This window comes from Yinghuangia seranimata (genome assembly GCF_029953285.1).
GTDB lineage: Bacteria > Actinomycetota > Actinomycetes > Streptomycetales > Streptomycetaceae > Yinghuangia > Yinghuangia seranimata.
Map to the genome: position 1 here is coordinate 230,687 of NZ_JASAOI010000017.1, position 49,827 is coordinate 280,513.

Genomic DNA, 49,827 nt, shown 5'->3' on the forward strand with positions numbered 1-49,827 from the left:
TGGGATGGTCACCGGCGATCCCGACGGATGTGGTCAACGGGTTCGGTACGGGCGGCGCCGGGTCGCGGTTCGAGAGCGAGCCGAGTGTCGAGCCGTTCCTGGCTTGCGCGGACGCTTTTATGGCTCTGCTGCGCGAGGGCGTCTGCCTGCGCGCGCGCGAAGTAGCGGAAGGGCGCGCGGCGCAGGAGATTGAAGCGTTCTATGGCGGGGCGCCGGCACCGTTGCCGGATGGCGTTGTGCCTGCGGATGACGGCGAACTCGCGGCTGGGGACGCCGCCCAGTGGTGACGTTCGGTCGCACGTCGGCTTTTACGCGGCGCCGCCTGGTTGGCGGCGCCGCGCACCCCTTGCCCGGTTAACTCTGCCTCGCCCGGCGGCTGCACGAGCGTGCGCGTCCACCATGGCATTGGACGAGGCCGCTGCGCCCCGACAAGAGGTGCCAATGCTTCCCATGGCGTAAGCGTTGCGCGCCATGCTCCGACGGGAGCGGCGCGCGCCAGGGTGGAGGCTCGCGCGGTGTCGGCTATCCGACGAGAGGTGGCTCCACAGTGCGGTGAACGCGGCGCGGCGGGGCAGGCGGAGCTGCGGGCAGACGTTCGGGCGCGCAGCTCCGGCTGACCGTGGGTCGCGGGAGGGGCCGCCCACGGCCCGGTGCGCGGGGGGCGGTTGGCCGGGTCTCGCGCGGGCGGGGTGCCCGTCGACCCCGTGCCGGGCGCGTGGGCCGTGCGGCGTGCCGTTGGCCACGTGGCCGTCGGCGCTGCGCGTGCGGTGGCCGCGTGGCGGCGGCCGTGCGGCATGGCGGCGGCCGTGCGGCATGGCGTCGGCCATGCAGCGTGGCGTGGGCCGTGCAGGCGTGGCGTGGGCCGTGAGGCGTGCCGTTGGCCGCGTGGCGCCGGCGGCGTGCCGTTGGTCGCCTGGTGTGACGGGCCAGGGCCGCCTCTGCGTTCGCTCAGGAGGGCGTCAGGCGGCGCCGGGGGCGTCAGGCCGAGGGTGGGCCGGGCCCCGCCGGGTTAGGGCCTCAGCAGCTGCGTTCGACGACCAGTTCGCACAGGGACTGGAGGGCCTGCTTGGCCGGGCAGTCCGGGAGGGGGGTCAGGACGTCGCGGGCCTCGTCGGCGTAGCGGCGGGTGTCTTCGCGCGCGCGTTCGAGGGCCGGGTGGGCGCGGAGGAGGGTGAGGGCCTCGGCGTGCTGGTCGTCGTCGGTCAGGGGGCCGGAGAGCAGGCCGACGAGGTGGGCGTCCTGGGGCTGCGCGGTGGCGCGCAGGTGGAGGACGGGGAGGGTGGGGACGCCTTCGCGGAGGTCGGTGCCGGGGGTCTTGCCGGACTCGGTGGAGTCGCTGGCGATGTCGAGGACGTCGTCGGCGAGCTGGAAGGCGACGCCGATGCGCTCGCCGTAGCGGGTGAGGATCTCGACGACCTGGTCGTCGGCGCCGGCGAACATGGCGCCGAACTGGCCCGCGGTGGCGATGAGCGACCCGGTCTTGTCGGCGATGACGGCGAGGTAGTGCTCGACGGGGTCGTCGCCGGGGTTGGGGCCGACGGTTTCGCGGATCTGGCCTGTGACAAGTCGAGCGAAGGCGCGGGCCTGGATGCGGACCGCCTCGTCGCCGAGGTCGGCGACGATCTCGGAGGCCTTGGCGAAGAGGAAGTCGCCGGTGAGGATGGCGACGGAGTTGTCCCAGCGGGCGTTGGCGCTGGGTGCGCCGCGGCGCAGGGCGGCCTCGTCCATGACGTCGTCGTGGTAGAGCGTCGCGAGGTGGGTGAGCTCGCAGACGACGGCGGCGGGGACGACGCCGGGCGCCTGGGGGTCGCCGAACTGGGCGGCGAGGAGGGTCAGCAAGGGCCGGAACCGCTTGCCGCCCGCCTCGACCAGGTGCCGCGACGTCTGGGTGAGGTACGGGAACTCGCTCTTGGTGGCGGCGAGGAGCTCCTGCTCCACCGCCGCCATCCCGGCGCGGATCTCCGCGTCCAGTTCACCGTCATGGACGCTCAGCCCGAAGGGCCCCACGATCGTCATGCCGGTGCACTCCTCATGGTCGCGCAGCGTATCTGCGCCTGCTGCTAATGGACGAACAGGGCGGCCTTGTCCGCGAGGTCGAGGACCGGCTGCGGCACGATGCCAAGGACCACCGTAACCGTTACCCCCAACGCGATGGCAGCGGTGGTCATCACGCTGGGCACGACGACCGTCGGACCGTCGGCCCGGGGCTCCGAGAAGAACATCAGCACGATGACCCGGACATAGAAGAACGCGGCGATGGCAGAACACAGCACACCGACGATCACAAGCGATCCCGCACCGCCATCCGCGGCCGCCTGGAATACCGCGAACTTTCCGGAGAAACCGCTGGTCAGGGGGATTCCGGCAAAGGCCAGGAGGAACACCGCAAACACCCCGGCGACCAGCGGCGAGCGCCGCCCGAGACCCGCCCAACGGGACAGATGGGTCGCTTCGCCGCCCGCGTCGCGGACCAGCGTCACGACCGCGAACGCACCCAGAGTGACGAAGCCATAAGCGACCAGATAGAACAGCGTCGACGACGCGCCGGCCTCGTTGGCCGCGATCATTCCGGTGAGGATGAACCCGGCGTGCGCGATCGACGAGTACGCCAGCATGCGCTTGACGTCCGTCTGGGTGATGGCGATCACCGCGCCGACGACCATTGTGACGATCGCGACACCGGTCATCATCGGCCGCCAGTCCCACTTCATGCCCGGCAGCGCCACGTAGAAGAACCGCAGCAGCGCGCCGAACGCGGCGACCTTGGTGGCCGACGCCATGAAGCCGGTGATCGGGGTCGGCGCGCCCTGGTACACGTCCGGCGTCCACGAGTGGAACGGCACCGCGCCGACCTTGAACAGCAGGCCGACCGCGACCATCGCCAGCCCGATCAGCAGCAGCGCGTCGTTGTCCATCGCGCCGCCGGTGGCCACCGCGATGCGGTCGAGCCGGACACTGCCCGAGTAGCCGTACAGCAGCGCCACGCCGAACAGGAAGAACGCCGACGAGAACGCGCCGAGCAGGAAGTACTTCAGCGCGGCCTCCTGCGACAGCAGGCGGCGACGACGGGCCAGCCCGCACAGCAGGTACAGCGGCAGCGACATGACCTCGAGCGCCACGAACAGCGTCAGCAGGTCGTTGGCGGCCGGGAAGAGCAGCATGCCGCCGAGCGCGAACATCGCCAGCGGGTAGACCTCGGTCTGCCGCAGCCCGGCCGCGGCGGCCTCCTTCTCCTGCGCGCTGCCGGGCGCGGCCGCGGCCTGCGGCGCGAAGGCGTCCCCGCCGGGCTCCAGCTTGCGCTCGGCCATCAGCAGGACCGACACGATGCCGAGCAGCAGCAGCGTGCCCTGGAGGAACAGCGTGGGCCCGTCGACGGCGACCGCCCCGACCGCCGCGATCTCGCCGCCGCTGTCCTTCACGCCCGGGATGAGCGCGAGGACCGCGCCGAACGCGGCGGCCATGCCGCCGAGCGCGACCACCAGATGGGTGACGTAGCGCGCCTTGCGCGGCACGAACGCCTCGACGAGCACTCCGGCCACCGCGATGCCGAACACGATGAGCATCGGCGACAGCTTGCCGTACTCGATGCTCGGCGCCGGCACCTTGTCCGCGGCGTCCGCGGCGAGCTGAAGACCCGAGCTCACTTGTTGCCTCCGAGGGGGGTGACGGCGGCGACCTGCTCGATCGGGTGGGAGGGCGCCGGATCGGTCTTCTCCACCTGGCTGAGCGTGTCGTCGACGGCGGGGTTGACGACGTCGAGGACCGGCTTCGGGTACACGCCGAGCACCAGCAGCAGCGCGATCAGCGGCGCGACGACGACGAGCTCGCGCACGTTCAGGTCGCGGATCTTCTCGACGCCCGCCTTGACCGGGCCGGTCATGGTGCGCTGGTAGAGCACCAGGACGTACAGCGCGGCCAGGATGATGCCGAACGTCGCCACGATGCCCGCGGCCTGGTACCGCGAGAACGTGCCGACCAGGACCAGGAACTCGCTGACGAACGGCGCCAGTCCGGGCAGCGACAGGGTCGCGAGGCCCGCCACCAGGAACGTGCCGGCGAGCAGCGGCGCGACCTTCTGCACACCGCCGAAGTCGGCGATCGTCTTGCTGCCGCGCCGGCTGATGAGGAACCCGGCGACCAGCAGCAGCGCGGCTGTCGAGAACCCGTGGTTGACCATGTAGAGCGTCGCGCCGGACTGGCCCTGGCTGGTCAGCGCGAAGATGCCCACGATGATGAAGCCGAAGTGGGAGATCGACGTGTAGGCGATCAGCCGTTTGATGTCGGTCTGGCCGACCGCGAGCAGCGCGCCGTAGATGATCCCGATGATCGCCAGCGTGACGACCAGCGGCGCGAACGTCTTCGACGCGTTGGGGAACAGCGCCAGGCAGTACCGCAGCATCGCGAACGTGCCGACCTTGTCGACCATCGCGGTCACCAGCACCGCGATGCCCGGCGTGGCCTCGGTCATGGTGTCCGGCAGCCAGGTGTGGAACGGCCACAGCGGCGCCTTGACCGCGAACGCGAACATGAAGCCGAGGAACATCGCCTTCTCGGCGGTCGGGTTCAGGTTGAGTTCGCCGGTGCCGACCGCCTGCGTGATCCGCATGAGGTCGAAGGTGCCCTGCCCCGCGCCGCCCAGGTCGGCGTCGGCCGTCGCGACGTACAGCGCGACGACCGCGGCCAGCATGACCAGGCCGCCGAGCAGGTTGTAGAGCAGGAACTTGACCGCGGCGTAAGAGCGCTGCGCGCCGCCGAAGCCGCCGATGAGGAAGTACATCGGGATGAGCATGGCTTCGAAGAACACGTAGAAGACGAAGATGTCGGTGGCCGCGAAGGACACCACCACCATCGCCTCGACGGCCAGCATCAGCGCGAAGAACGCGTGCGTCGAGCGCGGCGCCGCCGTGTCGCCGACCGTTCCGTCCATGCGGACCTGCGGCGCGTCCGCGTCGTTCCAGGACGCCAGGACCAGCACCGGCATGAGCACCGCCGTCAGCAGGATCAGCACCACGCCGATCCCGTCGACGCCGAGCGCCCAGTGCACGCCGAACTGCTTGATCCAGGTGTGGTTCTCGGTCAACTGGAAGCGGTCGCCGTTCGGCGAGAACTTCACCGTGACCGCGATCGCCAGCGCGAGTTCGACGAGCGTCACCAGCAGCGCCACGTTCTTCGCCAGCGCGCGCTTGCCCGCCGGCACCGCCGCGACCAGCAGCGCGCCCGCGAACGGCACCGCGGCCAGCACCGTCAGCCAGGGGAAGTTGCCGCTCATCGCTGTCCCTCCGCCTCGTCGAATCCTGCCGGAAGCCTGAACGGACGGGCCATCACGCCATCCTCGCCATCAAGGTCGCCGCGACCACGAGGGCCGTGCCGCCGAACATCGACAGTGCGTACGAGCGGGCGAAACCGGTCTGCACCTTGCGCACCCGCGACGACGTGCCGCCGATGAACGCCGCGAGCCCGCCGACGAATCCGTCGATGCCGCGCAGGTCCAGCCACACCAGCATCCGCGTCAGGTACTGGCCCGGCCGCATGACCAGGCCCTCGTTGACGGCGTCCTGGTACAGGTCCTTGCGGGCCGCGACGGTGATGAACGAGCCCTGCGGCGCGACCGCCGGCACCTCGCGGCGCGCGTACTGCACGTACGCCACCAGCGCGCCCAGCGCGACCATCGCGACCGCCATGCCGGTCACGGCGTACTCGCTGAACGGCGAGTCGCCCTCGCTGAACCCGGTGACCGGGGTCAGCCAGTTCACGAACGAGTCGTGGAGGACGAACAATCCACCCGCGAACACCGATCCGAACGCCAGCACGATCATCGGCAGCGTCATCGACTTCGGCGACTCGTGCGGGTGCGGCTCGTGCCAGTCGGCGGGCGCGCCCACCGGCGCCTCCTTCCACCGCTCGCGGCCGAAGAAGGTCATGAGCATCACGCGCGTCATGTAGTACGCGGTGAGGCCGGCCGCGACCAGGGTCACCGAGCCGAGCACGTAGCCGCTCGTCCCGCCCTTGGCGAACGCCGCCTCGATGATCTTGTCCTTGGAGAAGTACCCGGACAGCAGCGGGAATCCGATGATCGCCAGATACCCGAGGCCGAACGTGACGAAGGTGATCGGCATGTACTTGCGCAGACCGCCGTAGCGCCGCATGTCGACCTCGTCGTTCATGCCGTGCATGACCGAGCCCGCGCCGAGGAACAGCCCGGCCTTGAAGAAACCGTGCGTCACCAGGTGCATGATGGCGAACGCGTAGCCGATCGGGCCGAGCCCCGCCGCCAGGATCATGTAGCCGATCTGCGACATCGTCGACGCCGCGAGGGCCTTCTTGATGTCGTCCTTCGCACAGCCGACGATCGCACCGAACAGCACCGTGATGGCGCCCACGATGGTGACCACCAGCTGCGCGTCCGGCGAGGCGTTGAACAGCTCCGCGGACCGGGTGATCAGGTACACGCCCGCGGTGACCATCGTCGCCGCGTGGATGAGCGCGGAGACCGGCGTCGGGCCCTCCATCGCGTCCCCGAGCCACGCCTGCAGCGGGAACTGCGCCGACTTGCCGCACGCCGCGAGCAGCAGCATCAGGTCGATGCCGGTGAACGTGCCGCCCGACGCCTGCGCGTTGCCGCTCAGCACCTGGTCGAAGGAGAACGTGCCGAAGGTGGTGAACATCAGGAAGATCGCGACGGCCAGACCGAGGTCGCCGACGCGGTTCATGAGGAACGCCTTCTTCGCCGCGGTCGCCGCCGACGGCTTGTGCTGCCAGAACCCGATCAGCAGGTACGACGCCAGGCCGACGCCCTCCCACCCGACGTACAGCAGCAGGTAGTTGTTCGCCAGGACCAGCAGCAGCATCGAGGCGAGGAACAGGTTCAGGTACGCGAAGAACCGGCGCCGGTTCTCGTCGTGCTCCATGTACCCGATCGAGTAGATGTGGATCAGCGAGCCGACACCGGTGATCAGCAGCACGAACACCATGGACAGCTGGTCGAGGTGCAGCCCGACCTCGGCCTGGAACGAGCCCACCGACACCCAGTCCCACAGGTGCTGGTTGACCGACCGGTCCGCGTCGGACGCGTCGAGCATCGCCGAGAACAGCGCGAGCCCCACGAAGAACGAGCCGACCGCGAGCAGCGTGCCGAGCCAGTGCCCGAACCTGTTCGTCCGCCTGCCGCCGAGCAGCAGCACCGCCGCGCCCAGCAACGGCAGCGCGATCACCAGCCACGTCGCGTCGAACACGCCGGTCGCCGGGACCGAGTGCAGTCCGGGCCCGCCCTCGCCCGTGGCGAGCAGCGCACCGGACGCCGCGGAAACCAAGGTTTGCGTCACCAGTCCCCTACCACTTCATCAGGTTGGCGTCGTCGACCGAGGCCGTACGGCGGCTGCGGAAGATGGCGATGATGATGGACAGACCCACCACGACCTCGGCGGCCGCGACGACCATCGTGAAGAACGCGATGACCTGGCCGTCGTAGTTGCCGTGCATCCGCGCGAAGGTCACGAACGCGAGGTTCGTGGCGTTGAGCATCAGCTCGACGCACATGAACACCACGATCGCGTTGCGCCGCAGCAGCACGCCCGCCGCGCCGACGGTGAACAGCAGCGCCGCCAGGTACAGGTAGTTCGCCGGGTTCATGAGCGCGACTCCTTCGATCCAGCTCCGGCCGCGACCGAGTCGCCGTGCGGGGTCCCGGCCTCGTCAGGGTCCTGGTCGGCCGCGCCGTCCGGCTCGCCGTCGGGCGCACCGCCCTCGGTGGGCTCGCCGCCCTCCTCGCCCTCGTGCCGCGCGGTCGGTACGTCGCCGCGCTGCTCCATCCACACCTCGCCGCTCTCCTCCAACTCCGCGACCCTGTGGACCGGTTCGCGACTGACGTCGCGCACCTGGCCGCGGGCCCGCAGCGTCTGGTTGACCGACAGCTCGGAGATGGAGCCGTCGGGCAGCAGCGCGGGGATGTCGACCGCGTTGTGCCGCGCGTACACACCGGGCGCGGGCAGCGGCGCGAGGTTGATGTTCTCGCGCACGCGCGCCTCGGACAGCTCGCGCTGCGTCTTGCGGGGCGTGAGCCGCTCGCGGTGCGCGAGCACCATCGCGCCGAGCGCCGCGGTGATCAGCAGGGCGCTGGTGATCTCGAACGCCCAGATATAGCGGGTGAAGATGATGTGCGCGAGGCCCTCGACGTTCCGGTTCTGGGCGATCAGCTCGCCCTCGGTGCCGCTCGGCGCGGGCGCGCCCGACGGCGACGTGCCGCCGCTGTACCCGGCGAACGAGCCGAGCGACGCGTTCGCGATGCCCGCGACCAGCAGGATGCCGAAGCCGAGCCCGACCGCCACCGCGGCGACCCGCTGCCCGCGCAGCGTCTCCTTGAGCGAGTCCACCGACGAGACGCCGACCAGCATCAGCACGAACAGGAACAGCATCATGACCGCGCCCGTGTAGACGACGATCTGGACGATGCCGAGGAACACCGCGCCCTGCGCCATGTAGAACAGCGCCAGGCACACCATCGTCGAGGCCAGGCACAGCGCGCTGTGCACGGCCTTCTTCATGAAGACCGTGCCCAGCGCGCCCAGCAGCGCGACCGCGGCGAGGATCCAGAACTGCACCGCCTCGCCGGTCGAGGTGCGGGTGAGCTGTTCCGCGAGGACCACGCCCCCCGCCACCCCGTCAGCGCTCATGCTCATCGCACACCCGCTTCGTGCTCGTCGGGAGCCGCGCTCTCACCGTCGGGCTCGGGGGCCGACGGCTCCGCGCCCTGCGTGACGGTGCCCGGTGCGGCCTCGGTGACCTTCCCGAGGTAGTAGTCGCGCTCCTCCATACCCGGGTACATCGCGTGCGGCGGGGCGACCATGCCCTCGTGCAGCGGCGCGAGGAGCTGCTCCTTGGTGAAGATCAGGCTCTCGCGCGTCTTGTCCGCGAGCTCGTAGAAGTTGGTCATCGTGAGCGCCCGGGTCGGGCACGCCTCGATGCACAGGCCGCAGAAGATGCAGCGCAGGTAGTTGATCTGGTACGTGCGGCCGTACCGCTCACCCGGCGAGAAGCGCTCCTCGTCGGTGTTGTCCGCGCCCTCGACGTAGATCGCGTCCGCCGGGCACGCCCACGCGCACAGCTCGCAGCCCACACACTTCTCGAGCCCGTCGGGATGCCGGTTGAGCTGGTGCCGGCCGTGGTAGCGCGGCGCCGTCGGCTTCTTCTCGAACGGGTAGAACTCGGTGTTCGCCTTCTTGAACATCGTCGCGAAGGTGACGCCGAAGCCCGCGACGGGTCCCAGGAAACCGCCCACGGTCACACCTCCTTGTCCGTGGCGTCGGTGGCGGACTCGTCGTCCGCCGAGCCGGTCCCGTTCCCGTTCCCGACCATGGCGCCCACCGGCTCGGCGCGCCGGACCGCGCGACGCGGCACGGGCGGCAGCTCCTGTCCGGGCAGCGGCGGTACGGGGAACCCGCCGGCCATCGGGTCGAACGGCTCGGCCGCGCCCGGCGCCCCGGGCGGCGGTTGGGCCGCCTTGGCCTTCTCCTCCTCGTCGTCCGTCCCGCGGAACATGTCCCAGACGACGGACAGCACGAGGATCGCGATGATCGCTCCGGCGATGCCGAGCACGATGCCGCGGTAGTCGTAGCCCTCGTTCTTCATCGCGCGCACCGTGGCGATGAGCATCAGCCAGACGAGCGAGGTGGGGATCAGCACCTTCCAGCCGAGGCGCATGAACTGGTCGTACCGCAGGCGGGGAAGCGTGCCGCGCAGCCAGATGAAGAGGAAGAGGAACAGCTGCACCTTGAGGAAGTACCAGAGCAGCGTCCACCAGCCGCTGTTCGCGCCGTCCCACACCGCGGTGATCGGCCACGGCGCGCGGTAGCCGCCGAGGAACAGCGTCGTCGCGAGCGACGACACGACGACCATGTTCACGTACTCGGCGAGGAAGAACAGCGCGAACTTCAGCGACGAGTACTCGGTGTGGAAGCCGCCGACCAGCTCGCCCTCGGCCTCGGGGAGGTCGAACGGCGCACGGTTGGTCTCGCCGACCATCGCGACGATGTAGATGATGAACGACACCGGCAGCAGCACCGCGAACCAGGTGTCGCCCTGCTGTCCGACGATCGTCGACGTCGACATCGAGCCGGAGTAGAGGAACACGCCCGCGAAGCTGAGGCCCATCGCGACCTCGTACGAGATCATCTGGGCGGTGCTGCGCAGCGAGCCGAGCAGCGGGTACGTCGAGCCCGACGACCACCCGGCGAGCACAATGCCGTAGATGCCTACCGACGCGGTCGCCAGGATGTACAGCACGCCCACCGGCAGGTCGGTCAGCTGCAGGTGCGTCTGGTGTCCGAACATCGACACCTGGCCGCCCATCGGGATCACGGCGAACGCCATGAACGCGGGGACCATCGAGACGACCGGCGCCAGGATGTAGACCGGCTTGTCGGCGGCCTTGACGATGATGTCTTCCTTGAACGCCAGCTTGACGCCGTCCGCGAGGGACTGCAGCAGGCCCTGCGGGCCGACGTGCTTGGGGCCGATGCGCATCTGCATCCACGCGACGACCTTGCGCTCCCACCAGATGGCGAAGAGCGTCATGACGACGCAGAACGCGAAGACCAGCACCGCCTTGAACAGGATCAGCCACCACGGGTCCGACGCGAAGCCGACGGGGTCGGCCGCGAGGTCGGTGGTGGCCGCCAGTTCGGCGAGCCTCTGGCTCATCAGGACTCCTCACCTTCACCGGTACGCCGCGCCTGCGAGCCGTTGAGACCGGTGCCGTTGGGGGGACCGTCGCCGCCGTGCCCGTTCGGGCCGAGGGCGGCGCCGGTCGCGGGCCCGTCGGTCGCGCGCTGCTGCGGGAGCACCGCGGCCGTGATCCGGACCACCTCTCCGGCGGCCGCGCCGAGCATGCGGTGCAGCTCCGAGCCGGGTGAGTTCGTCGGCAGCCACACCACGCGGTCGACCATGTCGGTGACGGCGAGCGGCAGCGTGACCTCGCCGCCGCGCCCGGTGGACACGGTGACCTCGCCGCCGTCGACCGCGCCGATCTCGGCGGCGGTGGCGGCGCTGAGCCGCACGACGGGCGCGCGGCGGGTTCCGGCGAGTGCGGACTCGCCGTCCTGGCCGCGGCCTTCGTCGAGGAGCAGCCGCCAGGTGGCGAGCAGCGCCTCGCCGCTGCCGGGGGTCGACACCCGGCGCTCGCGCGCCTCGGGGCCGGCGGCGCGCTCGCCCGCCCAGCCGCCGAGCGCGCGCAGTTCGCGGCGCGCCGAGGCGACGTCGGGCAGTGCGAGCGAGATGTCCATCTCGTCGGCGAGCGCGTGCAGGACGCGCAGGTCGGGCATGACCGTTCCGGCGTCCTGGAGCACCTGGTCGTGCTTGAGGACGGACGCGAACGGCCGCTCACGGCCCTCCCAGTCGACGAACGTGCCGGGCTTCTCGGCGGCGGCGGCCACCGGGAAGACCACGTCGGCGCGCTCGGTGACCTCGCTGTGCCGCAGCTCCAGGCTGACCACGAACGGCGCGGCCTCCAGCGCGGCGAGCGCCCCGGCCGGGTCCGGCAGGTCGCCGGGCTCGACGCCGCCGACCACCAGCGCGCCGATCCGGCCGTCGCGGGCGGCGGTCAGGATCGAGGCGGTGTCCAGGCCGTAGCCGCTGGGCAGGTCGGCGACCCGCCAGGCGGCGGCCACTTCGGCGCGCGCCTCGGGGTCGCTGACCGGGCGGCCGCCGGGCAGCAGGTTGCACAGCGCGCCGGCCTCCAGCGCGCCGCGTTCCCCGGCCCGGCGCGGCACCCAGGCGAGCCGGGCGCCGGTGGCGTCGGCGAGCGCGAGCGCCGCGGTGAGCGCGCCGGGGATCGCGGCGAGCCGCTCGCCGACCATGATCACCGCGCCGTTCGTGCGCAGCAGGTCGGAGGCGGTCTGCCCGACCTCGTCGAGCCCGGCGCCGGTGGCCAGTGCGGTCAGCCAGCGCACTTCGCTGCCCGGTTCGCCGCGCAGCAGCGCGCCGTTCATGCGGGTCAGGCCGGAGCTGGCGAACGGCGCGACGGTGTAGACCTTGAGGCCGCCCTTGCGGGCCGCCTTGCGCAGCCGCAGGAAGACGATCGGCGACTCTTCTTCGGGTTCGAACCCGGCCAGCAGGACCGCGGGGGCGCGCTCCAGGTCGGCGTACGTGACGCCCATGCCGGTCCCGGCGACCGCGGAGGCCAGGAACTCGGCCTCCTCGGTGCTGTGGTCGCGGGCGCGGAAGTCGATGTCGTTCGTGCCCAGCGCGACGCGCGCGAACTTGGCGTACGCGTACGCGTCCTCGACGGTCGCGCGGCCGCCGACCAGCACGCCGGCCCGGCCGCGCGCCGCGTTCAGCCCCTCGGCCGCGGCCGCGAACGCCTCCGGCCACGACGCGGGGCGCAGCTCGCCGCTCTCCTCGTCGCGGACCAGCGGCGCGGTGATGCGGTCGCCGAGCGTCGGGTAGCGGAACGCGAACCGGCCCTTGTCGCAGTTCCATTCCTCGTTGACCTCGGGGTCGTCGCCGGCGAGCCGCCGCATGACCCGGCCGCGCCGGTGGTCGGCGCGCAGCGAGCACCCGGACGCGCAGTGCTCGCACGCGGTCGGCGAGGACACCAGGTCGAACGGGCGGGACCGGAACCGGTAGGCGGCCGAGGTGAGCGCGCCGACCGGGCAGATCTGGATGGTGTTGCCCGAGAAGTAGGACTCGAACGGCTGCTTCTCGTAGATGCCGACCTGCTGCAGCGCGCCGCGTTCGATGAGCGCGATGAACGGGTCGCCCGCGATCTGCTCGGAGAACCGGGTGCAGCGCGCGCACAGCACACACCGCTCGCGGTCGAGGAGCACCTCGGAGGAGATCGGCAGCGGCTTGGGGTAGGTGCGCTTGACCTCGCCGAACCGCGACGTCGAACGCGTCGACGTCATCGCCTGGTTCTGCAGCGGGCACTCGCCGCCCTTGTCGCACACCGGGCAGTCGAGCGGGTGGTTGATGAGCAGCAGCTCCATCACGCCGTCCTGCGCCTTGCGGGCCGCGGGCGAGCTGAGCTGGGTGCGCACCACCATGCCGTCGGTGACGGTGGTCGTGCAGGACGCGAGCGGCTTGCGCTGCCCCTCGACGTCGACGAGGCACTGGCGGCACGCGCCGACCGGGTCGAGCAGGGGGTGGTCGCAGAACCGCGGGATCGTGATGCCGAGGAGCTCGGCGGCCCGGATGACCAGCGTGCCCTTGGGCACGCTGACCTCGATCCCGTCGACCGTGATGGTGACGAGGTCGTCCTGCGGCTTGGGGGCCGGGGCCCCGCCCGCCGGAGCATTGGTGGTGACGGTCATCAGGCTTGCGCTCCTGTCAGGTTCGAGGCCCAGACGGTGGAGGCCGCCGGGTCGAAGGGACAGCCGCGGTGGGCGAGGTGCGCGACGTACTCGTCGCGGAAGTACTTGAGCGAGGAGAAGATCGGGCTGGCCGCGCCGTCGCCGAGCGCGCAGAACGACTTGCCGTTGATGTTGTCGGCGACGTCGAGGAGGGTCTCCAGGTCCTCCTCGGTGCCCTCGCCCGCTTCGAGGCGCTCGAGGATCTGCACCAGCCAGTACGTGCCTTCGCGGCACGGCGTGCACTTGCCGCACGACTCGTGCGCGTAGAACTCGGTCCAGCGCAGCACGGCGCGCACGACGCACACGGTGTCGTCGAAGATCTGCAGCGCCTTGGTGCCGAGCATGGACCCGGCGGCGCCGACGCCTTCGTAGTCGAGCGGGACGTCGAGGTGCTCGTCGGTGAACATCGGCGTCGACGAGCCGCCCGGCGTCCAGAACTTCAGGCGGTGGCCCTCGCGGACGCCGCCGGCCAGGTCGAGCAGCTCGCGCAGCGTGACGCCGAGCGGCGCCTCGTACTGGCCGGGCCGCTTGACGTGCCCGGACAGCGAGTAGAGCGTGAAGCCCGGCGACTTCTCCGAGCCCATCGAGCGGAACCACTCGACGCCCTTGTTCATGATCGCGGGCACCGAGGCGATCGACTCGACGTTGTTCACGCAGGTCGGCGACGCGTACAGGCCGGCGACGGCGGGGAACGGAGGACGCAGGCGCGGCTGGCCGCGGCGGCCCTCGAGCGAGTCGAGCAGCGCGGTCTCCTCGCCGCAGATGTACGCGCCGGCGCCGGCGTGCACGGTCAGCTCCAGGTCGAAGCCGCTGCCGAGGATGTCCTTGCCGAGGTAGCCCGCCTCGTACGCCTCCTTGGCCGCCTCCTGGAGGCGGCGCAGCACGGAGACGACCTCGCCGCGCACATAGATGAAGGCGTGGTTCGAGCGGATCGCGTACGCCGCGATCACCACGCCTTCGATGAGCACGTGCGGGTTGGCGTACATGAGCGGGATGTCCTTGCAGGTCCCCGGCTCCGACTCGTCGGCGTTGACGACGAGGTAGTGCGGGTTGCCGTCGCCCTGCGGGATGAAGCCCCACTTCATGCCGGTCGGGAAGCCGGCGCCGCCGCGGCCGCGCAGGCCCGAGTCCTTGACGGTCTGGATGACCTCGTCGGGGTGCTTGGCGAGCGCCTTGCGCAGGCCGGCGTAGCCCTCGTGCTGGCGGTAGGTCGCCAGCCGCCACGGCATCTTGTCGCCCCACGACGCGGACAGCACGGGGGTGAGGATCGACGGATCGGTCACGGCGGTCACGCCCCCTTCTTCGGTGCGTCGGAGGCGGCGGGCGCGTCGGGGTCCTGGCCGTTGGCGATGCGGAGTCCGACGAGGCTGGCGGCGCCGCCCGCGCCTCCCGCGTCCACCGCGTCGCGACGCGGGTCGGGGAAGCCGGCGAGGATGCGGGCGGTCTCGCGGAAGGTGCACAGCGGGGCGCCGCGGGTGGGCGACACCTGCTTCCCGGCGCGCAGTTCGTCGACCAGGTCCTTCGCGGACGCCGGGGTGACGTTGTCGAAGAACTCCCAGTTGACCATCACGACGGGCGCGTAGTCGCAGGCCGCGTTGCACTCGATGTGCTCGAGGGTGACCGAACCGTCGGGCGTGGTGCCCTTGTTGCCGACCCCGAGGTGCTCCTTGAGGGTCGCGAAGATCTCGTCGCCGCCCATGACCGCGCACAGCGTGTTGGTGCACACGCCGACGTGGAAGTCGCCGCCGTTCTCGCGCCGGTACATCGTGTAGAAGGTCGCGACCCCGGTGACGTCGGCGGTGGTCAGGCCGAGCATCTCGGCGCAGAACTCGATGCCGTTCGGGCTGACGTAGCCCTCCTCGGCCTGCACCAGGTGCAGCAGCGGCAGCAGTGCCGAACGGGACTGCGGGTAGCGGCCGATGACCTCGCGCGCATCGGCTTCCAGCCGGGCGCGTACGTCGGCGGGGTAGCCCGGCGCGGGCAGCCTCGGCATGCCCAGATCCGTGCTCACGCCTCCACCTCGCTTCGCTCGGCGGATGCTTCGCACATTGCGCCCCTCCTATTGGTTCGCTCGCTCACCGGTCGACACCTCCCATGACGGGGTCGATGCTCGCGACGGCGACGATCACGTCCGCGACCTGGCTGCCCTCGCACATGGCGGCCATGGCCTGCAGATTGGTGAAGGACGGGTCGCGGTAGTGGACGCGGTACGGGCGGGTGCCGCCGTCGCTGACCATGTGCACGCCCAGCTCGCCCTTCGGCGACTCGATGGCGGCGTACACCTGGCCGGCGGGGACGCGGAAGCCCTCGGTCACCAGCTTGAAGTGGTGGATGAGGGACTCCATCGAGGTGCCCATGATGTTGCGGATGTGGTCGAGCGAGTTGCCCAGGCCGTCGGGGCCGAGGGCGAGCTGTGCGGGCCAGGCGACCTTCTTGTCCTCGACCATGACCGGGCCCGGCTTGAGGCGTTCGAGGCACTGCTCGACGATCCGCAGCGACTGCTTCATCTCTTCGATGCGCACCAGGTAGCGGCCGTACGCGTCGCAGGTGTCCTCGGTCGGGACGTCGAACTCGTAGTTCTGGTAGCCGAAGTAGGGCTGCGTCTTGCGCAGGTCGTGCGGCAGGCCGGCGGAGCGCAGGCACGGCCCGGTGACGCCGAGCGCCATGCAGCCGGTCAGGTCCAGGTAGCCGATGCCCTCGGTGCGGCCCTTGAAGATGTGGTTGTCGTTGAGCAGCAGCTCGTACTCGCGGATGCGGCCCGGGAGCACGTCGACCAGCTCGCGGATCTTGTCCACGGCGCCGGGCGGCAGGTCCTGCGCGAGCCCGCCGGGCCGGATGTACGCGTGGTTCATGCGCAGGCCGGTGATCATCTCGAACACGTCGAGGATGAGCTCGCGGTCGCGGAACCCGAAGGTCATGACGGTGAGCGCGCCGATCTCCATGCCGCCGGTGGCCAGGCACACCATGTGCGACGAGATGCGGTTGAGCTCCATGAGCATGACGCGGATGACGTTCGCGCGGTCCGGCACCTGGTCGGTGATGCCCAGGAGCTTCTCGACGCCGAGACAGTAGGCGGCCTCGTTGAACAGCGGCGTGAGGTAGTCCATGCGCGTCACGAACGTGACGCCCTGCGTCCAGGTCCGGTACTCGAGGTTCTTCTCGATGCCGGTGTGCAGGTAGCCGATGCCGCACCGGGCCTCGGTGACCGTCTCGCCGTCGATCTCCAGGATCAGGCGCAGCACGCCGTGCGTGGACGGGTGCTGCGGGCCCATGTTGACGACGATGCGCTCGTCGGCGTCCGCCGCGGCCTGGACGACCTCGTCCCAGTCGGCACCGGTGACGGTGTAGACGCGGCCCTCGGTGGTGTCACGGGACTGCGCCTGCGCGGTGTCCGGCGCTTCCTGCGCGTCCGGACGCGTCTGCGTGTTCTCGGCCATCAGGTGTACGACCTCCGCTGGTCGGGCGGCGGGATCTGGGCGCCCTTGTACTCGACGGGCACACCGCCGAGCGGGTAGTCCTTCCGCTGCGGGTGGCCGGGCCAGTCGTCCGGCATGAGGATGCGCGTGAGGGCCGGGTGGCCGTCGAAGACGATGCCGAAGAAGTCGTACGTCTCGCGCTCGTGCCAGTCGAGCGTCGGGTACACCTTCACGAGCGACGGCACGTGCGGGTCGCCGTCGGGCGCCGCGACCTCGAGGCGCACCGCGCGGTTGTGGGTGATCGAGCGCAGGTGGTACACCGCGTGCAGCTCGCGGCCCTCGTCGGTCGGGTAGTGCACGCCGCTGACGCCGGAGCACAGTTCGAAGCGCAGCGCGGGGTCGTCGCGCAGCGTCAGGGCGACCTTGACGAGGTTGTCGCGGTGCACGTGGAAGGTCAGCTCGCCGCGGTCGACGACGACGCGCGCGACAGCGGCGTCGAACGCGAGGCCCGACTCGGCCAGGGCGCCTTCGAGTTCGTCGGCGACGAGGTCGAACTCGCCTTCCTGGCGAGCCTCTTCACCGGGGACGCTGTGCGGCCCGCCGTACGGCCGGATCGCCGGGGCGGGGAGGGCCAGTGTGCGCACCAGCCGCCCGTAGCCCGACGTGTCGCCGGACCCCTTCGCGCCGAACATGCCGTGCCGGACCTCGAGGACCTCGCCGCCGCCGTCACCACGCGGGACGGGAACCCCGGATCCGTTCTGTGCGTCACTCACCGAAGCGCGCCCTTCTCGATGAACCGGGGCATCTCGATCGTCGGCGTCGCCTTGAGGGCGGCCTCCTCGGCCGCCTTCGCGGCCTGCACCCGGTTGACGCCGAGCGGCATCTGCTGGACCTGCTCGTGGAGCTTGAGGATCGCGTCCATGAGCATCTCGGGACGCGGGGGGCAGCCGGGCAGGTAGATGTCCACGGGGACGATGTGGTCGACGCCCTGGACGATCGCGTAGTTGTTGAACATGCCGCCGGACGAGGCGCACACGCCCATGGACAGCACCCATTTCGGCGCCGCCATCTGGTCGTAGATCTGCCGCAGAACGGGTGCCATCTTCTGGCTGACCCGGCCCGCGACGATCATCAGGTCGGCCTGCCGCGGCGAGGCCCGGAAGACCTCCATGCCGAACCGGGCGAGGTCGTACCGCCCCGCGCCGGTCGCCATCATCTCGATCGCGCAGCACGCGAGCCCGAAGGTCGCGGGCCAGAACGAGCTCTTGCGGAAGTAGCCGGCGAGATCCTCGACCGTGCTGAGCAGGAAGCCGCTGGGCAGCTTCTCCTCAATCCCCATCGGATGGCCTCTCCTGGATCACCTGGAACACCTGGATCACCTGCGTCGGTGGTGCTGCCTGCGGTGTGCGTGCCGGTCCCACGTCAGTCCCACTCGAGTCCGCCGCGCCGCCACAGGTAGGCGTAGGCGACGAACACCGTGGCGATGAACAAGGCCATCTCGACGAGGCCGAAGATGCCGAGGGAGTCGAAGTAGACCGCCCACGGATAGAGGAAGACGATCTCGATGTCGAAGATGATGAAGAGCATCGCCGTCAGGTAGTACTTCACGGGGAAGCGCCCGCCGCCGGCCGGTTGCGGGGTCGGCTCGATCCCGCACTCGTACGCCTCCAACTTGGCCCGGTTGTAGCGCTTGGGCCCGGTCAGTGCGCCGGCGACGAGGGAGACCACTCCGAACGCGGCGGCGATCCCACCGAGCGCAAGGATCGGCGCGTACAGGTTCATGCCGCACTGCTCCCTTCCGTCCATCGGGCCCGGTCAGCCCACCCGCTTGTGAGCATGTGACCAGGTTCACAAGCACCCGGAACGGCGCCGATCCTACGCCTCTTCCGATGTGATCTGCGACACGGGCCCAGTTCGATCATGGTGTGATCTTCACCACCTGATGATCGATCAGAAACGATTGCGCAGCGGCGATCTTCGACCTAGTGCGAGTGGGCGAACACGTAGTGCGATAGGTAAGGCCGACCTGATGTCGATCTTGGTCCGGGCCTATATCACCTGATTTTCGGACCACCAAATTTGGTGATCACAAGCGCACATGTTAAAGCGCCCCATGCCGCGCGCGGGGTCGGCGGCATGGGGCGCGATGCAGGTCAGCGGGTCAATGACCGAGCTCGGCGAGCGCCTCCTCGAAGACCCCGTAGGCGTCCGCGCCGAACAGGACGAAGCGGGCCTCGGCGACCCGCGACGCCGAGCCGGCGTCACGCACCGTCCGCAACGCGATCCGCGCCCCGTCGTCCATCGGCCACCCGAAGATGCCCGTCGAGATCGCGGGGAACACCACGCTGCGCGCACCCAGCTCGTCGGCCACGCGGAGTGACTCGCGATAGCAGGAAGCGAGTTCGGCGGAGCGGTCCTCGGTCCTCGACCACACCGGGCCGACCGTGTGGATGACCCACGTGGCGTCCAGGTTCCCGGCCGTCGTGGCGACCGCCTGGCCGACGGGCAGGCCGCGGCCGTACCGCGACGCCCTCAGGTCCCGGCACGCGTCGAGGATCGCCGGCCCGCCCTTGCGGTGGATCGCGCCGTCGACACCCCCGCCGCCGAGCAGCGAGGAGTTGGCGGCGTTGACGATCGCGTCGGCGTGCTGCGCGGTGATATCGCCTTGAACCAACGTGATGGTGATCATGCGGGCGAGGCTACGGGAGCGGCCCCCGACGCGGAGCGGATATATATCGGCCGGTTGGCCTAAAACGGGTGCTCTGCAAGGGATTTGGTGGTGATCGCGGAGGTTCCGGTTCCGCCGTCCAGCGGTGTTCCGGGGCCCTCGGCGGCGTCGTCCGGCGGCCGCCGACCAAGCCGTCGGTCAAGCTTCTGCCACGCGGCCGCTACGCGGCTTTTATGCCCTTGATCGACGCCGTTTCGGGACCGCAAAATTCACCTGGCGGATCCGGGCGGAGGGGCGGTTCGGCATGGTCAAACTCGCGGTCGTCATCCCTTACTTCAACCCTGCGGGCTACGTTTCCCACGAACGGAAACTGGCCCGCTGTCTTACGGCGTACCAGTCCGTGGGACTGGCCGAGCACGTGTACCTCACCGGCGCCGGCGGGCCGGCCCCGCTGGGCCTGAAGACCGCGTTCTGGGACGAGGACTGCCCGTTCCTGTGGCACAAGGAACGGCTGATCAACCTGGCCGCCGAACGGCTGCCGTCCGAGTACACGCACGTGGTCTGGTCCGACAGCGACATCCTCGTCGGGCCCGACTGGGCGGACGCGGTCACGCGCGCGTTCCACGCGGCCAAGCTCGTCCAGGCCTTCCGCGTCGCCCGCTACCGCGGCACCGACGGGACGCTGCACCGCACCCGCGTCAGCTCCCTGCTCCGCGGCGACGACGGCGCCATGGGGCTGGTGTGGGGCGCGTGCCGCACCCTCTTCACCGACGGGCCCGGCCTGTTCGACCGCGCGGTCGTGGGCGGCGGCGACTCGATACTCGGCCGCGCCGTCCACCAGCGCTACGCGGCGCCGTCCGTGCCCTGGCTGCGGGTGCACCGCGAGCTGCTGGCCCGCAGCTGGTCGTCCGGGCTGCTCGCCGAACAGGACGCGTGGGTCGCGGCCGCGGCCCGCTGGCTCGGCACCGGCGGCGTCGCCTCGGCGTCCGCCGACATCGAGGTGCTCGAACACGGCACCCGCGAGATGCGCCGCTACAGCGAACGCCAACTACTCCTCGCCGAACTGCTCCCCGCCCTGCACCTGGTCGACGACGGCAACCGCGTGCTGCGCTGGTCCGCCCTGGGGATGACGGTCGTCGAGCCGGGCGTACGCGCGTACTTCCACAGCCGGCGCGAGGACGAGGGGGCGGGTGCCCCGGCGGTCGGGTCGCCGATGGTCGCCGCTCCGGCGGTCGGGGCGCAGGCGGTCGCTGCGGAGCCGGCCGCCTAGGAGCCGCACAGGACCCACCGCGCCCGGCTCGCCAGGCCGGGCCGCGGTGCGTTCTAGGCCACGACCCGCAGGGGGCGGTGCAGTCCGCTGCGCAAGGCGTACTCCGTCAGCGCTCCGCGCATGCGCCGCCTCGCCTGGAACAGCCGCGTCATGACGACGCCGCGCACGGCGCCGGTGATCTCGACGATCTCCTGGTACGAACAACCCTCGACGTCAGCGAGGTACAACGTGATCCGCAACTCGGGCGGGAGCGCCGCCAGGGCCTCGGTGATCACCGCGTCGGGGAGCCGCTCGAGCACCTCGATCCCCGCGCCGGGCACGGCTCCGGCGTGCGGCCGCCTCGTCTGCGCGTCGTCTATACGCATCTCCGCAGCGCATGAATTCAGCCACGTGTTGTGCTGGATGCGCAGCAGGCAGGTCCTGAGGTCGGCCTCGGGCGCGATCCGATGGAACACGCGGTAGGCCCGCTGGTACGTCTCCTGCACCAACTCCTCGGCTGCGTCGGGCCGGCCGGTCATCCGCAGCGCGGCGGCGTACAACCGGTCCAGATGCGCGAGCGCGTCCCGCTCGAACCGCGCGTCCAGTTCCTCGGCGCTCTCCGCCCGCGGCCCGAACCGGGCACGGACAACGGGGCGATCAGATGTTCTCGCGACCGGCTCGGCCGCGCCACGGGTCGGCATAGGGGTCTCCCGATAGTGCGTCGGATACCCCTCAACGATCTCGGCCCGCAAATGGCCGATCAATCACCAATCCGGCAACGCTCGGTAGCTCAGGCTCAATGATCGACTCGAGGGGAACGGCATCCCGCCCGATTCAACTGCATTTGACACGACTTGCTCCTGGCCGTCTGTTAAGCAACACGGATCGTTGCCTTCACTCTTGTGAACGGTCCGGACCACCCTGCAGCCCGCCGAGCCGCGCGACCCGCCGTGAAGTCCGTCGCCCGCAACAGCTGTTGGCTCAGTGCTTTTGCGCGCTGTGGATGCCTGATACCCCGTTGGGGGCTAGGCGGCCGGGGCGATGCGGGCCATGCCGTTGATGATGCGGTCCATGGCGTCCCCGCCGCGGGGGTCGGTGAGGTTGGCGAGCATCTTCAGGACGAACTTCATCATGAGCGGGTGCGGGAGGCCGTGCTTGGTGGCGAAGTTCATGACCTTGGGCTCGCCGATGAGTTTCACGAAGAGGCGGCCGAGGGTGTAGTAGCCGCCGTAGGTCTGCTTGAGGATGCGCGGGTAGTCGTGGAGGGCGCGCTCGCGGCCTTCCGGGGTCTTGCGGGCGAGGGCCTGGGCGATGACCTGGGCGGCGATCTCGCCGGATTCCATGGCGTAGGCGATGCCTTCGCCGTTGAACGGGTTGACCATGCCGCCGGCGTCGCCGACCAGGAGGAGGCCCTTGGTGTAGTGCGGCTGCCGGTTGAAGCCCATCGGGAGGGCGGCGCCGCGGATGGGGCCTTCCTGGTTCTCCTCGGTGTAGCCCCACTCCTCCGGCATGCCGGCGACCCACGCCTTGAGCAGGTCGCGGTAGTCGATGTCCTTGAACGCGTCGGACGTGTTCAGCAGGCCGAGGCCGACGTTGGACGTGCCGTCGCCCATGCCGAAGATCCAGCCGTAGCCGGGCAGGAGGTCCATCTTGCCGTCGCGCTTGTCCCACAGTTCGAGCCAGGACTCGAGGTAGTCGTCCTCGTGGCGCGGGGACTTGAAGTACGTGCGGACGGCGACGCCCATCGGCCGGTCCTCGCGCCGGTGCAGGCCCATGGCGAGGGAGAGCCGCGTGGAGTTGCCGTCGGCGGCGACGACGACGGGCGCCCGGAAGACCCGCTCCTCCTTGGCCGCCCCGACCTTGGCGCGCACGCCGACGATCCGGCCGGTGCGGTCGTCGAGCACGGGCCCGGTGACGTTGGTCAGCTCGTGCACCTTGGCGCCGGCGGACGCCGCCTGCCGGGCCAGGATCTCGTCGAAGTCGGTGCGCTTGCGGACGAGTCCGTAGTTGGGGAACGAGGCGAGGTCCGGCCAGTCCAGTTCGAGCTTCATGCCGCCGCCGAGGATGCGCAGGCCGCGGTTGGGCAGCCAGCCGGCCTCGGGCGAGATGTCGATCCCCATCGACACGAGCTGCTTGACGGCGCGCGGGGTCAGGCCGTCGCCGCACACCTTCTCGCGCGGGAACGCGGTCTTCTCCAGGAGCAGCACGCTGCGGCCGGTCTTGGCCAGGTGGTACGCGGTGGTCGATCCGGCGGGCCCGGCGCCGACCACGATGACGTCGGCTTCGTGGGCGGAGTCGGCGGTGCCTGCCGACGCAGCGGACACGGTCTCGGTCAACTCGGGCTCCTGGGGTGTGCCGGGCGGATGCAAGGATGCATGAGGCGCTGCCGGCTTCAGTCTAGGGCGGCGGGCGGCACCTTCCGGCACGGGCCGGTCGGCGCCCGGCGGCTCCGCCTGCCCGTGCCCGTGGCGGCCTGGGTCAGCCCGCGTCGGTCGGGCGCGCGGCGCGCTCCTCGAGGACGATGTCGGCGTCGACCTCGATGCCGGTGCGCTTGCGGGCCTTCGCGCGCGCCTCGTCGGGGAGTTCCTGGACGTCCACCAGCCGCACCAGCAGTTCGGGCTCGGTCGTGAGCGCCCGGAACACGGTGCCGATGTCGACGCCGTGCTCGGGCCGGTGCACGACCTCGACGGTGTCCCCCGCCCGGACCTCGCCGGGTTCGATGACGCGCAGGTACGCGCCGGGCACCGCCTCCTGCGTGAACCGCTTGATCCAGCCCCGTTCGCCGAGGAACCCGGCGAAGGTGCGGCACGGGATGCGCGGCACCGACACCTCGAGCAGCGCGCCGCCGACCTTCCAGCGCTCGCCGATGACGGCGCCGGTCACGTCGACGCCGACGGTGGTGAGGTTCTCGCCGAAGAGGCCGGGGCGGAGGTCGCGTTCGATGCGGTCCGCCCAGGTCAGCAGGTCCTCCCAGGCGAAGGCGTACACGGCCTGGTCGGCGCCGCCGTGGTGCCGCAGGTCGCAGATCTCGTCTCCGGCGACGCCGCTGCCCTCCGCCGGGACGGACAGCAGGACGGGGCCGTCGACCGGACGCTTGTCGATGCCCGTGGTGGCGACGTCGGAGTGCTCGGTGGGGGTGGCCTTGCCGACGTTGACGGACTTCAGGACCGGCGTGAGAGGAGACATGACGGCCACGGTACCGACCGGTCCGGTGGCGGGTCGCGGCGTTTTCGGTCGGCGCCGCAGGGCGGCCCGGGCGGCCCGGGCCTCCCCGGCCTGCTCAACCGGGCAGCTCCCCCGCGTTCGCCCGCGCCGGGTGCGCGGCCCCCGCCGGTCCCGCCGCGAAGACCCGGAGCACGTTCTCCGTCACCTGGGTCGCGAACGCCCGGGCCGCGTCGTCCAGGAAGCTGCCGCAGCCGCTGCCCAGCGCGCACACCCACCGCATGGTCCCGGTGGAGAACACCCCGGCCCCCGAGGGCACCGTGTAGTACGACGCGTTCGCGAAGTCCGCCTTGCCCCCGCAGGTCACCGGCGAGTGGCTGAGCACCTGGAGTGGCTGCGGCGGCGCCGGGTCCCGCACCACGCGGTCGTACTCGACGCCGACGAGGCCGGTGAACGCGCTGCCGCGCCGCACGCCGGTCCCGGCGAACACCCACGCGTCCGGGTCCCACACGACGAACGACGCGTTGCCCGGGAAGCACTGGTAGAGCGTCCCGGTCAGGTCGTTCTCGGGCCGCGGGTGGGGCGGCAGCCGCCAGTCCTGCGTGGTCTCGGACGGGTCGTCGGCGCGCATCGGGTCCTCGGCCGCCGACTTGTAGCAGACCACCAGCCGGTGCGGCCCGAGCGCGGTCTCGCCGAAGCGGATGTGCCGGTTGACCGCGTTGGCGCCGAGGAAGGCCAGGTTGGTGCCGCCGTCGCGGAGCGCGGAGGCGTTCGTGCGCATTGCCGTCGACCAGTACTCGTCGTGGCCGAGCGTGAGCACGGCGGTGGCGCCCTTGAAGCGTTCCGGCGCGGCGTCCAGGTCGACGTCGGTCGCGTACGCGAGCGGCAGCCCCATGCGTTCGGCGACCGCCACCAGCGGCTGCTCGAAGTTGAGGAACCCGGAGGCGCCGCTGCTGTCGTACGGCCGGTCGAAGCTCACGGCACGCGCCCGGTCCGCGTAGTCCTTGGGCCCGTTGTAGAGGTCGTAGCCGCCCCACAGGTTGTACGCCTGCCACGTCGTCACCGCGTTGACCAGCACGGTCCGCCCCTGCGCGCGGCCCGAGCGCACGGTGACCGGCACATAGGTGCTGTAGCCCTCGTCGGAGGCGAGCAGCAGCAGGTATGAGCCCTCCGGCCAGTCGCCGGCCGCCGGCGTGACGGTGAGCGAGGGCTGCCAGTCGGCGTGCACGGTGTTGACGCCGGGGTCGACGACGGGCGGGTGCTGCTTCACGCCCTGCTGGTGGTCGGAGTGCCACACCTCGCGGCCGCGCGCCCCGCCGTACCAGCCCATCCGGTACGCGGTCACGGTGAAGCCGGGCGCGGTCGTGGACACGAACAGCCGGAACGGCTCGCCGGGTTCGACGGCGACCTTGTCGGCGTAGCCCTCGATGGCGTGCGCGGGCCCGGTCTTCAGGCCGGTCTTCCACGCGTCGGTGCCCGGCCGGGCGTTCTCGGCGGTGACGTCGAGGGCCCCGGTGCCGGGCGGCTCGGCGCGGCCCGGCGGGGCGGTCTTCGCGGACGGCGTCGGCGCGGCGCCCGTCGGCCGCCCCGGGCCGGGAGGCGACCCGTCGGAGCAGCCGGAGGCGGGGACGACGACCGCGACCAAGAGGGCGGCGAGGCGGAAAAGGAGGAGGGCGCCGCGGCGCCGCGCGGTCGGTAAGCGCATGGCGGCCCTCCTCGGGCTCAGGCGTCCGTGTCGGCGTCCGCCCCTGTGTCTGCGTCCGACCCGGTTTCGGCGTCCATCCCCGTATCGGCGTCCTGGGCGAGCGGCTTGAACGCGCGGTGCATCGCGACGATGCCGCCGCTGAGGTCGCGCCAGGCGACCCGCTCCCAGCCGGCGTCCCGCACGAGCGACGCGAGGCCGGCCTGGTCGGGCCACTCGCGGATGGACTCGGCGAGGTAGACGTACGCGTCGGGGTTGCTGCTGACCGCGGTGGCCACCGGCGGCAGCGCCCGCATCAGGTACTCCATGTACACCGTACGGAACGGCTTCCAGGTGGGGTGGCTGAACTCGCACACAAGCAGCCGGCCGCCGGGGCGCGTGACACGCAGCAGCTCGGCGAGGCCCGCCTTGGGGTCGTTGATGTTGCGCAGGCCGAAGGAGATGGTGACCGCGTCGAAGACCCCGTCGGCGAACGGCAGGCTCATGCCGTCGCCCGCGACGAACGGCAGGTCGGGGTGGCGGCGGCGGCCCTCGCGCAGCATGCCGAGCGAGAAGTCGCACGGCACGACGGTGGCGCCGGCGTCGCGGAACGGCAGCGAACTGGTGCCGGTGCCGGCCGCCAGGTCGAGGACCAGTTCGCCGGGGCGGGCGTCGACGGCCTTGGCGACCGCCTTGCGCCAGAACCGGTCCTGTCCCATGGAGAGGACGGTGTTGGTCGTGTCGTACTTCTCGGCGACGTCGTCGAACATCTCGGCGACGTCGCGCGGCTGCTTGTCCAGCGAGGCTCGCGTCACGGGACCATCTTCGCCTGTCGGGGTCGGCGTCCCGCACACGCGGGTCCGGCACGCCCGGTGCTACCGTCGGTAACACCCGGCGTCGTAGGCTCGGGTCGGCGGAACCGACACGGCGGGACCGAGGGCGCGGAAGGCGGCGGCGATGGGCACCTGGAAGAACACCGAGGACATCCCGCCCCTTGACGGCACCACCGCCGTCGTCACCGGCGCCAACAGCGGGCTCGGCTTCGTCGTCGCCCGCGAACTCGCCCGCAAGGGCGCCACCGTCGTGCTCGCCTGCCGCGACGCGGGCCGCGCCGCCGATGCCCTCGAACGCCTCACCGACGCCGTTCCGGACGCCAAACCGCACGTCGGCACGCTGCCGCTCGACCTCGCGGACCTGGCCTCCGTACGCGCGTTCGCCGCCGCGTACGCCGACGCCCACGACGGCCTTGACCTGCTCGTCAACAACGCGGGCGTGATGGCCCTGCCACGACGCGAGACCGCCGACGGCTTCGAGATGCAGATCGGCACCAACCACCTGGGCCACTTCGCGCTGACGGGGCTGCTCGCCCCGCTCCTGCTGAACCGGCCGGGGGCGCGCGTGGTCAACGTCTCCAGCGGGCTGCACACGATCGGCAAGCCGGGCCCGGGCTCTCTGCGGCTCACGGGTCGCTACAGCAAGTGGAGCGCGTACGGGAAGTCCAAGTCGGCGAACCTGATGTTCACCCACGAGCTGGCCCGCCGCGCCGCCGCCACCGGCGTCGACCTCCTCGCCGTCAGCGCCCACCCCGGCTACGCCTCGACGAACCTCCAGGCCACCGGCCCGCGCATGGCCGGAAACGAGCGCGGCGAAAAGCTGATGGAGATCGGCAACCGCTTCGCCTCCTCCGCCGACACCGGCGCCCTCCCCCTCCTGTACGCGGCCACCGCCCCCGACCTGCGCCCCGACGCCTTCGTGGGCCCCCGCTTCATGGCCTTCGGCCGCCCGGGCGCCGCCCCGCGCATGCCCTGGACAACGAACGACGCCGCCTGCCGCGAACTGTGGCTCGCCTCGGAGGAGGCCACGGGGGTGGTGTGGCCGGCGGCGCTGGCCGACTAACGGATGAAGATCGACGTGTCGAGGACGGCGTCGAACGGTTCGGGGAAGGGGATCTTGCCGCCGAACGGTGCGGTGTGCCGGGTGCGGTACTCGCCGTCCTTCGGGTCGCTGAACAGCGTGGTCTCACCCGCGACCGGGTCGATTAGCAGATAGAGCGGCACCGGTCCACTCGCATAGCCGCAAGGCTTGTGGATCCGGTCTTCCTGCTTGCTGCTGCTGGACACCACCTCCACGACGAGGTGAATCACGTCCGCAGTGAACTTCCAATGGTCCGCGTCCCACATGACGTCTTCGTCGATCACGGCCAGATCGGGGATGTACCCCTCCTTGCCATCGGGTGTCTCAGGCAGCCACACCGTCAGCGGGTACGTTGTCGCCTCCGTGCCCGAAGGCAGCCGCTCCTCAAGGAACAGCCGGGTCAGTCGCCGCAAAAGCCCGCCGTGCAAACCCACCGATGTCGGTGACAAGACGATCTTCCCTCCGATGAGCTCCGCCCGGAACCCCTCGGGCGGATCGAAGGTGTCGAACGCCGCAACCACGTCGGCTTCCTTGGCCGCCTCGGACGCGCCGGTGTCGGCTGCCACGCGTGCCTCCTCGAGCAGGGTCATGTCACTCCTTTCAGAGTATGCCGGGATCGATTGCGCGTCCGAGACTGGCGAACTGCCGTGGCGCGTGTGGCGGAATCCCTGCTCGATCACCCTTCCGGCCGAGCGCACGCCGGAGCGCGGTCAGCGGCGGTGGACCAGGCGGCCGCCCAGGACCGTTCCCACGCAGGAGCCGGCGCCGTGGGTGATCAGGGACGTGTGCGGGTCCAGATCGGTCGGGACTTTGAAGACCGCGAGGTCGGCCGGGCCGCCCTCGGTGAGGTGGCCGGCGGCGGGGAGGCCGAGGGCTTGGGCGCCGCCGAGGGTGGCGGCGGTGACGAGGCGGGCGTCGAGGTCGGGGGCGGTGTAGCCCTGGCGCAGGGCCAACTCTCGTACGGCTGACGCCTCTTCCCACAGGTCGAGGGACGGCCCCGAGGCCAGCGAGTCGGTGCCCAGCGCGAGCGGGGAGCCCTCGGTGAGGTAGTCGGCGACCGGCGCCTCGCCGGCCTTCAGGGTGGCGTTGGAGCGCACGCACAGGGCGACGGCGGTGCCGCGTTCGCGCAGCAGCGCGCGGTCGGCGGCGTCGAGGTGGACGCCGTGCGCGACGTGCACGTCCGGGCCGAGCGCACCGAGCGTGTCCAGGTATCCGCCGGGCGCCAACCCGCTTCCGGCGTCCAGGAGTTCGTGCGTCGTGCCGAGTGCGTGGTGCACGTCGGCGAAGGAGCCGGTGCCCGAGCGGACGAACTCCACCTCGTCGGCCGACTCGGCGAGGTGCGGGTGCATCCGCAGCCCGCGTTCGCGTGCGACCGCGACCAACTCCCGGAAGACCGCGGACCCGACGCTGTACGGCGTGTGCGGCGAGACCCCGAGCGTGCGTCCGACCGGGGTGTCGAGGGCGGCGAAGAACCGGTCGCGGCGCTTGGCCGCCCAGGCCGCGTCGTCCGCCAGCACCTCGATGTAGGACACCCCGCGGATGCCCGAGCGCGCCACCGGCACCAGCACGCATGCGTGCGTGACGACGTCCGCGACCGCCGTCGTCCCCGACTTCAGCATCAGGTGGACACCGCGCCGCGCGCTCTCCTGCCAACGCGCCTCCGTGTACCCGGCCCGCTCGCGGTTGAGCGCAAGCAGCCACTCGGGGAAAGGCAGGCCCGACGACGCCAGGTGCGCGAAGTCGGTGTACTGCAGGTGCGCGTGCGCGTTGACCAGCCCCGGCGTGATCACCCCGGGCCAACGCCGCACCCGCGCGTCCGGGAACCGCCCGGCCACCTCGCCGACGGGGCCGACGCCCGCGATCCGGTCCCCGTCCACAGCGACCGCGGCGTCCCGCAGCACCCCGTCACGGGCCGGGTCGTCCCCGGTCATGGTCAGGACGACGGGCGCGGCGTGGACGGTCAACGGCATGAGGTCATTGTGCCCACCGGCCCGACAACACCCGAAGGGCCGTGCCGGAATCCGGTACGGCCCTTCGTTCAGGTGTTCCGCCGCGGCGTCGAGTCCTCGGCTCAGGCGCCGGTCGCGCGGTTGCGGCGGCGCGCGATGAACACCGAGCCCGCGCCCAGCGCGATGAGCGCGCCGGCGCCGCCCGCGATCAGCGCGGTGTTGTCGCTGCCGCCGTCGGCGCCGGTCGCCGCCAGCTCCTTGCCCTTCGCCGGCGCCTTGGTCACCTTGGTGACGGGCTTCTTCGTCGCGGTCGGCGTCGGCTTCACGACGCTCGGCGAAGCGGTCGGCGTGGCCGGGGCGGGCGCCACGTCGTTCTTGTAGACGGTCCGGTCGACGTTGTTCTCGGGCGTGTTCTCCGGGAGCTTGCCGGTGATCTTCGACTCGACGATCTGCTCGTCGCCGGAGATCGCGCCTTCGAACTCGCGGTAGTCCGGCCCGTTGCCGCCGAACACGCTCGGGATGGCACAGGTGACAACGGCGCCCGCGGAGTCGATGGTGCAGTCTGCCGGCGCCTTCGTGAACGTGACGCCCTTGACGCCCGTCACGGTCAGGACCGCCGAGTCGGTGCTCGCCGCGCCCTGCCAGAACTGCACGCGGAACGGCTCGGCGAGCTTGCCGCCCGGGTTGTAGTACGTGATGACGTCCGGGTTCACGACAACCCAGTCGGCCGCCACGAGCGGTTCACCGTAGGTGATCTCGGTACTGGCCTTCGCGTCGCCTTCGACGGCCTTGGCGGTGAAGGTGACCTTCTGGCCCGCCTTGCCGCCCTGGTCGCCGCCCAGGATGCCGATGGCCACGACCACCTTGTGGCTCGCACCAGGGGTGCAGACCACCGGGTACTTGTCGTTGTTGCACTCGCTCGGCAGCTGCCAGCCCACCGACTGCTCGCCGGTGCCGGCGAAGTCGAACTCGAACGGAGCCGAGGCGTCGATCGTGATCGTGGCGTCCGGACCGCCCGGGCGGAGCGTCGACGCGGACGACGTGACCTTCAGGGCGTCGGCCGCACCGGCCCCACCGGCGAACGCCAGCTGGCCGGCGACGAGCGCCCCGCCCACTGCCGCCGCCCCGATGACCCCTCGTCTTGAAATCCGAACCACGATCGGACACCCCCCATGCAAGAAACCGGTTGGAAGGTGTGTTTATAGCACGGCAGTCATCGGGGAAGGCGGGCAACCTCCGCTTCCCGCAGACGCGTTCAGCTCGCCTGGATGATCGTCAGCTCGGGGTGCGCCGTGCCGCCCTCGATCGCGGTCGAGGAGAGGTGGGACACGACGCGGTCGTCGACCGGGTCCTGGGCCGGGTCGTCGTGGATCAGGAGGTGGTTGTACGTCGTGTCGCGCTGCGCCGGGACGCGGCCCGCGGCGCGGATCAGGTGGATCAGCTCCATGCGGTTGGAGCGGTGCTTGGCGCCGGCGGAGGAGACGACGTTCTCCTCGAGCATCACCGAGCCGAGGTCGTCGGCGCCGTAGTGCAGGGACAGCTGCCCGGCCTCCTTGCCGACGGTCAGCCACGAGCCCTGCAGGTGGTTCACGTTGTCGAAGAACAGCCGGCCGATGGCGATCATCCGCAGGTACTCCAGCAGCGTCGCCTGCGTGCGGCCCTTCAGGTGGTTGTTCTCCGGCTGGTACGTGTACGGGATGAAGGCCCGGAACCCGCCGGTGCGGTCCTGCACGTCGCGGATCATCCGCATGTGCTCGATGCGCTCGGCGTTCGTCTCGCCCGTGCCCATCAGCATCGTGGACGTCGACTCCAGGCCGAGGCCGTGGGCCGTCTCCATGATCTCCAGCCAGCGCTCGCCCGACTCCTTGAGCGGCGCGATCGCCTGCCGCGCGCGGGCCGGCAGCAGCTCGGCGCCGGCGCCCGCGAACGAGTCCAGGCCGGCCGCCTTGATGCGGGTGATGGCCTCCTCGACGGTGACGCCCGAGACCTTCGCCATGTGCTCGACCTCGGACGCGCCGAGCGAGTGGATCACCAGCTGCGGGAAGTCCGCCTTGATCGCGGCGAACGCGCGCTCGTAGTAGTCGACGCCGTAGTCCGGGTGGTGGCCGCCCTGGAACATGATCTGGGTGCCGCCCAGCTCGACCGTCTCCGCGCACCGGCGCAGGATGTCGTCGAGCTCGCGCGACCAGCCCTTCTCGCTCTTCGGCGGGGCGTAGAACGCGCAGAACTTGCACGCCGTGACGCACACGTTCGTGTAGTTGATGTTCCGCTCGATGATGTACGTCGCGATGTGCTCGGTGCCCGCGTAGCGGCGGCGGCGCACCTGGTCCGCGGCCGAGCCGAGCGCGTGGAGGGGCGCGTGGACGTACAGCTCCAGCGCCTCGTCCGCGCTGATCCGCCCGCCGGCCGCGGCCCGGTCCAGGACGGAGTGCAGGTCGGACCGTACCGAACCGGACTCGGTGACTGCTGCGTTCACGGGACCCTCCACGGCGTTGTCGAACGGTCCGAGCCTAACCGGCGGCGGCCGTCCCGCGTGCCCCGGGCACGACCGACGAGGCGTCTATCGCCGCGAGGCCGTCGATGCTCGCGCTGTTCTTCTTGTCGATGTACGCGCCGATCTGCTCCTCCGACTTGCCGTCCCAGTAGCTGCGCAGCAGCGGGCGCTCGCCGACGTAGTCCATGAACGGTATGGAGAAGCCGCAGCTGTCCGAGACGCGGCTCACGTGGACCAGGACGACGGCGCGGATGCCGGGCTGGTCGGCGTCGGCGAAGCGGGCGGCGAGTTCGGGCCAGCGCGGGTCCTCGGGATAGACGGCCTCGCCGCGGCCGTGCAGGCGCACGACGGTGGGCGGGCCCGAGAAGGCCGTCCACATGAGGGTGATGCGGCCGTTCTCACGCAGGTGCGCGTGGGTCTCGGCGCCGCTGCCCGTCCAGTCGAGGTAGGCGACGGTCCACTCGTCGAGGACGGCGAACGACCCCGCGTGGCCCTTGGGCGACACGTTCACGTGGCCGTCCGCGTCGAGCGGGGCCGTCGCCGTGAAGTAGACCGGCTGATCGAGAATGAACTGCTTCAGGCGTCCTGTGACGCCTTCTGGATAGACCTTGCCCATGACGTCGAGCCTAGTTGGCCGTCCTGGCATGCGGATACGGGATATCCCACTCCCCGGACACTCCCGTCTCGGAATCCGGGCGGCGGGGCCTAGCCGGCCGCCTCGTCGGCCCCGTCGGCCCCGTCGGCCCCGTCGGCCCCGTTGAGCAGCCGCACCCGGACGTCCGCCGGGTAGCCGGTGTCGTGCGCCGTCCGCCGCGCGAACTCCGCCATGCCGGCCAACTGCCGGTCCCCGAGCGAGAAGTCCAGCGCGTGCGCGAAGTACTGCTCCAGCGTCGCCGCGTCGAACGCCTCCCAGCGCGCGGTCTGCTCGGCGACCTTCCCCACCTCGGCCATCGACAGGTCGCGCGACGCCAGGAACGCCTCGTGCACCTCGCGCACCCGCTCCGGATGCCGGGCCAGGAAGTCGCGGCGCGCCGCCCACACGGCGAACACGAACGGCAGTCCCGTCCAGTCCTTCCACAGCTGCCCGAGGTCGTGCACCTCCAGGCCGAGCCGCGGCGCGTCGTGCAGCGAGGCGCGCAGCGCGGCGTCCCCGATCAGCACCGCCGCGTCCGCGTCCTGCATCATCAGCGCGAGGTCGGGCGGGCACGTGTAGTAGTCCGGACGGACGCCGTAGCGCTCCTCCAGGAGGAGCCGGGCCAGCCGCACCGAGGTCCGCGATGTCGAGCCGAGCGCCACCTTCGCGCCGTCCAGCTCCGCCAGCGGCACCTGGCTGACCATCACCACCGACATGACCGGGCCGTCGCTGCCGACCGCGATGTCCGGCAGCACCACCAGGTCGTCGGCGTTCCGCAGGAACTCGACGACGCTGATCGGGCCGACGTCCAGGTCGCCGCGCACCAGAGCGTCGTTCAGGTTGTCCGGCGTGTCCTTGGTGAGCTCCATGTCGAGCAGGGCACCGAGCCGCGCCATACCCCAGTAGAGCGGCAGGCAGTTGAGGAACTGGATGTGCCCGACACGGGGACGGCGAGGATGGCCGTCGTCACCCGGTACCGGGCCGGTCTCGTGCTGTCCGGCGGTTCCCGGGTCGCGGGGCGCCGTGTCCTTGATGTCCACTCCCCGAGGCTATGCCCGCACCCGTTCGGCCGCCCCGCGGGGCACCCCCACGAGTGTCACCGCCATGCCACAACCTCGGACGGATCACCCGGACGGCGCCCCGAGCTGTCATGCTCGTGACCGGTGGGGGGAACACCGTGCGCCCGCAGTCACGCCCCCGACCAGGACGGACAGCAGCCTGGACGGTCCGGTGCACAGCAGCGCCGGGCGAACCGCGAGCACCCGACGGAGGCCCCGCTATGCACCCCGGACCCGCGTCCCCGCACGGAGACGCCGGACGCCCCGGCCCCCCGCCGGGACCCGGCCAGGCCCCGCCGCCGTCCGCGCCGCCCGCGTACGACGCGCCCACGCAGTACGGCGCGCCGCGTCCCCAGGCGGGGTACGGGGCGCCCGCCGCGCCGCCGCCGGCCCCCGCGTACCAGCCGAACGGCGGGTCTGACGGGTATCCGTCCCAGCCCGACTACGGCTACCCGCCGCAGCCCGGCTTCGGCTCGCCGCAGCCGCCGTACGGCGACACCCCCGGACCGAGCGGGCCGCCCCCGCGTGGCGCCCGCCCCCGCAACACGGCCTCCGACGGCCTGCGCGGCGTCGTGGCGTTCCTGTGCCTGCTGATGGCCGTGCTGCTCGCCATCCCGGCGGTCACCGCGTCGTGGCTGAAGAACGACCTCATCTCGGACGACGGCTTCGCCGACGTGTCGGTCAAGCTGATCGGCAAGGAGGAGGTCCGCAAGGAGGTCCAGGACCTCATCGCGGACGACGTGATGCGGCAGACCAGGCTGCCGCAGTCCACCCGCACCCAGGTCGTGCAGGCGGTCGGCCAGGTCATGGAGACCGACCAGTTCCGCACGGTGTGGCGCGAGGGCTCGGCGCAGGCGCACAGCGTCGTCGTCGACGGGCTGCTCGGCAAGGACACGGCGACGACGCAGCGCAAGGGCGACCAGCTGACGATCGACGTCGCGACGCCGCTCGACCCGCTCTTCAACGAGCTGGCCAAGGCCGGCGTGAAGGTCGACCGCAACCAACTCCCGGGCCACGTCCAGGTGTCGCTCGCAAAGATCCCCGAGTACGGCGCGGCGCAGGACACCCTCAAGGGCATCGACGACGCCGGCTGGATGATCCCCGGGCTGGCCGCGGGCCTTGTCGTCGCCGGCCTGCTGATCGCCGTACGGCGGCTGCGCGCGCTCGCGCTCACCGCGATGGGCACGCTGGTCGCGGGCGGCGTGCTGCTGATCACGGTGAACCTCGCGCGCTCGCCGGTGCTGGACGAGGCGGCCAAGAGCTCGACCGTCAGCCGCGGCGCGACCGGCGCCGTCTACGACGTGTTCACCGAAACGCTCGTCACCTACTCGTGGGTGGTCGTGATCGGCAGCGCGGTCGCGCTCGCAGGCGCGGCTGTCGCGGGCGCGGTGCTGCGGAAGCGGCGCGAGGCGGCTTTCTAGGCCGTGTCTTCAAAACGGTGACGCGGGATCATGAGTGCTGTGATTCGGCGTTACGAACTGACCGACGACGAGTGGGCGTTGATGGAGCCGTGGTTGCCGCGGCCGCCCAGAGGGCGGCCGCGGCTGGACGACCGCAGGGTGCTGAACGGGATCGTGTGGAAGATCCGCGCGGGTGCCGCCTGGCGGGACGTGCCCGCGAGGTACGGGCCGTGGCAGTCGGTGTACACGCGTTTCCGCAGGTGGGCGCTGGACGGCACGTTCACGCGCATGCTCGCCGCGGTCCAGGCCGACCGGCAGGCCAAGGCCGACATCGACTGGCTGGTCGCAGTCGATTCCACCCTCGTGCGGGCGCACCAGCACGCTGCCGGCGCGAAAAGGGGGCCCGAGCAGGGGACGAACCGGCGGATCACGCCCTCGGTCGATCCCGAGGGGGTCTGACCACCAAGCTCCACCTCGCGTGCGACGGCCGCGGCCGGCCCCTCGCCTTCGTTCTGACCGGCGGCCAGCGCAACGACTGCACCCAGTTCGAGAACGTCATGAACCGCATCCGCGTTGCCCGGAACGGGCCCGGTCGGCCCCGCACGCGACCGGACCGCGTCGTCGCGGACAAGGGCTACAGCTCGCGGAAGATCCGCGCCTGGCTGCGCAGACGCGGGATCCGGCACACGATCCCCGAGCGAATCGACCAGCTCAACGGCCGGATCCGCAGGGGCGAACGCCCCTGCGGCTTCGACCCGGCGGCCTATCGCCGACGCAACGTCGTCGAGCGGTGCTTCAACCGCCTCAAGCACTACCGCGGCATCGCCACCCGCTACGACAAGACCGCGACCTCGTTCAATGCCGTCGTCACCCTCGCCGCAACACTCCTTTGGCTGCGACCAACACTTTGAAGACACGACCTAGTTCGTGTCGTTGCCGTGTGCCCGGCTTCTCCTGAACGGGGGGCCGGGCACACGTGTTTCGGGTGGCGGTCGACGGTTTTCCAGGCGGTCAGAATCCGCAGGCGCCGGTGACCGGTGTTCCGTCGAGCCGGGCCTGCACCCACGCGACCGCGTCGTCTCCCGCGGCGTGCACCTCGGCGGGGGTGTGCTGTTCGTCCGGATAGACCTTGAACTCGACGCTCGCGCCCTTGCCGCACAGCGTCTGGGTGAGCGGCAGGTTGAGCGCGCCGAGCGGGTCCTGGCCGCCTTGCGGGAGGAACACCGGCGCGTTCAGGGCCACTTGGTCGGGGGCTGCGGCGGCGAGGGCCGAGACCAGCGGGGCGAGGTCGGCGTCCGGACGCAGGAGGTCGGCGACCGGCGGCAGTTGATCGGCGGGGGCGTCGAAGGCGCAGGCGTGCCAGGCGCGTTCGGCGGCCTTGAGGCCCGCGGGGGTGAGGATGCGTTCCGGCACCACGGTCGGGGTGGTCGCGGAGGCGCCGTCGACGACCAGCAGGAAGATGCCCGCGTACGGCTCGGCGGTCGAGTCGCGGGCGGCCACCAGCTGCGGCATGAGCTGGAATCCGTTGGCGGGCGCGATCGCGACGACGCCCCGGACGTCGATGTCGGCGGCGTACTGCGGCGCGTAGTGCGACGTCCAGAGCGCGGCGTGCCCGCCCTGCGAGTGGCCGACGACGAACGCCGTGGTGCCGACGTCTGGGAAGGCGTTGTGCGCGGCGCGGACCAGGTCGAGCGTCGCGTACGCGGCCGATCTGCCGTCGAGATAGGGGTGCTTGACGCCGGTCACGCCCATGCCGACATAGTCCGGCTGCACGACGGCGAAACCACGCTGCACGAACGCCGCAAGCATGTCGCCCGCGCCCTGCGAGCTGGGGCCGAACCCACGGGAAGGCGCGCACTCCGCCGCGATACCGGTCGTGCCGTGATCCCACGCAACGACCGGCCAACCACCTTCCGGCGGTGGTGACTTCGGCACCGTGACGATGCCCGTCGCGGCGACGGGCCTGCCGTCGGTTCCGGTGGTCACATACATGACGAGCCGCTCGTCGGCACCGCCGGCGACCGGCTCGGGACTCGTGCCCTGACGCTGACGCAGCACGTCGCCGGGGCGGCTCGCAGGCAACGGACTCGGCGGGTCATAGAAGGCGTTGCCCCCAGGCACCGCCGTCGACACCGGAGCCGACGCCGGCGCCGCCGCTCCCCCAGCCGACGCAGCCGACGCCCGCACACTCGCACTGCCGCCGGGCCCGCGTGACCTACCCTCTTCCGCCACCCGCCCGGAACCACTCCGACCACACCCGACGACGACCAGCACCACCACCCCGGCGACCGCACCAACTCGCCTGCCGCGCCAAGCCGTTCGCCCACCACGCATCGCCTGGACCCCCGCCCCACCCGACCCCGAATAGAACACGTTCCACGCCGCCGAAGCAGTATGGCCGCGGACCACAAGACCGAACAAGGCACAACCCGACCGACGCCGGCCGATCGGGGCCGCTTGCTGTGTGGCCGTCAGACGGAGACCGGCTCCCGACGGTCGGAGGTCTGGGCGACGCGTTCAGGGGGGTGGCATCGTCGTCGGGGGCGTCGATGTCGCGGGGGTGGTTGTACTTGTCGAGGTCGAGGGTCTTCTCACGGGAGGAGACGATGATCGGCACGACCGCCTGGCCGGCGACGTTGGTTGAGGGGCAGAATCAGCTGCCGCAGGCACGGGGTTGGGCGCAGGTCACCGACCGGAAAGCAGCGGGTGGGAAGCGGCCTGTTCGCGGGCGTACGCATCGGAGTCCCGGGCCAAGCGCCGCAGAACGGCGATGTTCGCGGCGTCGTCGGCGAGTTCCGACACCGGGAACCGGCTCATGGCGATGCCGACCCAGGCACGAACGCGAGGGTCTGCGTCGCCCGCGAGACGGCGGATCGCAGCAAGGGATTGCGGATCGCGGGCGAAACCCAGCGAACTCAGCGCCGAAATCCGAACGCCGGCCGCCGGATCGCCGAGCAGGCGCACCAGCAGTGCCACCCCGGCCGGGCCCTGTCCGGTCAGCGACCCGGCAGCGGCGGACCGTACTGCTTCGTCGGCATCGCTGACCGCGGGGCCGAGCAACTCTGCATCCCCCGGCAGAGGGACAAACCCGAGCAGCCACACGGCGGTCTTGCGGAGGCCGGGATCGGGGTCGCCGAGCCACGGCACAACAATCCGCCGAGCGGCCGTCGGATCCTCGCACGAAAGATCCACGATCACCGCCGTCAGGGAATCCTGGTCGTCGCCGAGATCCCGGCACCACGCTCCCAGCAACTCGGGGAGTGCGCCGCGGCCCGCGACATCGGCGAGGAGCATGGCAAGGACGTGGCGGGCGTACCAGTTCCGAGCGTCCACGGCCGCGGTCAACAACCGTTCCAGGACCGGAACCAACCCCGGTTCCCAAGCCGCCTTGAGCTTCTCGACGGTCTCGTCGAGAACATCGAAATCACAGTCTGGGTCCGCGAGTTCTGCCAACAGAGCGTCCAGCAGCGACGCCGAGTTGCGAGCCTGTCGATCCTTCATGGCCCGGAGCCTAGGGCTCGGCAATGTCACGGATGCCTCCGTGTCGAGCAGACGACGTCACCGACGCTGCTGCGCCGACTTCCCCAATCAGGGTCGGAGAGCACAGGAACATGGACGTGAAGCGGCCCCGTTCCTCCCCACGACACATAGGGGGAACGGGGCCGCTTGCTGTGTGCCCGTCAGACGGAGACCGGCTCCCGACGGTCGGTGGCCTGGGCGGGCACGTTCAGGGGGGTGGCATCGTCGTCGTCGGGGGCGTCGATGTCGCGGGGGTGGTTGTACTTGTCGAGGTCGAGGGTCTTCTCACGGGAGGAGACGATGATCGGCACGACTGCCTGGCCGGCGACGTTGGTGGCCGTGCGCATCATGTCGAGGATCGGGTCGATGGCCAGGAGGAGGCCGACGGCCGGGAGGAGGCGGGTGTCGACGGTCTCGAGGGTGAGGGTCAGCATGACGATCGCGCCGGTGAGGCCCGCGGTGGCGGCGGAGCCGATGACCGAGACGAGGACGATGAGGAAGTAGTCCTTGAGGTCGAGGTCGATGTGCAGGTACTGGGCGGCGAAGATCGCGGCGAGCGACGGGTAGATCGCGGCGCAGCCGTCCATCTTGGTGGTGGCGCCGAAGGGGACGGAGAAGGAGGCGTACTCCTTGGGGACGCCGAGGCGTTCGACGGCGCGCTGGGTGACCGGCATGGTGCCGACGGAGGAGCGGGAGACGAAGGCCAGCTGGATGGCGGGCCAGGCGCCCTGGAAGAACTTCAGCGGGTTGACGCGGGCGACGGTCGCCAGGAGCAGCGGGTAGACGCCGAAGAGGATGATCGCGCAACCGACGTAGATGTCGACGGTGAAGGTGCCGAGCGGCTTGAGGGACTCCCAGCCGTAGGTGGCGACGGCGGTGCCGATCAGGCCGGCGGTGCCGAGCGGCGAGAGGCGGATGACCCACCACAGGGCCTTCTGCACGACCTCGAGCACGAGTTCGGCGGCGTTGATCAGCGGTTCGGCCTTCTTGCCGACGGAGAGCACCGCGGCACCGAGGACCGCCCCGAGGAAGACGATCTGCAGCACCTGCGGCTTGGGGCCGAAGGCCGCGACGATGTTCGTCGGGACGATGCCGGTGAGGAAGTCGAGCCAGTCACCGGACGGCAGGTCCTTCGGCAGCTGCTCCGGCTTGAGGTTCACGCCCTGGCCGGGGTCGGTCAGGATGCCGAGCAGGATGCCGACGGTCACCGCGATCAGCGACGTGATCAGGAACCACAGCAGGGTGCGGGCCGCGAGGCGCGCGGCGTTGTTGACCTTGCGCAGGTTCACGACGGAGATCAGGACCGCGGTGAAGACCAGCGGCGGGACCGCGAGCTTCAGCAGGCGGACGAAGATGTCGCCGACCTGCTCGAGCGTGGTGCCGAGCCAGTCGACGTGGGCGTTCTTGGCGATGAGGCCGAGGACGACGCCGACCGCGAGGCCGATGAACGTCTGGGCCCAGAACGGGATCTTCGGGAAGGATCGCTTGGGGACTGCAGCGGTTTCAGACAAGGGGGAGCTCCTGAAGCGGCCGGCCGTCGGCCGGGCACCGTGATGTACGGGACGGAGATGCGGACCGCTTCAGGCCTGATGTGGCATGTGGGGAGGGGGAGTCGCGCTCACCCACCGGTCAGGTGCGGGGCCGGCGCTCGGGACGGAGTCCGGCGAACCCGCGAAGCGGTCGGGGCGGCGTGCGTGAGCGGTACGCGAAGCGTGGTTCGCGTACCGGTTCAGCAGACGCCGGCGCCGCTACACAGTGCGGTGGCGCAACGGCCCAGGTCGACATGCAGCCGCGCCACGAGCGGGAAACCCACCGCCGTGCGCGTCTCGTGCGTGTCGCCTGTGCCGAACATGAGGTGGAGTGTAAACAGTCCATCAGTAAAACGACAAAACCATTACCTGGTGGAACGGTCCGCTCACCCGGAGCCGGTGCCGCCGCGGCGTCAGCGGCCGTCGGCGACGAGGTCGTCCTCGGCCGACGCGCCTTCCTCGATACGGGCCTTGGCCCGCTCGACGCGCGCGACGAGCGCGGCGGACATCGCCTCGCGCTGGTTGTTGAGCAGGAAGTAGCTGAGCACGCCGGACACGGCGAGCGCGATGCCGACGGCGAGGATGCCGGCGCCGTTGCCGGTCAGGCCGATCGGGTAGCGGAACAGCAGCCACACGACGAGCAGCACGCCGGCGAACAGGCCCATGCGCAGCAGCGTGTAGTACAGCGCGGGACGTCCGCTGCGGGCGGCCCCGGGGCGCGCGGCGGCGGGCTGCGCGGGCTCGGCGGTGACGGCCGCGGCGGCCGCGGCGCCCTCGATGGAGCCGGGGACGTCGGCGGACTCGGGGCGGTGCTCGGGTGCGGGTGTGGTCGACACGTCGTTTTCCTTCGGCCGGACGGCGGCGGGGGTGCGAGCGATGCGGGCGGGCACGGCGCGTGGCCGCGACCGCCCGGCGTCCTCCAGTACAGCACTCCCGCCGCGCGCGTCCGGCACGGGCCACCGCGCGGCGGGAGAAAACGAAGACGGGAGCGAAGCGACTCGAATATGGGCGGTGGGGGGGCGACGGGCGGGCGGTCAGAAGCGCATCGGCTGCGGCACGTCGCGGCGGCCCGGCTCGGGGCCTTCGTACTCGCGGATGATCTCGTACCGGGTGTTGCGCTCGGCGGGCCGGAAGCCCGCGTCGCGGATGAGCTCGAGCAGGTCGTCGCGGGTCATCTTGTTCGGCGTGCCGAAGCCGTCCGCGTCGTGCGTGATCTTGTACTCGACGACCGAGCCGTCCAGGTCGTCGGCGCCGTGGTTGAGCGCGAGCTGCGCGGTGGCCAGGCCGTGCATGACCCAGAAGCACTTGACGTGCGGCACGTTGTCGAACAGCAGCCGGGAGACCGCGAACACCTTCAGCGCCTCGGCGCCGGTGGCCATGGTGGTGCGGGCCTGGAGGCGGTTGCGGACGATGCCGTCGCGGCTGTCGTGGAAGTCGTGCTGGTAGCGCAGCGGGATGAAGACCTGGAACCCGCCGGTCTCGTCCTGCAGTTCACGCAGCCGCAGCACGTGGTCGACGCGGTGCCGGGGCTCCTCGATGTGCCCGTACAGCATCGTCGCGGGGGTCTTGAGGCCCTTCTCGTGCGCGAGCCGGTGGATCCGCGACCAGTCCTCCCAGTGGGTGGCGTGGTCGACGATGTGCTGCCGGACCTCCCAGTCGAAGATCTCCGCGCCGCCGCCGGTGAGCGACTCCAGGCCGGCGTCCATCAGCTCGTCGAGGATCTCGGACGCGCTCATCCCCGAGATGGTCTCGAAGTGCTGGATCTCGGTCGCCGTGAACGCCTTGAGCGAGACGTTCGGCAGGACCTTCTTCAGCTCGCGCAGCGACCGCGGGTAGTACCGCCACGGCAGCGTCGGGTGCAGGCCGTTGACGATGTGCAGCTCGGTGATGCCCTCCGGCTCCATCTCCTTGGCCAGCCGCACGGCGTCCTCGATGCGCATCGTGTACGCGTCCTTCTCGCCCGGCTTGCGCTGGAACGAGCAGTAGGCGCAGGACGCCTGGCACACGTTGGTCATGTTGAGGTGCCGGTTGACGTTGAAGTGGACGACGTCGCCGTTCTTCCGCGTCCGCACGTGGTGGGCGAGGCCGCCCAGCCACGCGAGGTCGTCGCACTCGTACAGCGCGATGCCGTCCTCGCGGCTGAGCCGCTCGCCGGAGAGGACCTTGTCCTCGATCTCCTTGCGCAGACCCGAGTCCATCGCTCACTTCTCCTTACTGAACCACGGCCCTTGCGGGACAAACTGTGCGACGAGCCTACGCCTCGGGATCAGGCCTCCGGTTCGCCGGGCAGGTCCGCCGCGCGGTACTCCCACTTCGTGGACAGCACGACGGTGGTACGGGTGCGCGCGACGCCGCGGGTGCCGGACAGGCGCCGGATGACCTGTTCGAGGCCGGCCACGTCGGGCACGCGGACCTTGAGCATGAACGAGTCGTCGCCGGAGATGAACCAGCAGTCCTCGATCTCCTCGACGTCGCGCAGCCTGCGGCTGACGTCCTCGTGGTCGGCGGCGTCCGACAGCTGCAGGCCGATGAGCGCCGTGACGCCGAGGCCGAGCGTGACCGGGTCGACGGTCGCGCGGTAGCCGGTGATGACGCCCGCCTGCTCCAGCCGGTTGATGCGGTCGGTCACGCTCGGACCGGACAGTCCGACCAGGCGGCCGAGCTCCGCGTACGAGGCGCGGCCGTTGACCCGCAGCGCCTGGATGAGCTTGCGGTCCACCGCATCCATGCCGTTCTCCTTGATCGTCCTGGTGATCGCCCGGCCGGGCGCCCCACTGCCCTGCATTTCAGTGGACAGTTTCGAGTCTATCCCTTAGAATCAAAGGCATCGGAGGCCACGAACCTCCGATGTCGAAAACAACGTCGGCGCAACACGCCGACAAACGGGAGTGAAAACGATGTACACCCTTGAGATGGCGCGTGCGCACATCCAGGAGCTCCACGAGATGGCCGAGCGGTCCCGCCCCGTCGGCCGGCACAACACGCTGAACCGCGTGAAGAAGTTCGTCGCCCGCACCCGCACCGGCCGCTGATCCGGCCGGTCCTGCTGAGTCGCAGTCCGCACCGGATCCTGACCCACCGGGGCGCACGCGGTCGGAACGCCACCACAGGCTCCCGCTTCGGCGGGGGCCTTTGCTGGTTTTCACGACGGAACGGCCTCCGCCCGCGCGCCGCCGAGCACCCCGTCCCAGCGGCGGAACAACGAGTGCGGGACGCCGAGCACGTCCAGCACCTTCCCCGCCACGAAGTCCACCAGCCGCTGCACGTCGCGCGCGCCCGCGTAGAACGCCGGACTGGCCGGCAGCACCACGGCGCCCCCGTCGTCCAGCCGCACCAGGTGTCGGAGCGTGGTGCCGGTGAGCGGGGTCTCGCGCGGCACCACCACGAGCGGGCGGCGCTCCTTCAACGTGACGTCCGCCGCACGTTGCAGCAGGTCCTTCGACAGGCCGAGCGCGATCCCCGCCACCGACGCCGTGCTGGCCGGCACCACCGCCATGCCCTTCGCGGGGTACGAGCCGCTCGACGGACCCGCGGCCAGGTCGCCGGCCGCCCAGTACGCCACCCGGTCGAGCCGCGCGTCGCCCTCGCCCCAACCGCCGTCCGCGGCGTCGAGGGCAAGCCACGCGCCCAGGTCGGCGCGCCAGTGCGCGTCACGGAAACCGATGCCCGTCTCGTCCAACAGGGTGAGCCGCGCGGCCCGGCTGACCACCAGGTCCACGTCCTCCCCCGCGTCCAGCAGGGCACGGACGACGGCCGCCGCGTAAGGGGTCCCGGACGCGCCCGAGACGCCGACGATCCACGGACGACGCTGTACATGCATGCCGCCATTGTCCCAGCGCCCCGCCGGGGCGCACCCGCCACCCCCGCGCACACGCCCCGACAAACCACCACGAACCACCCGACGGGCGGGCGTGGGGGCGCCCTCCGTACGGCCGCCGCGGGCCGGCGCCGGAGCCCGCCCGCCCCCGCGTCCGCCCGGTCGGCCAGCCTGAGGGACAAGCCTGTTGACCGGAAACCCTCCGCCCGGTGGACACTGGTGGACGAACGGGGCCGCCGGGGGGCGGTCACCGGTTCCCAGCGAGGAGGCCGCGGTGTCGCCGCTCCCGAGCCCGAATCCGCTGCGCGGTCTGCGCACCGCGCTCGTCACGACCGCCGGACTGCTCGCCGTGCTGTGGGCCCTGCAGATCGTGCAGTTCGCCACCGACGACTCGCTCATGACGTACGGCATCAGGCCGCGCCGCCTCGGCGAGCTCGTGGACATCTACCCCGCCCAGTTCCTGCACCTCGGCTTCGGGCACCTCATCGCCAACACGCTCGCCCTCGCCGTCCTCGGCTTCCTCGCCGCGACGCGCGGCTTCCTGAGGTTCGCCGGCGTCAGCCTCGTCGTCATGACCGTCTGCGGACTCGGCGTCTGGCTCACCGCGCCCGCGAACACCAACACCGTCGGCGCCAGCGGCCTGGTCTTCGGCTACTTCGGCTACCTGCTGGTGCGCGGCTTCGTCGACCGCCGACTGTTCGACATCGCACTGGCGTTCGTGATCACCGGGGTGTACGGATGGTCCATGCTGTGGGGTGCGCTCCCCACCGCGTCGGGTGTCTCCTGGCAGGGACACCTCTTCGGCTTCGCGGGCGGCGTGCTCGCGGCGTTCCTCTTCCGCCGCGACCGCGCGGGCCGCGAGACCGCACGTCCCACCGCGCCGACCGGCGGCGGGCCGCGGCCGATGTCGGAGGAGCTGAAGGACCTCGGCCTGCTGTGACGCGCCCGCGCGCCACCCGACACCACCACCACGGGGGACCCCACTTGCGTACGTACCGGCCCCGCCGCCTCGCCGTCACCGTCGCCGCGGCGATACCGGTCCTCCTCCTCGCCACCGCGTGCGGCACCGGCGCCGTCCCGGACTCGGCCGGTCAGGCGCGGAAGGCCGCCGACTCCCCCGTCGGCAACACCGGGCGGGACAACACCGGGATCTCCGCCGAGGACCTGCTGCGCCGCGTCGCTGACGAGCACGGGAAGCGCGCGATGCGGGTCGAGCAGCAGGGAACGGTCTTCGGCACCAAGGTCACCTCGGACCTCACCGTCGGCAAGAACGGCGACTACGAGTCGCACACCCTCATCGGCGACAAGAAGGTCCACGACCTGCTCATCGGCGACACCGAGTACACCCGCGTCGACCCGGGCGGCTACGCGGTGATGTTCGACCTGATGAAGAAGACGCCCGGGTACGACGAGAAGACCGACGGCCCCGACGCGTCGTCCCGCGAGTTCGCCAAGCTGCTGGAAGGCCGCTACCTCAAGGACGACCACAGCGACTCCCGCACCGACCGGTCCTCCGGGGGCGCCGGCACGCTGAACTTCGACGACCTGCTCGGCGTCGGCATCGACGACCCCGACAGCGGCGACCGCACCCACCGCCTCGGCGACCCGGCGCGGATCCGCGGCATCGACACCATCCGCGTCATCACGACGACCCACTCGGACGGCAAGGTGTGGGTGCGCACCGTCTACGTGCCCGCGCACGGCGCCGCGCTGCCGCTGCGCGTGACGGCCGACGTCGACAACGACGACACCGTCGACGCGAGCATGGACAGCAGCTACTTCAACCGCTCGGACGACGGCCACGGGCCGAAGAAACCGCCCGCCGACCAGACCGTCGACATGAAGATGGTCATGGAGGGACTGTTCGGGCGCGACGACGGGTTCGGGCCCGGCGGCGGCACCACCCCGACCCTGCCGGGCGGCGCGGCCGTCTGACCCGGGACGGGGGATTCTGTGGCGCGCCGGAGGATCCCGCCGCGCCGAACGGCTACAGCCGCAGGCCGCGCACCACCAGGTCGAGCAGCGCGCACACGAACAACGCGATGCCGATGAAGCCGTTCGTGGTGAAGAAGGCGCGGTTCAGCTTCGACAGGTCGTCCGGCTTGACCAGCGAGTGCTCGTACACGAACGCCGCCGACACGATCAGCAGGCCCAGCCACCAGAAGAACCCGGCGTCCGTCAGCACGCCGAACCACACGAACAGCACCGTCGTCACCACGTGCGTGACGCGCGACGCGTACAGCGCGTTCGCGATGCCCCAGCGCGCCGGGACGCTCTTCACGCCGTGCGCGCGGTCGGCCGCGACGTCCTGGCAGCCGAAGATCAGGTCGAATCCGCCGATCCATGTGCCGACCGCCAGGCCCAGCACCACCGCGTCCCACGACCACGACCCGGTCACCGCCAGCCACGCGCCGATCGGGCCGATCGCCTGCGCCAGGCCGAGGATCGCGTGCGGGACGTCCGTGAACCGCTTGCCGTACGGATAGACCACCATCGGCACGACCGCCAGCGGCGCCAGCGCGAAGCACAACGGGTTCAGCAGGGCCGCCGCGACCAGGTAGAAGAACAGCGCGACCAGCGCGCCCGTCCACGCGGTACGCACCGACACCTTGCCGGTCACCAGCTCGCGCGTCGCCGTCCGCGGGTTCCGGGCGTCGATCTCGCGGTCGATGATGCGGTTGCAGGCCATCGCGAACGTGCGCAGGCCGACCATCGCCACCGTCACCAGGAACAGCTCCCAGTAGTGGACGTGGCCGTTGACCTCGAACATCGCGGTGAGCGCGGCGATGTACGCGAAGGGCAGGGCGAACACCGAGTGCTCGATCAGAACCAGCCGCAGGAAGTCCCTGACCCTGCTGTCGGACGGGCTGCCTGCGGGGATTGCCGCCGAACTCATGAAACACCGTATTCAGGAACAACCCCGCCCGCGCGGGGACCAATGGTGTCCGCCCTGCCCGACATGAAGCCATCCACTCTCATCGCAGCCCGTATTCCTTCCAACGCCGCGTCACCCGTTCGGCCGTAGCCGGATCCGACGCCACCATCTCCGGCCAGCCCCCGTCCCGCGTATAGCCCTCCTCGGGCAGCTTGCGGGTCGCGTCGATACCCGCCTTACCGCCCCAGAACTGCTGGTACGACGCGTGGTCGAGGTGGTCGACCGGGCCCTCGACGACCGTGAGGTCGCGCGCGTAGTCGACGTTGCCGAACGCGCGCCACGCCACCTCCTGGTAGTCGTGGACGTCGCAGTCCGCGTCGACCACGACGATCAGCTTGGTCAGCGACATCATGTGCGCGCCCCAGATCGCGTGCATGACCTTCTGGGCGTGCTTCGGGTACTTCTTGTCGATCGAGACGATCGCGCAGTTGTGGAAGCCGCCGGCCTCCGGCAGGTCGTAGTCCACGATGTCCGGGACGATGATCTTCAGCAGCGGCAGGAAGAACCGCTCCGTGGCCTTGCCCAGCGGCCCGTCCTCGGTCGGCGGGCGGCCGACGACGATCGACTGCAGCAGCGGGTCCTTCCGCATCGTCACGCAGTCGATCGTGAGCGCCGGGAACGGCTCCATCGGCGTGTAGAAGCCGGTGTGGTCGCCGAACGGGCCCTCGTCGCGCATGACACCGGGCTCCAGCCAGCCCTCCAGCACCACCTCGGCCTCGGCCGGGACCTGGAGCGGGACCGTCTTGCAGTCCACCATCTCCACGCGCTTTCCCTGCACGAAGCCGGCGAACAGGTACTCGTCGATGTCGCCGGGCAGCGGCGCGGTCGACGCGTACGTCACGGCCGGCGGGCAGCCGAACGCGATCGCCACCGGCAGCCGCTCCCCGCGGCGCGCCGCCACCTGGTAGTGGTTGCGCGAGTCCTTGTGGATCTGCCAGTGCATGCCGATGGTGCGCTTGTCGTGCCGCTGCAGGCGGTACAGGCCCAGGTTCCGGACGCCGGTGTCGGGGTCCTTGGTGTGGGTCAGGCCGAGGTTGTAGAACGCGCCGCCGTCGTCCGGCCAGGTGTGCAGCGCGGGAATGGTCCCGAGGTCGACGTCGTCGCCCTTGAGCACGACCTCCTGGCACGGCGCCGACGAGACCTTCTTCGGCGGGATGTGCGCCACCGAGCCCAGCTTGCCGAACGCCTCCCGCAGCCCGGTGAAGCCCTGCGGCAGCTCCGGCTTGAGCAGCCCGGCGATCTTGTCGCTGATCTCGCCGTAGGACGAGAGGCCGAGGGCCTTGAGCATGCGGCGGTCGGTGCCGAAGACGTTCATCGCGAGCGGCATCGAGCTGCCCTTGACGTTCTCGAACAACAGTGCGGGTCCGCCGGCCTTGTTCACCCGGTCGGTGATCTCGCCGACCTCAAGGTACGGGTCCACCTCGACGCGGATCCGCCGCAGGTCGCCGTCCTTCTCCAACGCCTTGAGGAAAGCGCGCAACGTCCCGTATGCCATGCGCACCAGTATCGGTTACGCCCCACCCGCGAGCCGCACGGGCCCGACGCGGCGGGCGCCGACGGGCGGCGCCGACGGGCGGCCGTGCTCCGCGCGGGAACGGAGAACGAGGAAGGGCGGGCGTCGCGGCCGGCAGGTCGGGTGTGGTGCCGCTCGTCCACCGGTCGGCGCCCGCGGCGGAACCGGGTGCCCGGGTCGTGCGTCGAACGCGTCGGGGGCGGGCCGGGGGCGGCTCGGCCGGCGGCCGGAGGGTGTTCCGGGCGTATCCCGGCCGCAGGCCCGTGGCTCCTCTAGGTTGGGAGCCACCGCAGACCTTCGGGGAGGACGCAACATGGTTGTCGCGGTCGACACCAGCGGCGCGGAGAAGGCACTGGACGCCGGCGGGTCGGTACTCGACGCGGTCGTCGTGTACGCGCAGGGGGCCGTTTGCACGCGCCGGGCTCGGGTCGTGGTGCCCGGCGGGCACCGCGGGGACCTGCGGGTCAGGATCGGGGACGTGCCGTTGTCGGCGGTGGCGCAGTCGCTGCGCGGGGCCGTCGCGGCGGGGCCGGAAGGGGTGCGGGTCGCGGATGTGCGGCCGCACGTCGAGGCGGTGCTCGTCGAGCCCGAGGACCTGCCCGAGCTGCGCCGGGCGCTGGACGCGGCGACGGAGCGGCGGTCGCGGCTGACCGGGCGGAGGACGCGGCTCGCGGCCGAGATCGAGGCGACGGCGGCGTTGCGCGCGGTGCCGGGCAAGCCGCGCCGCGAGGACCCGTATCCGCGCCCGGCCTCGGTGGAGCCGGTGCTCGCGCTCGCCGACTTCGTCGCGCGCCGGCTGACGACGCTGCACGACCGGATGCGGGCCCTGGACGGGGACTGCCGCGAGGCCGACTACGACGTCGCGGTCGCCCAGCACCGGCTGGCCGAGGCGTCCGGCGCGGTGCGTACCGAGGAGACCCGCACGACGGGTGCCGCGGTCGTGACGCTGGACGGCCTGCCGGAGGACGCGTCGGACCCGGTGGAGATCGTGCTGGACCTGGAGTACCAGGTCCCGGGCGCCCGCTGGGTGCCGCAGTACCAGCTGCGCCTCGACCGGGCGATGACCGGCGGGACGCTGGTCATGCGCGCGGCGGTTGCGCAGCGCACGGGCGAGGACTGGTCGGGCGTGCGGCTCGGCCTGTCGACGGCGGACCTGGACCGCCGCACGGATCTGCCGGAGCTGCGTTCGCTGCGGATCGGCCGCCGCCAGGCCGCGCCGCCCGCCTCCGGATGGCGCGAACCCCCTTCGGGCCTCGACGAGTTGTTCACGGGCTACGACGCGGGCGAGAGCAAGCGGCAGCAGCGGCTGTCGAGCCTGGGGCGTCCCGTCCCCAGGGCCGGCGGCTACGGCGGCCCGCCGGACGGCCTGCTGGTCGGTGGCGCGCCGGAGCCCCGGTACGTCGACGACGAGGACACCGACTCGTGGATGTACGCCGAGCAGGACCGCGGCATGACGTTCGCCGGTTCGCCGCCGCGTGCGCCGGGTGCCGCCGCGCCGCCGCCGATGATGGCCGCGCCGGCCGCTCCGGCGGCGCAGGCGATGCCCGCG

General features: G+C 71.2%; 46 protein-coding genes (1 of these 46 running past the window's edge). 9 read left to right on the plus strand and 37 right to left on the minus strand.

Translation table 11 applies throughout. The features are described 5' to 3' along the window. On the plus strand, positions 1 to 287 hold the 3' portion of the coding sequence (locus QI554_RS12595; RefSeq protein WP_281469282.1) for a hypothetical protein. It extends 169 nt beyond the left edge of the window; the window shows 287 of its 456 coding nt (coding positions 170-456); its start codon lies off the left edge, out of view; it ends in the stop codon at positions 285 to 287. Between the two features lie 730 nt (positions 288 to 1,017). Here the strand turns inward: QI554_RS12595 and QI554_RS12600 are convergent. The 16 genes from QI554_RS12600 to QI554_RS12675 form a co-directional block, all read right to left on the minus strand. Beyond that, positions 1,018 to 2,016, minus strand: a complete 999-nt coding sequence (locus QI554_RS12600) for a polyprenyl synthetase family protein (RefSeq protein WP_281469284.1) — start codon at positions 2,014 to 2,016, stop codon at positions 1,018 to 1,020. A 44-nt stretch (positions 2,017 to 2,060) separates the two neighbouring features. Beyond that, a complete protein-coding gene (gene nuoN / locus QI554_RS12605) occupies positions 2,061 to 3,644 on the minus strand; it encodes an NADH-quinone oxidoreductase subunit NuoN (protein ID WP_281469286.1) in 1,584 nt (527 codons plus the stop codon). After that, positions 3,641 to 5,269 (minus strand): NADH-quinone oxidoreductase subunit M, encoded by a 1,629-nt coding sequence (locus tag QI554_RS12610; RefSeq protein WP_281469288.1) that lies wholly within the window; start codon positions 5,267 to 5,269, stop codon positions 3,641 to 3,643. The genes nuoN and QI554_RS12610 overlap by 4 nt, the downstream gene beginning before the upstream one ends. 52 nt (positions 5,270 to 5,321) lie before the next feature. Further along, complete coding sequence (gene nuoL / locus QI554_RS12615; protein WP_281469392.1) at positions 5,322 to 7,232, minus strand: NADH-quinone oxidoreductase subunit L; 1,911 nt, start codon at positions 7,230 to 7,232, stop codon at positions 5,322 to 5,324. A 97-nt stretch (positions 7,233 to 7,329) separates the two neighbouring features. Further along, a complete protein-coding gene (gene nuoK / locus QI554_RS12620) occupies positions 7,330 to 7,629 on the minus strand; it encodes an NADH-quinone oxidoreductase subunit NuoK (protein ID WP_281469290.1) in 300 nt (99 codons plus the stop codon). Continuing rightward, positions 7,626 to 8,669: an NADH-quinone oxidoreductase subunit J gene (locus QI554_RS12625; RefSeq protein ID WP_281469292.1), complete on the minus strand. Its 1,044-nt coding sequence runs from the start codon at positions 8,667 to 8,669 to the stop codon at positions 7,626 to 7,628. The genes nuoK and QI554_RS12625 overlap by 4 nt, the downstream gene beginning before the upstream one ends. 2 nt (positions 8,670 to 8,671) lie before the next feature. Continuing rightward, on the minus strand, positions 8,672 to 9,223 hold the full coding sequence (nuoI, locus tag QI554_RS12630; RefSeq protein ID WP_425527963.1) for an NADH-quinone oxidoreductase subunit NuoI: 552 nt from the start codon (positions 9,221 to 9,223) through the stop codon (positions 8,672 to 8,674). A 53-nt stretch (positions 9,224 to 9,276) separates the two neighbouring features. After that, a complete protein-coding gene (gene nuoH / locus QI554_RS12635) occupies positions 9,277 to 10,695 on the minus strand; it encodes an NADH-quinone oxidoreductase subunit NuoH (RefSeq protein WP_281469296.1) in 1,419 nt (472 codons plus the stop codon). Then, the gene (locus QI554_RS12640) at positions 10,695 to 13,301 is read right to left on the minus strand and encodes an NADH-quinone oxidoreductase subunit G (protein ID WP_281469298.1); all 2,607 of its coding nucleotides are present in this window, start codon (positions 13,299 to 13,301) and stop codon (positions 10,695 to 10,697) included. Before QI554_RS12640 ends, nuoH begins: the two co-directional genes overlap by 1 nt. Further along, positions 13,301 to 14,623, minus strand: a complete 1,323-nt coding sequence (gene nuoF / locus QI554_RS12645; RefSeq protein ID WP_281469394.1) for an NADH-quinone oxidoreductase subunit NuoF — start codon at positions 14,621 to 14,623, stop codon at positions 13,301 to 13,303. The genes QI554_RS12640 and nuoF overlap by 1 nt, the downstream gene beginning before the upstream one ends. A gap of 5 nt (positions 14,624 to 14,628) precedes the next feature. Further along, positions 14,629 to 15,333 (minus strand): NADH-quinone oxidoreductase subunit NuoE, encoded by a 705-nt coding sequence (nuoE, locus tag QI554_RS12650; protein WP_281469396.1) that lies wholly within the window; start codon positions 15,331 to 15,333, stop codon positions 14,629 to 14,631. Between the two features lie 82 nt (positions 15,334 to 15,415). After that, positions 15,416 to 16,777, minus strand: coding sequence for an NADH dehydrogenase (quinone) subunit D (nuoD, locus tag QI554_RS12655; protein ID WP_281469300.1), 1,362 nt, complete (start codon positions 16,775 to 16,777; stop codon positions 15,416 to 15,418). Beyond that, positions 16,777 to 17,529, minus strand: a complete 753-nt coding sequence (locus QI554_RS12660) for an NADH-quinone oxidoreductase subunit C (protein ID WP_281469302.1) — start codon at positions 17,527 to 17,529, stop codon at positions 16,777 to 16,779. Before QI554_RS12660 ends, nuoD begins: the two co-directional genes overlap by 1 nt. Beyond that, positions 17,526 to 18,095, minus strand: coding sequence for a NuoB/complex I 20 kDa subunit family protein (locus tag QI554_RS12665; protein WP_281469304.1), 570 nt, complete (start codon positions 18,093 to 18,095; stop codon positions 17,526 to 17,528). The genes QI554_RS12660 and QI554_RS12665 overlap by 4 nt, the downstream gene beginning before the upstream one ends. An 83-nt stretch (positions 18,096 to 18,178) precedes the next feature. Then, entirely contained in the window at positions 18,179 to 18,538 is a 360-nt protein-coding gene (locus QI554_RS12670) for an NADH-quinone oxidoreductase subunit A (RefSeq protein WP_281469306.1), read from the minus strand. A 379-nt stretch (positions 18,539 to 18,917) separates the two neighbouring features. Next, positions 18,918 to 19,445 carry an O-acetyl-ADP-ribose deacetylase gene (locus tag QI554_RS12675; protein WP_281469308.1) on the minus strand — a complete coding sequence of 176 codons (528 nt, stop codon included), beginning with the start codon at positions 19,443 to 19,445 and terminating at the stop codon, positions 18,918 to 18,920. A gap of 283 nt (positions 19,446 to 19,728) precedes the next feature. On the opposite strand from QI554_RS12675, the gene QI554_RS12680 reads away from it, so the two are divergent. Continuing rightward, positions 19,729 to 20,694, plus strand: coding sequence for a hypothetical protein (locus QI554_RS12680; protein WP_281469311.1), 966 nt, complete (start codon positions 19,729 to 19,731; stop codon positions 20,692 to 20,694). Positions 20,695 to 20,747: 53 nt separating this feature from the next. Here QI554_RS12680 and QI554_RS12685 read toward each other — a convergent pair whose 3' ends face one another. The 5 genes from QI554_RS12685 to QI554_RS12705 all read right to left on the minus strand — a co-directional run bounded on the left by QI554_RS12685 (position 20,748) and on the right by QI554_RS12705 (position 26,331). After that, on the minus strand, positions 20,748 to 21,374 hold the full coding sequence (locus tag QI554_RS12685) for a sigma-70 family RNA polymerase sigma factor (RefSeq protein WP_281469313.1): 627 nt from the start codon (positions 21,372 to 21,374) through the stop codon (positions 20,748 to 20,750). A 324-nt stretch (positions 21,375 to 21,698) separates the two neighbouring features. Continuing rightward, on the minus strand, positions 21,699 to 23,009 hold the full coding sequence (locus QI554_RS12690) for a geranylgeranyl reductase family protein (RefSeq protein ID WP_281469315.1): 1,311 nt from the start codon (positions 23,007 to 23,009) through the stop codon (positions 21,699 to 21,701). 142 nt (positions 23,010 to 23,151) lie between these two features. After that, positions 23,152 to 23,859 carry an MOSC domain-containing protein gene (locus tag QI554_RS12695; protein WP_281469317.1) on the minus strand — a complete coding sequence of 236 codons (708 nt, stop codon included), beginning with the start codon at positions 23,857 to 23,859 and terminating at the stop codon, positions 23,152 to 23,154. 94 nt (positions 23,860 to 23,953) lie between these two features. Further along, the gene (locus QI554_RS12700; protein WP_281469319.1) at positions 23,954 to 25,540 is read right to left on the minus strand and encodes a N,N-dimethylformamidase beta subunit family domain-containing protein; all 1,587 of its coding nucleotides are present in this window, start codon (positions 25,538 to 25,540) and stop codon (positions 23,954 to 23,956) included. Between the two features lie 17 nt (positions 25,541 to 25,557). Then, a complete protein-coding gene (locus QI554_RS12705) occupies positions 25,558 to 26,331 on the minus strand; it encodes a demethylmenaquinone methyltransferase (protein WP_281469321.1) in 774 nt (257 codons plus the stop codon). 142 nt (positions 26,332 to 26,473) lie between these two features. Between QI554_RS12705 and QI554_RS12710 the strand changes: the two genes are divergently transcribed. After that, on the plus strand, positions 26,474 to 27,412 hold the full coding sequence (locus tag QI554_RS12710) for an oxidoreductase (RefSeq protein WP_281469323.1): 939 nt from the start codon (positions 26,474 to 26,476) through the stop codon (positions 27,410 to 27,412). Here the strand turns inward: QI554_RS12710 and QI554_RS12715 are convergent. From QI554_RS12715 to QI554_RS12740, 6 genes are all read right to left on the minus strand, one after another. Continuing rightward, entirely contained in the window at positions 27,409 to 28,020 is a 612-nt protein-coding gene (locus QI554_RS12715) for a Uma2 family endonuclease (protein WP_281469325.1), read from the minus strand. The genes QI554_RS12710 and QI554_RS12715 overlap by 4 nt on opposite strands. Positions 28,021 to 28,140: 120 nt before the next feature. Then, positions 28,141 to 29,400 (minus strand): amidohydrolase family protein, encoded by a 1,260-nt coding sequence (locus QI554_RS12720; RefSeq protein WP_281469327.1) that lies wholly within the window; start codon positions 29,398 to 29,400, stop codon positions 28,141 to 28,143. A gap of 101 nt (positions 29,401 to 29,501) precedes the next feature. Further along, positions 29,502 to 30,494 carry an LAETG motif-containing sortase-dependent surface protein gene (locus QI554_RS12725; protein WP_281469329.1) on the minus strand — a complete coding sequence of 331 codons (993 nt, stop codon included), beginning with the start codon at positions 30,492 to 30,494 and terminating at the stop codon, positions 29,502 to 29,504. A 140-nt stretch (positions 30,495 to 30,634) separates the two neighbouring features. Further along, positions 30,635 to 31,855 (minus strand): cyclic dehypoxanthinyl futalosine synthase, encoded by a 1,221-nt coding sequence (gene mqnC, locus QI554_RS12730; RefSeq protein WP_281469331.1) that lies wholly within the window; start codon positions 31,853 to 31,855, stop codon positions 30,635 to 30,637. A 34-nt stretch (positions 31,856 to 31,889) separates the two neighbouring features. After that, the gene (locus tag QI554_RS12735) at positions 31,890 to 32,489 is read right to left on the minus strand and encodes a pyridoxamine 5'-phosphate oxidase family protein (protein ID WP_281469333.1); all 600 of its coding nucleotides are present in this window, start codon (positions 32,487 to 32,489) and stop codon (positions 31,890 to 31,892) included. An 89-nt stretch (positions 32,490 to 32,578) separates the two neighbouring features. After that, the gene (locus QI554_RS12740; protein ID WP_425527964.1) at positions 32,579 to 33,541 is read right to left on the minus strand and encodes a menaquinone biosynthetic enzyme MqnA/MqnD family protein; all 963 of its coding nucleotides are present in this window, start codon (positions 33,539 to 33,541) and stop codon (positions 32,579 to 32,581) included. 245 nt (positions 33,542 to 33,786) lie between these two features. Here QI554_RS12740 and QI554_RS12745 point away from each other — a divergent pair, with 245 nt between their 5' ends. Beyond that, positions 33,787 to 34,986: a hypothetical protein gene (locus QI554_RS12745; RefSeq protein WP_281469335.1), complete on the plus strand. Its 1,200-nt coding sequence runs from the start codon at positions 33,787 to 33,789 to the stop codon at positions 34,984 to 34,986. 30 nt (positions 34,987 to 35,016) lie between these two features. Then, positions 35,017 to 35,876 (plus strand): IS5 family transposase gene (locus QI554_RS12750; RefSeq protein WP_425527962.1). Its coding sequence is split into 2 segments (ribosomal slippage): positions 35,017 to 35,380 and positions 35,380 to 35,876, totalling 861 coding nucleotides; the frame shifts between segments, so codons are not numbered across the junction. Positions 35,877 to 35,976: 100 nt separating this feature from the next. Here QI554_RS12750 and QI554_RS12755 read toward each other — a convergent pair. The 7 genes from QI554_RS12755 to QI554_RS12785 form a co-directional block, all read right to left on the minus strand. Continuing rightward, positions 35,977 to 37,023, minus strand: a complete 1,047-nt coding sequence (locus QI554_RS12755) for an alpha/beta fold hydrolase (protein WP_281469337.1) — start codon at positions 37,021 to 37,023, stop codon at positions 35,977 to 35,979. Positions 37,024 to 37,650: 627 nt separating this feature from the next. Continuing rightward, a complete protein-coding gene (locus QI554_RS12760) occupies positions 37,651 to 38,466 on the minus strand; it encodes a HEAT repeat domain-containing protein (protein WP_281469339.1) in 816 nt (271 codons plus the stop codon). Between the two features lie 179 nt (positions 38,467 to 38,645). Then, positions 38,646 to 39,995 (minus strand): dicarboxylate/amino acid:cation symporter, encoded by a 1,350-nt coding sequence (locus QI554_RS12765; protein ID WP_281469341.1) that lies wholly within the window; start codon positions 39,993 to 39,995, stop codon positions 38,646 to 38,648. Between the two features lie 218 nt (positions 39,996 to 40,213). Continuing rightward, on the minus strand, positions 40,214 to 40,336 hold the full coding sequence (locus tag QI554_RS12770) for a hypothetical protein (protein ID WP_281469343.1): 123 nt from the start codon (positions 40,334 to 40,336) through the stop codon (positions 40,214 to 40,216). 90 nt (positions 40,337 to 40,426) lie between these two features. Further along, a complete protein-coding gene (locus tag QI554_RS12775; RefSeq protein WP_281469345.1) occupies positions 40,427 to 40,849 on the minus strand; it encodes a DUF4229 domain-containing protein in 423 nt (140 codons plus the stop codon). Positions 40,850 to 41,047: 198 nt separating this feature from the next. Beyond that, positions 41,048 to 42,211, minus strand: a complete 1,164-nt coding sequence (gene mqnE, locus QI554_RS12780; RefSeq protein ID WP_281469347.1) for an aminofutalosine synthase MqnE — start codon at positions 42,209 to 42,211, stop codon at positions 41,048 to 41,050. Between the two features lie 68 nt (positions 42,212 to 42,279). Beyond that, entirely contained in the window at positions 42,280 to 42,741 is a 462-nt protein-coding gene (locus QI554_RS12785) for an Lrp/AsnC family transcriptional regulator (protein ID WP_281469349.1), read from the minus strand. A gap of 169 nt (positions 42,742 to 42,910) precedes the next feature. Here QI554_RS12785 and QI554_RS12790 point away from each other — a divergent pair, with 169 nt between their 5' ends. After that, the gene (locus tag QI554_RS12790; RefSeq protein ID WP_281469351.1) at positions 42,911 to 43,045 is read left to right on the plus strand and encodes a hypothetical protein; all 135 of its coding nucleotides are present in this window, start codon (positions 42,911 to 42,913) and stop codon (positions 43,043 to 43,045) included. A 110-nt stretch (positions 43,046 to 43,155) separates the two neighbouring features. On the opposite strand, the gene QI554_RS12795 is transcribed toward QI554_RS12790, so the two are convergent. Next, on the minus strand, positions 43,156 to 43,833 hold the full coding sequence (locus QI554_RS12795; RefSeq protein ID WP_281469354.1) for a UbiX family flavin prenyltransferase: 678 nt from the start codon (positions 43,831 to 43,833) through the stop codon (positions 43,156 to 43,158). A gap of 271 nt (positions 43,834 to 44,104) precedes the next feature. On the opposite strand from QI554_RS12795, the gene QI554_RS12800 reads away from it, so the two are divergent. Together QI554_RS12800 and QI554_RS12805 are read left to right on the plus strand one after the other, a co-directional pair. After that, the gene (locus tag QI554_RS12800; RefSeq protein WP_281469356.1) at positions 44,105 to 44,770 is read left to right on the plus strand and encodes a rhomboid family intramembrane serine protease; all 666 of its coding nucleotides are present in this window, start codon (positions 44,105 to 44,107) and stop codon (positions 44,768 to 44,770) included. Positions 44,771 to 44,814: 44 nt separating this feature from the next. After that, on the plus strand, positions 44,815 to 45,765 hold the full coding sequence (locus QI554_RS12805; RefSeq protein ID WP_281469358.1) for a hypothetical protein: 951 nt from the start codon (positions 44,815 to 44,817) through the stop codon (positions 45,763 to 45,765). 52 nt (positions 45,766 to 45,817) lie between these two features. Here QI554_RS12805 and mqnP read toward each other — a convergent pair whose 3' ends face one another. Together mqnP and QI554_RS12815 are read right to left on the minus strand one after the other, a co-directional pair. Beyond that, the gene (gene mqnP, locus QI554_RS12810) at positions 45,818 to 46,726 is read right to left on the minus strand and encodes a menaquinone biosynthesis prenyltransferase MqnP (protein ID WP_281469359.1); all 909 of its coding nucleotides are present in this window, start codon (positions 46,724 to 46,726) and stop codon (positions 45,818 to 45,820) included. Positions 46,727 to 46,805: 79 nt separating this feature from the next. Further along, positions 46,806 to 48,260 carry a menaquinone biosynthesis decarboxylase gene (locus QI554_RS12815; RefSeq protein WP_281469361.1) on the minus strand — a complete coding sequence of 485 codons (1,455 nt, stop codon included), beginning with the start codon at positions 48,258 to 48,260 and terminating at the stop codon, positions 46,806 to 46,808. A 331-nt stretch (positions 48,261 to 48,591) separates the two neighbouring features. Between QI554_RS12815 and QI554_RS12820 the strand changes: the two genes are divergently transcribed. Then, positions 48,592 to 49,827: DUF4139 domain-containing protein (locus QI554_RS12820; protein WP_281469363.1), on the plus strand; the 1,236-nt coding region annotated here is incomplete at its 3' end.

What these genes read in the sequence shown, in the direction of transcription:
- QI554_RS12600 (WP_281469284.1), bottom strand. Translation starts at nt 2,016, where the DNA reads ATGACGATCGTGGGGCCCTTCGGGCTGAGCGTCCATGACGGTGAACTG.
- QI554_RS12610 (WP_281469288.1), bottom strand. Translation starts at nt 5,269, where the DNA reads ATGAGCGGCAACTTCCCCTGGCTGACGGTGCTGGCCGCGGTGCCGTTC.
- nuoK (WP_281469290.1), bottom strand. Translation starts at nt 7,629, where the DNA reads ATGAACCCGGCGAACTACCTGTACCTGGCGGCGCTGCTGTTCACCGTC.
- QI554_RS12625 (WP_281469292.1), bottom strand. Translation starts at nt 8,669, where the DNA reads ATGAGCGCTGACGGGGTGGCGGGGGGCGTGGTCCTCGCGGAACAGCTC.
- nuoI (WP_425527963.1), bottom strand. Translation starts at nt 9,223, where the DNA reads ATGTTCAAGAAGGCGAACACCGAGTTCTACCCGTTCGAGAAGAAGCCG.
- nuoH (WP_281469296.1), bottom strand. Translation starts at nt 10,695, where the DNA reads ATGAGCCAGAGGCTCGCCGAACTGGCGGCCACCACCGACCTCGCGGCC.
- QI554_RS12640 (WP_281469298.1), bottom strand. Translation starts at nt 13,301, where the DNA reads ATGACCGTCACCACCAATGCTCCGGCGGGCGGGGCCCCGGCCCCCAAG.
- nuoE (WP_281469396.1), bottom strand. Translation starts at nt 15,333, where the DNA reads ATGCCGAGGCTGCCCGCGCCGGGCTACCCCGCCGACGTACGCGCCCGG.
- nuoD (WP_281469300.1), bottom strand. Translation starts at nt 16,777, where the DNA reads ATGGCCGAGAACACGCAGACGCGTCCGGACGCGCAGGAAGCGCCGGAC.
- QI554_RS12665 (WP_281469304.1), bottom strand. Translation starts at nt 18,095, where the DNA reads ATGGGGATTGAGGAGAAGCTGCCCAGCGGCTTCCTGCTCAGCACGGTC.
- QI554_RS12670 (WP_281469306.1), bottom strand. Translation starts at nt 18,538, where the DNA reads ATGAACCTGTACGCGCCGATCCTTGCGCTCGGTGGGATCGCCGCCGCG.
- QI554_RS12675 (WP_281469308.1), bottom strand. Translation starts at nt 19,445, where the DNA reads ATGATCACCATCACGTTGGTTCAAGGCGATATCACCGCGCAGCACGCC.
- QI554_RS12680 (WP_281469311.1), top strand. Translation starts at nt 19,729, where the DNA reads ATGGTCAAACTCGCGGTCGTCATCCCTTACTTCAACCCTGCGGGCTAC.
- QI554_RS12685 (WP_281469313.1), bottom strand. Translation starts at nt 21,374, where the DNA reads ATGCCGACCCGTGGCGCGGCCGAGCCGGTCGCGAGAACATCTGATCGC.
- QI554_RS12695 (WP_281469317.1), bottom strand. Translation starts at nt 23,859, where the DNA reads ATGTCTCCTCTCACGCCGGTCCTGAAGTCCGTCAACGTCGGCAAGGCC.
- QI554_RS12700 (WP_281469319.1), bottom strand. Translation starts at nt 25,540, where the DNA reads ATGCGCTTACCGACCGCGCGGCGCCGCGGCGCCCTCCTCCTTTTCCGC.
- QI554_RS12710 (WP_281469323.1), top strand. Translation starts at nt 26,474, where the DNA reads ATGGGCACCTGGAAGAACACCGAGGACATCCCGCCCCTTGACGGCACC.
- QI554_RS12715 (WP_281469325.1), bottom strand. Translation starts at nt 28,020, where the DNA reads ATGACCCTGCTCGAGGAGGCACGCGTGGCAGCCGACACCGGCGCGTCC.
- QI554_RS12720 (WP_281469327.1), bottom strand. Translation starts at nt 29,400, where the DNA reads ATGCCGTTGACCGTCCACGCCGCGCCCGTCGTCCTGACCATGACCGGG.
- QI554_RS12735 (WP_281469333.1), bottom strand. Translation starts at nt 32,489, where the DNA reads ATGGGCAAGGTCTATCCAGAAGGCGTCACAGGACGCCTGAAGCAGTTC.
- QI554_RS12745 (WP_281469335.1), top strand. Translation starts at nt 33,787, where the DNA reads ATGCACCCCGGACCCGCGTCCCCGCACGGAGACGCCGGACGCCCCGGC.
- QI554_RS12760 (WP_281469339.1), bottom strand. Translation starts at nt 38,466, where the DNA reads ATGAAGGATCGACAGGCTCGCAACTCGGCGTCGCTGCTGGACGCTCTG.
- QI554_RS12770 (WP_281469343.1), bottom strand. Translation starts at nt 40,336, where the DNA reads ATGTTCGGCACAGGCGACACGCACGAGACGCGCACGGCGGTGGGTTTC.
- mqnE (WP_281469347.1), bottom strand. Translation starts at nt 42,211, where the DNA reads ATGGACTCGGGTCTGCGCAAGGAGATCGAGGACAAGGTCCTCTCCGGC.
- QI554_RS12785 (WP_281469349.1), bottom strand. Translation starts at nt 42,741, where the DNA reads ATGGATGCGGTGGACCGCAAGCTCATCCAGGCGCTGCGGGTCAACGGC.
- QI554_RS12790 (WP_281469351.1), top strand. Translation starts at nt 42,911, where the DNA reads ATGTACACCCTTGAGATGGCGCGTGCGCACATCCAGGAGCTCCACGAG.
- QI554_RS12795 (WP_281469354.1), bottom strand. Translation starts at nt 43,833, where the DNA reads ATGCATGTACAGCGTCGTCCGTGGATCGTCGGCGTCTCGGGCGCGTCC.
- mqnP (WP_281469359.1), bottom strand. Translation starts at nt 46,726, where the DNA reads ATGAGTTCGGCGGCAATCCCCGCAGGCAGCCCGTCCGACAGCAGGGTC.
- QI554_RS12815 (WP_281469361.1), bottom strand. Translation starts at nt 48,260, where the DNA reads ATGGCATACGGGACGTTGCGCGCTTTCCTCAAGGCGTTGGAGAAGGAC.